73 protein-coding genes (1 of these 73 only partly in view) are annotated in these 51,063 nt (G+C 68.8%); 50 read left to right on the top strand and 23 right to left on the bottom strand.

What is annotated here, in order from left to right; translation table 11 throughout:
• The 32 genes from ABEA67_RS00005 to rplQ form a co-directional block, all read left to right on the top strand.
• The coding region (locus ABEA67_RS00005) for an EF-Tu C-terminal domain-related protein (RefSeq protein ID WP_486303784.1) at nt 1-127 on the top strand (127 nt) is incomplete at its 5' end.
• 5 nt (nt 128-132) lie between these two features.
• Nucleotides 133-456 carry a 30S ribosomal protein S10 gene (gene rpsJ, locus ABEA67_RS00010; protein ID WP_010886955.1) on the top strand — a complete coding sequence of 108 codons (324 nt, stop codon included), beginning with the start codon at nt 133-135 and terminating at the stop codon, nt 454-456.
• On the top strand, nt 453-1,076 hold the full coding sequence (rplC, locus tag ABEA67_RS00015; protein ID WP_345458986.1) for a 50S ribosomal protein L3: 624 nt from the start codon (nt 453-455) through the stop codon (nt 1,074-1,076). The genes rpsJ and rplC overlap by 4 nt, the downstream gene beginning before the upstream one ends.
• A gap of 3 nt (nt 1,077-1,079) precedes the next feature.
• Nucleotides 1,080-1,730, top strand: coding sequence for a 50S ribosomal protein L4 (rplD, locus tag ABEA67_RS00020; protein ID WP_345458988.1), 651 nt, complete (start codon nt 1,080-1,082; stop codon nt 1,728-1,730).
• Entirely contained in the window at nt 1,727-2,014 is a 288-nt protein-coding gene (locus ABEA67_RS00025; protein WP_345458991.1) for a 50S ribosomal protein L23, read from the top strand. The genes rplD and ABEA67_RS00025 overlap by 4 nt, the downstream gene beginning before the upstream one ends.
• A gap of 14 nt (nt 2,015-2,028) precedes the next feature.
• Nucleotides 2,029-2,862 (top strand): 50S ribosomal protein L2, encoded by an 834-nt coding sequence (gene rplB / locus ABEA67_RS00030; RefSeq protein ID WP_345458994.1) that lies wholly within the window; start codon nt 2,029-2,031, stop codon nt 2,860-2,862.
• A 12-nt stretch (nt 2,863-2,874) separates the two neighbouring features.
• Nucleotides 2,875-3,162, top strand: coding sequence for a 30S ribosomal protein S19 (gene rpsS / locus ABEA67_RS00035; RefSeq protein ID WP_034356066.1), 288 nt, complete (start codon nt 2,875-2,877; stop codon nt 3,160-3,162).
• Entirely contained in the window at nt 3,159-3,599 is a 441-nt protein-coding gene (gene rplV, locus ABEA67_RS00040) for a 50S ribosomal protein L22 (protein ID WP_345458997.1), read from the top strand. The genes rpsS and rplV overlap by 4 nt, the downstream gene beginning before the upstream one ends.
• A 3-nt stretch (nt 3,600-3,602) precedes the next feature.
• On the top strand, nt 3,603-4,346 hold the full coding sequence (gene rpsC / locus ABEA67_RS00045) for a 30S ribosomal protein S3 (protein ID WP_345459000.1): 744 nt from the start codon (nt 3,603-3,605) through the stop codon (nt 4,344-4,346).
• On the top strand, nt 4,346-4,771 hold the full coding sequence (rplP, locus tag ABEA67_RS00050) for a 50S ribosomal protein L16 (protein ID WP_034356060.1): 426 nt from the start codon (nt 4,346-4,348) through the stop codon (nt 4,769-4,771). The genes rpsC and rplP overlap by 1 nt, the downstream gene beginning before the upstream one ends.
• Nucleotides 4,758-4,982 carry a 50S ribosomal protein L29 gene (rpmC, locus tag ABEA67_RS00055; protein WP_345459006.1) on the top strand — a complete coding sequence of 75 codons (225 nt, stop codon included), beginning with the start codon at nt 4,758-4,760 and terminating at the stop codon, nt 4,980-4,982. Before rplP ends, rpmC begins: the two co-directional genes overlap by 14 nt.
• The gene (rpsQ, locus tag ABEA67_RS00060) at nt 4,979-5,263 is read left to right on the top strand and encodes a 30S ribosomal protein S17 (protein WP_345459009.1); all 285 of its coding nucleotides are present in this window, start codon (nt 4,979-4,981) and stop codon (nt 5,261-5,263) included. The genes rpmC and rpsQ overlap by 4 nt, the downstream gene beginning before the upstream one ends.
• Nucleotides 5,260-5,664 (top strand): 50S ribosomal protein L14, encoded by a 405-nt coding sequence (gene rplN / locus ABEA67_RS00065; protein ID WP_345459011.1) that lies wholly within the window; start codon nt 5,260-5,262, stop codon nt 5,662-5,664. Before rpsQ ends, rplN begins: the two co-directional genes overlap by 4 nt.
• Nucleotides 5,664-6,011, top strand: a complete 348-nt coding sequence (gene rplX, locus ABEA67_RS00070) for a 50S ribosomal protein L24 (RefSeq protein WP_345459014.1) — start codon at nt 5,664-5,666, stop codon at nt 6,009-6,011. The genes rplN and rplX overlap by 1 nt, the downstream gene beginning before the upstream one ends.
• 59 nt (nt 6,012-6,070) lie before the next feature.
• Nucleotides 6,071-6,610, top strand: a complete 540-nt coding sequence (rplE, locus tag ABEA67_RS00075) for a 50S ribosomal protein L5 (protein WP_345459017.1) — start codon at nt 6,071-6,073, stop codon at nt 6,608-6,610.
• A gap of 11 nt (nt 6,611-6,621) precedes the next feature.
• Nucleotides 6,622-6,807, top strand: coding sequence for a type Z 30S ribosomal protein S14 (locus ABEA67_RS00080; protein WP_345459019.1), 186 nt, complete (start codon nt 6,622-6,624; stop codon nt 6,805-6,807).
• A 177-nt stretch (nt 6,808-6,984) separates the two neighbouring features.
• Nucleotides 6,985-7,386 carry a 30S ribosomal protein S8 gene (gene rpsH / locus ABEA67_RS00085; protein WP_345459021.1) on the top strand — a complete coding sequence of 134 codons (402 nt, stop codon included), beginning with the start codon at nt 6,985-6,987 and terminating at the stop codon, nt 7,384-7,386.
• Between the two features lie 90 nt (nt 7,387-7,476).
• On the top strand, nt 7,477-8,034 hold the full coding sequence (gene rplF, locus ABEA67_RS00090) for a 50S ribosomal protein L6 (protein ID WP_345459023.1): 558 nt from the start codon (nt 7,477-7,479) through the stop codon (nt 8,032-8,034).
• On the top strand, nt 8,034-8,372 hold the full coding sequence (rplR, locus tag ABEA67_RS00095) for a 50S ribosomal protein L18 (protein WP_345459025.1): 339 nt from the start codon (nt 8,034-8,036) through the stop codon (nt 8,370-8,372). The genes rplF and rplR overlap by 1 nt, the downstream gene beginning before the upstream one ends.
• Nucleotides 8,362-8,898 carry a 30S ribosomal protein S5 gene (gene rpsE, locus ABEA67_RS00100; protein WP_345459027.1) on the top strand — a complete coding sequence of 179 codons (537 nt, stop codon included), beginning with the start codon at nt 8,362-8,364 and terminating at the stop codon, nt 8,896-8,898. Before rplR ends, rpsE begins: the two co-directional genes overlap by 11 nt.
• Nucleotides 8,895-9,104, top strand: a complete 210-nt coding sequence (gene rpmD / locus ABEA67_RS00105; protein WP_345459029.1) for a 50S ribosomal protein L30 — start codon at nt 8,895-8,897, stop codon at nt 9,102-9,104. The genes rpsE and rpmD overlap by 4 nt, the downstream gene beginning before the upstream one ends.
• The gene (gene rplO / locus ABEA67_RS00110) at nt 9,101-9,565 is read left to right on the top strand and encodes a 50S ribosomal protein L15 (protein WP_345459031.1); all 465 of its coding nucleotides are present in this window, start codon (nt 9,101-9,103) and stop codon (nt 9,563-9,565) included. Before rpmD ends, rplO begins: the two co-directional genes overlap by 4 nt.
• Nucleotide 9,566: 1 nt before the next feature.
• Nucleotides 9,567-10,892: a preprotein translocase subunit SecY gene (gene secY, locus ABEA67_RS00115; protein WP_345459033.1), complete on the top strand. Its 1,326-nt coding sequence runs from the start codon at nt 9,567-9,569 to the stop codon at nt 10,890-10,892.
• A 158-nt stretch (nt 10,893-11,050) separates the two neighbouring features.
• Complete coding sequence (locus ABEA67_RS00120) at nt 11,051-11,644, top strand: adenylate kinase (RefSeq protein ID WP_345459036.1); 594 nt, start codon at nt 11,051-11,053, stop codon at nt 11,642-11,644.
• Between the two features lie 25 nt (nt 11,645-11,669).
• On the top strand, nt 11,670-12,296 hold the full coding sequence (locus tag ABEA67_RS00125; RefSeq protein WP_345459039.1) for a hypothetical protein: 627 nt from the start codon (nt 11,670-11,672) through the stop codon (nt 12,294-12,296).
• Nucleotides 12,297-12,435: 139 nt separating this feature from the next.
• Entirely contained in the window at nt 12,436-12,678 is a 243-nt protein-coding gene (infA, locus tag ABEA67_RS00130) for a translation initiation factor IF-1 (protein ID WP_019588656.1), read from the top strand.
• 134 nt (nt 12,679-12,812) lie between these two features.
• Nucleotides 12,813-12,926, top strand: coding sequence for a 50S ribosomal protein L36 (rpmJ, locus tag ABEA67_RS00135; RefSeq protein WP_011530969.1), 114 nt, complete (start codon nt 12,813-12,815; stop codon nt 12,924-12,926).
• Between the two features lie 2 nt (nt 12,927-12,928).
• A complete protein-coding gene (gene rpsM / locus ABEA67_RS00140; RefSeq protein WP_345459045.1) occupies nt 12,929-13,309 on the top strand; it encodes a 30S ribosomal protein S13 in 381 nt (126 codons plus the stop codon).
• A gap of 3 nt (nt 13,310-13,312) precedes the next feature.
• Nucleotides 13,313-13,708: a 30S ribosomal protein S11 gene (rpsK, locus tag ABEA67_RS00145; protein ID WP_345459048.1), complete on the top strand. Its 396-nt coding sequence runs from the start codon at nt 13,313-13,315 to the stop codon at nt 13,706-13,708.
• Nucleotides 13,709-13,847: 139 nt separating this feature from the next.
• On the top strand, nt 13,848-14,468 hold the full coding sequence (rpsD, locus tag ABEA67_RS00150) for a 30S ribosomal protein S4 (RefSeq protein WP_345459050.1): 621 nt from the start codon (nt 13,848-13,850) through the stop codon (nt 14,466-14,468).
• Between the two features lie 13 nt (nt 14,469-14,481).
• Nucleotides 14,482-15,483, top strand: a complete 1,002-nt coding sequence (locus tag ABEA67_RS00155) for a DNA-directed RNA polymerase subunit alpha (protein WP_345459053.1) — start codon at nt 14,482-14,484, stop codon at nt 15,481-15,483.
• A gap of 51 nt (nt 15,484-15,534) precedes the next feature.
• Nucleotides 15,535-15,885 (top strand): 50S ribosomal protein L17, encoded by a 351-nt coding sequence (rplQ, locus tag ABEA67_RS00160; RefSeq protein ID WP_345459056.1) that lies wholly within the window; start codon nt 15,535-15,537, stop codon nt 15,883-15,885.
• 135 nt (nt 15,886-16,020) lie between these two features.
• On the opposite strand, the gene ABEA67_RS00165 is transcribed toward rplQ, so the two are convergent.
• Nucleotides 16,021-16,821: a class I SAM-dependent methyltransferase gene (locus ABEA67_RS00165; protein WP_345459059.1), complete on the bottom strand. Its 801-nt coding sequence runs from the start codon at nt 16,819-16,821 to the stop codon at nt 16,021-16,023.
• 70 nt (nt 16,822-16,891) lie between these two features.
• Between ABEA67_RS00165 and ABEA67_RS00170 the strand changes: the two genes are divergently transcribed.
• Complete coding sequence (locus ABEA67_RS00170; RefSeq protein WP_345459062.1) at nt 16,892-17,464, top strand: RBBP9/YdeN family alpha/beta hydrolase; 573 nt, start codon at nt 16,892-16,894, stop codon at nt 17,462-17,464.
• A gap of 66 nt (nt 17,465-17,530) precedes the next feature.
• Here ABEA67_RS00170 and trxA read toward each other — a convergent pair whose 3' ends face one another.
• Complete coding sequence (trxA, locus tag ABEA67_RS00175; protein ID WP_345459065.1) at nt 17,531-17,863, bottom strand: thioredoxin; 333 nt, start codon at nt 17,861-17,863, stop codon at nt 17,531-17,533.
• A 95-nt stretch (nt 17,864-17,958) separates the two neighbouring features.
• On the opposite strand from trxA, the gene ABEA67_RS00180 reads away from it, so the two are divergent.
• From ABEA67_RS00180 to ABEA67_RS00195, 4 genes are all read left to right on the top strand, one after another.
• A complete protein-coding gene (locus ABEA67_RS00180; protein WP_345459068.1) occupies nt 17,959-18,297 on the top strand; it encodes a DUF309 domain-containing protein in 339 nt (112 codons plus the stop codon).
• Between the two features lie 104 nt (nt 18,298-18,401).
• Nucleotides 18,402-18,986 (top strand): LabA-like NYN domain-containing protein, encoded by a 585-nt coding sequence (locus ABEA67_RS00185; RefSeq protein WP_345459071.1) that lies wholly within the window; start codon nt 18,402-18,404, stop codon nt 18,984-18,986.
• Nucleotides 18,976-20,010, top strand: coding sequence for a phosphate acyltransferase PlsX (gene plsX, locus ABEA67_RS00190; RefSeq protein ID WP_345459074.1), 1,035 nt, complete (start codon nt 18,976-18,978; stop codon nt 20,008-20,010). Before ABEA67_RS00185 ends, plsX begins: the two co-directional genes overlap by 11 nt.
• A gap of 95 nt (nt 20,011-20,105) precedes the next feature.
• A complete protein-coding gene (locus ABEA67_RS00195) occupies nt 20,106-21,290 on the top strand; it encodes a mechanosensitive ion channel family protein (RefSeq protein WP_345459077.1) in 1,185 nt (394 codons plus the stop codon).
• 8 nt (nt 21,291-21,298) lie between these two features.
• Here ABEA67_RS00195 and ftsH read toward each other — a convergent pair whose 3' ends face one another.
• Nucleotides 21,299-23,209, bottom strand: coding sequence for an ATP-dependent zinc metalloprotease FtsH (gene ftsH / locus ABEA67_RS00200; protein WP_345459081.1), 1,911 nt, complete (start codon nt 23,207-23,209; stop codon nt 21,299-21,301).
• Nucleotides 23,210-23,351: 142 nt separating this feature from the next.
• On the opposite strand from ftsH, the gene ABEA67_RS00205 reads away from it, so the two are divergent.
• The 4 genes from ABEA67_RS00205 (at nt 23,352) to ABEA67_RS00220 (ending at nt 25,333) form a co-directional block, all read left to right on the top strand.
• Nucleotides 23,352-23,843, top strand: a complete 492-nt coding sequence (locus tag ABEA67_RS00205; protein WP_345459084.1) for a DUF4384 domain-containing protein — start codon at nt 23,352-23,354, stop codon at nt 23,841-23,843.
• A 151-nt stretch (nt 23,844-23,994) separates the two neighbouring features.
• Entirely contained in the window at nt 23,995-24,339 is a 345-nt protein-coding gene (locus tag ABEA67_RS00210; RefSeq protein ID WP_345459087.1) for a nucleotide pyrophosphohydrolase, read from the top strand.
• Nucleotides 24,336-24,848: a YfiT family bacillithiol transferase gene (locus ABEA67_RS00215; protein WP_345459090.1), complete on the top strand. Its 513-nt coding sequence runs from the start codon at nt 24,336-24,338 to the stop codon at nt 24,846-24,848. The genes ABEA67_RS00210 and ABEA67_RS00215 overlap by 4 nt, the downstream gene beginning before the upstream one ends.
• Complete coding sequence (locus ABEA67_RS00220) at nt 24,848-25,333, top strand: Nudix hydrolase (RefSeq protein WP_345459093.1); 486 nt, start codon at nt 24,848-24,850, stop codon at nt 25,331-25,333. Before ABEA67_RS00215 ends, ABEA67_RS00220 begins: the two co-directional genes overlap by 1 nt.
• A 57-nt stretch (nt 25,334-25,390) precedes the next feature.
• On the opposite strand, the gene ABEA67_RS00225 is transcribed toward ABEA67_RS00220, so the two are convergent.
• The 3 genes from ABEA67_RS00225 to era all read right to left on the bottom strand — a co-directional run bounded on the left by ABEA67_RS00225 (nt 25,391) and on the right by era (nt 28,888).
• Complete coding sequence (locus ABEA67_RS00225) at nt 25,391-26,977, bottom strand: flavin monoamine oxidase family protein (protein WP_345459096.1); 1,587 nt, start codon at nt 26,975-26,977, stop codon at nt 25,391-25,393.
• Nucleotides 26,978-26,996: 19 nt separating this feature from the next.
• Nucleotides 26,997-27,818 carry a c-type cytochrome gene (locus ABEA67_RS00230; protein WP_345459100.1) on the bottom strand — a complete coding sequence of 274 codons (822 nt, stop codon included), beginning with the start codon at nt 27,816-27,818 and terminating at the stop codon, nt 26,997-26,999.
• A gap of 137 nt (nt 27,819-27,955) precedes the next feature.
• The gene (era, locus tag ABEA67_RS00235) at nt 27,956-28,888 is read right to left on the bottom strand and encodes a GTPase Era (protein WP_345459103.1); all 933 of its coding nucleotides are present in this window, start codon (nt 28,886-28,888) and stop codon (nt 27,956-27,958) included.
• Nucleotides 28,889-29,016: 128 nt separating this feature from the next.
• Between era and ABEA67_RS00240 the strand changes: the two genes are divergently transcribed.
• Together ABEA67_RS00240 and ABEA67_RS00245 are read left to right on the top strand one after the other, a co-directional pair.
• Nucleotides 29,017-29,598: a YIP1 family protein gene (locus ABEA67_RS00240; RefSeq protein WP_345459106.1), complete on the top strand. Its 582-nt coding sequence runs from the start codon at nt 29,017-29,019 to the stop codon at nt 29,596-29,598.
• A 77-nt stretch (nt 29,599-29,675) separates the two neighbouring features.
• On the top strand, nt 29,676-29,984 hold the full coding sequence (locus ABEA67_RS00245) for a hypothetical protein (protein WP_345459109.1): 309 nt from the start codon (nt 29,676-29,678) through the stop codon (nt 29,982-29,984).
• A gap of 82 nt (nt 29,985-30,066) precedes the next feature.
• Here the strand turns inward: ABEA67_RS00245 and mnhG are convergent, their stop codons facing one another.
• From mnhG to ABEA67_RS00285, 8 genes are all read right to left on the bottom strand, one after another.
• Nucleotides 30,067-30,471, bottom strand: coding sequence for a monovalent cation/H(+) antiporter subunit G (mnhG, locus tag ABEA67_RS00250; protein WP_345459112.1), 405 nt, complete (start codon nt 30,469-30,471; stop codon nt 30,067-30,069).
• A 42-nt stretch (nt 30,472-30,513) separates the two neighbouring features.
• Nucleotides 30,514-30,774, bottom strand: a complete 261-nt coding sequence (locus tag ABEA67_RS00255; RefSeq protein ID WP_345459115.1) for a monovalent cation/H+ antiporter complex subunit F — start codon at nt 30,772-30,774, stop codon at nt 30,514-30,516.
• Nucleotides 30,771-31,283 (bottom strand): Na+/H+ antiporter subunit E, encoded by a 513-nt coding sequence (locus tag ABEA67_RS00260; protein WP_345459118.1) that lies wholly within the window; start codon nt 31,281-31,283, stop codon nt 30,771-30,773. The genes ABEA67_RS00255 and ABEA67_RS00260 overlap by 4 nt, the downstream gene beginning before the upstream one ends.
• Nucleotides 31,280-32,824: a proton-conducting transporter transmembrane domain-containing protein gene (locus tag ABEA67_RS00265; protein WP_345459121.1), complete on the bottom strand. Its 1,545-nt coding sequence runs from the start codon at nt 32,822-32,824 to the stop codon at nt 31,280-31,282. Before ABEA67_RS00265 ends, ABEA67_RS00260 begins: the two co-directional genes overlap by 4 nt.
• A complete protein-coding gene (locus ABEA67_RS00270; protein ID WP_345459124.1) occupies nt 32,821-33,309 on the bottom strand; it encodes a sodium:proton antiporter in 489 nt (162 codons plus the stop codon). Before ABEA67_RS00270 ends, ABEA67_RS00265 begins: the two co-directional genes overlap by 4 nt.
• A gap of 94 nt (nt 33,310-33,403) precedes the next feature.
• Nucleotides 33,404-33,904: a Na(+)/H(+) antiporter subunit B gene (locus ABEA67_RS00275; protein ID WP_345459127.1), complete on the bottom strand. Its 501-nt coding sequence runs from the start codon at nt 33,902-33,904 to the stop codon at nt 33,404-33,406.
• Nucleotides 33,901-36,252 carry a hydrogen gas-evolving membrane-bound hydrogenase subunit E gene (gene mbhE / locus ABEA67_RS00280; RefSeq protein WP_345459130.1) on the bottom strand — a complete coding sequence of 784 codons (2,352 nt, stop codon included), beginning with the start codon at nt 36,250-36,252 and terminating at the stop codon, nt 33,901-33,903. The genes ABEA67_RS00275 and mbhE overlap by 4 nt, the downstream gene beginning before the upstream one ends.
• Before the next feature lie 131 nt (nt 36,253-36,383).
• The gene (locus tag ABEA67_RS00285) at nt 36,384-37,073 is read right to left on the bottom strand and encodes a hypothetical protein (RefSeq protein ID WP_345459133.1); all 690 of its coding nucleotides are present in this window, start codon (nt 37,071-37,073) and stop codon (nt 36,384-36,386) included.
• Between the two features lie 222 nt (nt 37,074-37,295).
• Here ABEA67_RS00285 and ABEA67_RS00290 point away from each other — a divergent pair, with 222 nt between their 5' ends.
• Nucleotides 37,296-38,363, top strand: a complete 1,068-nt coding sequence (locus ABEA67_RS00290) for a 3-deoxy-7-phosphoheptulonate synthase (protein WP_345459136.1) — start codon at nt 37,296-37,298, stop codon at nt 38,361-38,363.
• Nucleotides 38,364-38,503: 140 nt separating this feature from the next.
• On the opposite strand, the gene lhpI is transcribed toward ABEA67_RS00290, so the two are convergent.
• Nucleotides 38,504-39,394, bottom strand: a complete 891-nt coding sequence (lhpI, locus tag ABEA67_RS00295; protein WP_345459139.1) for a bifunctional Delta(1)-pyrroline-2-carboxylate/Delta(1)-piperideine-2-carboxylate reductase — start codon at nt 39,392-39,394, stop codon at nt 38,504-38,506.
• 126 nt (nt 39,395-39,520) lie between these two features.
• Between lhpI and ABEA67_RS00300 the strand changes: the two genes are divergently transcribed.
• The 3 genes from ABEA67_RS00300 to ABEA67_RS00310 all read left to right on the top strand — a co-directional run bounded on the left by ABEA67_RS00300 (nt 39,521) and on the right by ABEA67_RS00310 (nt 41,280).
• On the top strand, nt 39,521-39,697 hold the full coding sequence (locus tag ABEA67_RS00300; RefSeq protein WP_345459142.1) for a DUF2256 domain-containing protein: 177 nt from the start codon (nt 39,521-39,523) through the stop codon (nt 39,695-39,697).
• Nucleotides 39,694-40,599: a UV DNA damage repair endonuclease UvsE gene (gene uvsE / locus ABEA67_RS00305; RefSeq protein ID WP_345459145.1), complete on the top strand. Its 906-nt coding sequence runs from the start codon at nt 39,694-39,696 to the stop codon at nt 40,597-40,599. The genes ABEA67_RS00300 and uvsE overlap by 4 nt, the downstream gene beginning before the upstream one ends.
• 138 nt (nt 40,600-40,737) lie before the next feature.
• Nucleotides 40,738-41,280 (top strand): 3'-5' exonuclease, encoded by a 543-nt coding sequence (locus ABEA67_RS00310; RefSeq protein WP_345459148.1) that lies wholly within the window; start codon nt 40,738-40,740, stop codon nt 41,278-41,280.
• Here the strand turns inward: ABEA67_RS00310 and ABEA67_RS00315 are convergent.
• Entirely contained in the window at nt 41,264-43,162 is a 1,899-nt protein-coding gene (locus ABEA67_RS00315) for a phosphodiester glycosidase family protein (RefSeq protein ID WP_425557130.1), read from the bottom strand. The genes ABEA67_RS00310 and ABEA67_RS00315 overlap by 17 nt on opposite strands.
• Before the next feature lie 113 nt (nt 43,163-43,275).
• Between ABEA67_RS00315 and mglB the strand changes: the two genes are divergently transcribed.
• Nucleotides 43,276-43,761: a GTPase-activating protein MglB gene (gene mglB, locus ABEA67_RS00320; RefSeq protein WP_345459151.1), complete on the top strand. Its 486-nt coding sequence runs from the start codon at nt 43,276-43,278 to the stop codon at nt 43,759-43,761.
• Between the two features lie 20 nt (nt 43,762-43,781).
• Nucleotides 43,782-44,372: a GTPase MglA gene (mglA, locus tag ABEA67_RS00325; protein WP_345459154.1), complete on the top strand. Its 591-nt coding sequence runs from the start codon at nt 43,782-43,784 to the stop codon at nt 44,370-44,372.
• 184 nt (nt 44,373-44,556) lie between these two features.
• Here mglA and ABEA67_RS00330 read toward each other — a convergent pair whose 3' ends face one another.
• A complete protein-coding gene (locus ABEA67_RS00330; RefSeq protein ID WP_345459157.1) occupies nt 44,557-45,138 on the bottom strand; it encodes a hypothetical protein in 582 nt (193 codons plus the stop codon).
• 265 nt (nt 45,139-45,403) lie between these two features.
• On the opposite strand from ABEA67_RS00330, the gene ABEA67_RS00335 reads away from it, so the two are divergent.
• Nucleotides 45,404-45,892, top strand: coding sequence for a GreA/GreB family elongation factor (locus ABEA67_RS00335; protein WP_345459160.1), 489 nt, complete (start codon nt 45,404-45,406; stop codon nt 45,890-45,892).
• Nucleotides 45,893-45,994: 102 nt separating this feature from the next.
• Here the strand turns inward: ABEA67_RS00335 and ABEA67_RS00340 are convergent, their stop codons facing one another.
• The 6 genes from ABEA67_RS00340 to ABEA67_RS00365 form a co-directional block, all read right to left on the bottom strand.
• Complete coding sequence (locus ABEA67_RS00340; protein ID WP_345459163.1) at nt 45,995-46,768, bottom strand: ABC transporter permease; 774 nt, start codon at nt 46,766-46,768, stop codon at nt 45,995-45,997.
• Nucleotides 46,769-46,838: 70 nt separating this feature from the next.
• Nucleotides 46,839-47,777 carry an ABC transporter ATP-binding protein gene (locus ABEA67_RS00345; RefSeq protein ID WP_345459166.1) on the bottom strand — a complete coding sequence of 313 codons (939 nt, stop codon included), beginning with the start codon at nt 47,775-47,777 and terminating at the stop codon, nt 46,839-46,841.
• A 100-nt stretch (nt 47,778-47,877) separates the two neighbouring features.
• The gene (locus ABEA67_RS00350; protein ID WP_345459169.1) at nt 47,878-49,479 is read right to left on the bottom strand and encodes a flotillin family protein; all 1,602 of its coding nucleotides are present in this window, start codon (nt 49,477-49,479) and stop codon (nt 47,878-47,880) included.
• A gap of 31 nt (nt 49,480-49,510) precedes the next feature.
• Nucleotides 49,511-50,047, bottom strand: coding sequence for a hypothetical protein (locus ABEA67_RS00355; RefSeq protein ID WP_345459172.1), 537 nt, complete (start codon nt 50,045-50,047; stop codon nt 49,511-49,513).
• 146 nt (nt 50,048-50,193) lie between these two features.
• The gene (pdxH, locus tag ABEA67_RS00360) at nt 50,194-50,838 is read right to left on the bottom strand and encodes a pyridoxamine 5'-phosphate oxidase (RefSeq protein WP_345459175.1); all 645 of its coding nucleotides are present in this window, start codon (nt 50,836-50,838) and stop codon (nt 50,194-50,196) included.
• A gap of 53 nt (nt 50,839-50,891) precedes the next feature.
• Nucleotides 50,892-51,063, bottom strand: the 3' end of a protein-coding gene (locus ABEA67_RS00365) for a DNA-formamidopyrimidine glycosylase (RefSeq protein ID WP_345459178.1). The gene runs 683 nt beyond the window's last position; 172 of the gene's 855 nt are visible here — the last part of the coding sequence; the start codon falls outside the window, past its right edge; it ends in the stop codon at nt 50,892-50,894.

Here is a 51,063-nt window from a genome sequence, read left to right on the forward strand (position 1 = left end):
TGGGGACAACGTGACGTTCACGGTCGAACTGATTAAGCCCATCGCCATGGAAGAAGGCCTGCGCTTCGCCATCCGCGAAGGTGGCCGCACCGTCGGCGCCGGCGTCGTTACCAAGGTCCTGGAGTAAGCACAATGGTTGCCCCGAAGATCCGTATCAAACTGCGTGGCTTTGACCACAAGGCGCTGGACCAGTCCGCGAGCAAGATCGTGGACACGGTCCGGCGCACCGGGGCGGACGTGAGCGGTCCCGTGCCGCTCCCCACCCGCATCCGCCGCTTCACCGTGCTGCGCTCGCCCTTCAAGTACAAGGACAGCCGCGAGCACTTCGAGATTCGCACCCACAACCGTCTGGTGGACATCATGAATCCCACCAAGAAGACGATTGATTCGCTGATGACCCTCGACCTGCCCACCGGTGTGGACATCGAGATCAAGACCGTCGGGGGCCGCGCATGACCAAGGGCATCCTCGGCACCAAGATCGGCATGACCCAGATCTGGAAGGGCGACCGCGCCATTCCCGTGACGGTCGTGCTGGCTGGCCCCTGCCCGGTCGTGCAGCGCAAGACCACGCTGACCGACGGCTACGAGGCCGTGCAGATCGGCTTCGCGCCCAAGAGCGAGAAGCGCGTGACCCGCCCCGCGATGGGCCACTTCCGCAAGGCTGGCGTCGCCCCCGTGCGCTTCCTGCGCGAGTTCCGCGGCTTTTCCCCCGAGGGCGACACCGTGAACGTGGACATTTTCGCCGAGGGCGAGAAGATCGACGCGACCGGCACCAGCAAGGGCAAGGGCTTCCAGGGCGTCATGAAGCGCTGGAACTTCGCCGGTGGTCCCGCGAGCCACGGCTCCAAGAAGTGGCACCGCCGCCCCGGCTCCATCGGTCAGCGCAAGACGCCCGGCCGCGTGTACAAGGGCAAGCGTATGGCCGGTCACATGGGCATGGACCGCGTGACCGTGCAGAACCTTGAAGTGGTCGAGGTGCGCGCCGATGAGAACATCATCCTCGTGAAGGGGGCCATCCCCGGCGCGAACGGTGGTCTCGTGATGCTGCGCCAGGCCGTCAAGGGAGGCAGGTAAGACATGACGCAGATCAACGTCATCGGCAAGAACGGCGGTCGCAGCATTGACCTCGACCTGCCGGAAGTGAATCCTCACGTGCTGCATGAGGTCGTGACCTGGCAGCTCGCGGGCCGCCGCCGCGGCACCGCCAGCACCAAGACCCGCGCCCAGGTGAGCAAGAGCGGCAAGAAGATGTACAGCCAGAAGGGCACCGGCAACGCCCGCCACGGCGACCGCAGCGTCCCCACCTTCGTGGGCGGTGGCGTCGCGTTCGGCCCCAAGCCCCGCAGCTACAGCTACACCCTGCCCCGCAAGGTGCGTCAGCTCGGCCTGGCGATGGCCCTGGCCGACCGCCAGAACATGGGCAAGCTGCTGGCCGTGGACGGCTTTGACCTTGACGGCAAGACCAAGAGCTTTATCAACTGGGCTGCCCAGAACGGGCTGGACGGCAGCGAGCGCGTGCTGGTCGTCACCGACGACGAGCTGACCCGCCGTGCGGCGCGCAACGTTGCCTGGGTCACCGTGCTGCCGGTCGCGGGCCTCAACGCCTACGACATCCTGCGCCATGAGCGCCTGGTGATCGACGCGGTCGCGCTGGAGCCTGCCCAGGAACTGGAAATCGTTCCCTTCGAGGGGTCTGAAGGCAACGGGCAGGAAGGGGCCTCGCTGTGAGCCACTACGACATCATCAAGCAGCCCGTGATCAGCGAGAAGGCCTACGCGGGCATGGAGCGCGGCGTGTACTCGTTCTGGGTGGACCCCAAGGCCACCAAGACCGAGATCAAGGCGGCCGTGCAGCAGGCCTTCGGCGTGACCGTCGTGGGCATCAGCACCATGAACGTGGCGGGCAAGCGCAAGCGCGTGGGCCGCTTCATCGGGCACCGGGCAGACCGCAAAAAGGCCATCGTGCGCCTCGCGGACGGCCAGACCATTCAGGCCCTCGAGGCCCTGGCCTAAGGAGACACTGAACCATGGCTGTCAAGAAGTACCGTCCGTACACCCCCAGCCGTCGTCAGATGACGACCGCTGACTTCTCGGGCCTGACCAAGAAGCGCCCCGAGAAGGCCCTGACCGAGGCGCTCCCCAAGACGGGTGGCCGCAACAACCACGGCCGCATCACCAGCCGCTTTATCGGCGGCGGTCACAAGCGCCTGTACCGCATCATCGACTTCAAGCGCCGTGACAAGGCCAACGTGCCGGCCAAGGTCGCCGCGATCGAGTACGACCCCAACCGCAGCGCCCGCATCGCCCTGCTGCACTATGTGGACGGCGAGAAGCGCTACATCCTGGCCCCCGAGGGCCTGACGGTCGGCCAGACCGTCAACGCCGGCCCCGAGGCCGAACCCAAGCTCGGCAACGCGCTGCCCCTGCGCTTCGTGCCGGTCGGTGCGGTCGTCCACGCCGTGGAACTCGTGCCCGGCAAGGGCGCGCAGATTGCCCGCAGCGCCGGGACCAGCATCCAGGTGCAGGGCAAGGAAAGCGTCTACGTGATCCTGCGTCTGCCCAGCGGCGAACTGCGTCGCGTGCACAGCGAGTGCTACGCCACCATCGGCACCGTGGGCAACGCCGAGCACAAGAACATCGTGCTGGGTAAGGCCGGCCGCAGCCGCTGGCTGGGCCAGAAGCCGCACCAGCGCGGCAGCGCCATGAACCCGGTCGACCACCCGCACGGCGGTGGTGAAGGCCGCACCGGCGCGGGCCGCGTGCCCGTGTCCCCCTGGGGTCAGCCCGCCAAGGGCCTCAAGACCCGCAAGAAGCGCAAGATCAGCGACCGCTTCATCATCACCCGCCGCGGCGGGAAGTAAGGAGGGGAGAGCATGCCCCGTAGCCTGAAGAAAGGCCCGTTCGTGGATGACCACCTCCTGAAGAAGGTGGACGCCCAGAACGAGCGCAAGGACAAGCGTGTCATCAAGACCTGGTCGAGACGCTCGACCATCGTGCCCGAGATGATCGGCCACACCATCGCGGTCCACAACGGCAAGCAGCATGTGCCGGTCTTCGTGAACGAGCAGATGATCGGCCACAAGCTCGGCGAGTTCTCGCCCACCCGCGCCTACCGCGGGCACGGCGCGGACAAGAACGCCAAGGGGAGCAAGAAGAAATGACCGCCCCCACCTCCAACGCTGTCGCCCTGGAACAGACCTACCGTAACAAGAAGCAGCGCAAGCAGCAGCAGAAGCTGCGCCGCCCCGGCTACGCCGTCGCCAAGTACGTGCGTATGTCGCCCCGCAAGGTGCGCCTGGTCGTGGACGTGATCCGCGGCAAGAGCGTCGCGGAGGCCGAGGACCTGCTGCGCTTCATCCCCAAGAGCGCGTCTGAACCCGTCGCCAAGGTGCTCAAGAGCGCCAAGAGCAACGCGATCAACAACGATGAGATGCTCGAAGACCGCCTGGTCATCACGGCGGCCTACGTGGACGCCGGCCCGACCCTCAAGCGCCTGATTCCCCGCGCGCGCGGCAGTGCCAACATCATCAAGAAGCGCACCAGCCACATCACGATCATCGTGGGCGAACGCGAGAGCCTCAACAGGAAGGGCAGCTAAGCTATGGGCAACAAGATCAACCCCAACGGCTTCCGCCTGGGCATCACCAAGGGCTGGAACAGCCGCTGGTACGCCGGCAAGAAGCAGTACAGCCAGCTTCTCAAGGAAGACGAGAAGATCCGCCGTCTGGTCGGCAAGAAGCTCGCTGCCGCCGGCATCGCCCGCATCGAGATCGAGCGCGCGGGCCAGCAGGTCAACGTGATCATCAGCGCGGCCAAGCCCGGCATCGTGATCGGCAAGGGCGGCGAGAGCATCAAGCAGCTGCGCGGTGACATCGAGCGCCTCGTCAGCGCGGGCACGGTGGCCGTGAACGTCGCCGAGATTCCCAACCCCAACATCAGCGCGCCCCTGGTGGCCCTGCGAATCGCCGAGCAGATCGAGCGCCGCTTCGCCTTCCGCCGCGCGATGAAGCAGGCCGCGCAGCGCGTGATGGAGTCGGGTGCCCGCGGCGTCAAGATCATCCTGTCGGGCCGCCTGGGCGGGGCCGAGCAGGCCCGCACGGAAAAGGTGCTCGAAGGTCGCGTGCCGCTGCACACGCTGCGCGCCGACATCGACTACGGCACCGCGCTGGCCCGCACGACCTACGGCATCCTGGGCATCAAGGTGCTGGTGTTCAACGGTGAGGTCATCGGTGGCCGCACCGAGACACTGGCCCGCCCGCCCCGCCGCGATGACCGCCGCCCCGAGGGTGGCGACCGTCCCAACCGCCGCCGCCCCAGCGCGCGGCGTCGTCCCGGAGGTGAGTGATGCTTCTTCCGAAGCGCACCAAGTACCGCAAGCAGTTCCGTGGCCGCATGACCGGCGACGCCAAGGGTGGCGACTACGTCGCCTTCGGTGACTACGGCCTGATCGCGCTGGAACCCGCCTGGATCCGCAGCAACCAGATCGAGGCGTGCCGCATCGTAATGAGCCGTCACTTCCGCCGCGGCGGCAAGATCTACATCCGCATCTTCCCCGACAAGCCGGTGACCAAGAAGCCCGCCGAAACCCGAATGGGTAAAGGTAAGGGTGCCGTGGAGTACTGGGTCAGCGTCGTGAAGCCGGGCCGCGTGATGTTCGAGGTGTCCGGCGTGACCGAGGAGCAGGCCAAGGAAGCTTTCCGCCTGGCCGGTCACAAGCTGCCCATCCAGACCAAGATGGTCAAGCGCGAGGTTTACGATGAAGCCCAGTGACATGCGTAACCTGGGAGCCGCCGATTTCGACCGCGAGATCGACGCCCGCAAGAAGGAACTGATGGAGCTGCGTTTCCAGGCGGCGCTGGGCCAGCTGGCCCAGCCCCACCGCGTCCAGCAGCTCCGCCGCGAAGTCGCCCAGCTCAACACGATCCGCAGCGAGCAGAACCGCGCCGCGCGGGTGAGCGCCCTCACGGGAGAGCAGCAATGAAAAAGACCTTCACGGGTGTCGTGGTGAGCGACAAGGCCGACAAGACCGTCAGCGTCAAGGTCGAGCGCCGCTTTGCCCACCCCCTGTACGGCAAGGTCGTCACGCGCAGCCACAAGTACGCCGCGCACGACGAGCAAAACGAGTACCGGATCGGTGACCGCGTCGAGATTATCGCGGTGCGCCCGATCAGCAAGACCAAGACCTGGAAGGTCACGCGCCTGATCGAGCGTCCCCGCGGCATCGAGACGACGGCGGTCGAGACGGAAGGCGGTAACGCATGATCATGCCCCAGTCCCGCCTCGACGTGGCGGACAACAGCGGCGCGCGCGAGCTGATGTGCATTCGTGTGCTGAACAGCGGCATCGGCGGCAAGGGCCTCACCACGGGTGGCGGTGGCAACAAGCGCTATGCCCACGTGGGCGACATCATCGTCGCCAGCGTCAAGGATGCCGCCCCCCGCGGCGCAGTGAAGGCCGGTGACGTGGTCAAGGCTGTGGTCGTGCGCACCAGCCACGCCATCAAGCGTCAGGACGGCAGCACCATCCGCTTCGACAAGAACGCCGCCGTCATCATCAACAACCAGGGCGAGCCTCGCGGCACGCGCGTGTTCGGGCCGGTGGCCCGCGAGCTGCGCGACCGCCGCTTCATGAAGATCGTGTCCCTGGCCCCGGAGGTGCTGTAATGCCCCGTCCCAGCGCCGGAAGCCACCACAACGACAAGCTGCACGTCAAGAAGGGTGACACCGTCATCGTGCTGCGCGGCAAGCACAAGGGCCAGACCGGCAAGGTGCTGCTCGCGCTGCCCCGCGACGCGAAGGTGGTCGTCGAGGGCGTGAACATGGTCACCAAGCACGTCAAGCCCAGTGCCACCAACCCCAGCGGCGGCATGGAGCAGCGCGAGGGTGCCCTGCACGCCAGCAAGGTCGCGCTGGTCGACCCCGAGACCGGCAAGGCCACCCGCATCCGCAAGCAGATCGTGGACGGCAAGAAGGTCCGCGTCGCGGTGGCGAGCGGCAAGGTCATCGACTGACTTTGGGCCACGCCCAGGCGTGAACCCGGGCGACGAAGTCCGCCCGAAGAGAGGCAAACATGCAGACGCTCAAAGCGAAGTACAACGAGCAGGTCAAGCCCGCGCTGATGCAGCAGTTCGGCTACTCCAGCGTGATGGCCGTGCCCCGCATCGAGAAGATCGTGATCAACGAGGGCCTCGGCAGCAGCAAGGAAGACAGCAAGGCCATCGACAAGGCCGCGCGTGAACTCGGCCTGATCACCCTCCAGAAGCCCATCATCACCAAGGCCAAGAAGAGCATCAGCAACTTCAAGCTGCGCCAGGGCATGCCCGTGGGCGTCAAGGTCACGCTGCGCGGCGAGCGCATGTATGTGTTCCTGGAAAAGCTGATCAACATCGGCCTGCCCCGCATCCGCGATTTCCGTGGGATCAACCCCAACGCCTTTGACGGCCGTGGCAACTACAACCTCGGCATCAAGGAGCAACTGATCTTCCCGGAGATCACCTATGATATGGTCGACAAGGTGCGCGGGATGGACATCACCATCGTGACCACCGCGAAGACCGACGAGGAAGCCCGCGCGCTGCTCCAGGCGATGGGTCTTCCGTTCCGCAAGTAAGGACAGACCTCATGGCGAATACCTCTAAAGTTGTGAAGGCGGAGCGCGGCCACAAGTTTGCCGTGCAGAACTACAACCGCTGCTCCCGCTGTGGCCGCGCCCGTGGCTACTACCGTTTCTTCGGCATGTGCCGCATCTGCATCCGCGAGCTGGCACACAAGGGCGAACTGCCCGGCGTGAAGAAAGCAAGCTGGTAAGACCCCATCCGGATACGAACCACCCCACTTTGGGTGGTGATCGTCCGGCACCGGGAGAAGGACCCAACAGAAGAAGCGCCCGCCCAAGCGGCTGGACCACGTTCTTTGGGAAGACCCGGGAAGCTGTTCAAGGGCAGCTTCCCCCCCGCCCGGGGCTTTCAGGCCCCCGGAGGCATCATGCTGAGTGATCCCATCGCCGACATGCTCACGCGCATTCGCAACGCGACGCGCACCCACAAGGAGAGCGTCGACATCCCGGCCTCCAAGTTCAAGGAGCAGCTTGCCCGCCTGCTGGTGCAGGAAGGCTACGTCGCCTCGGTCGAGCGCACCCGCCCCGAAGGCCAGAAGTTCGACGTGCTGCGCCTGACCCTCAAGTACGGTCAGAAGCGCGAACAGGTGATCAAGCACATCGAGCGCATCAGCCGTCCCGGCCGCCGCGCCTACGTGAGTGCCGAGAACCTGCCCCGCATCCAGCGCGGCCTGGGCCTCGCGGTCGTCTCGACCAGCAAGGGCCTGCTTCCCGACCGTGAAGCCCGCAAGCAGGGCATCGGCGGCGAAGTCGTCTGCGTCGTCTGGTAAAGCTCGTAAGGCGCAAGCCCCCTCGCCCTGACCTCGGAACCCGGCCAGGAGCTGCGGTTCACGAACTTAAGGCCTTCAAGGAGGACATCCATGTCCCGCATCGGTAAACAACCCATCGCCGTGCCCAGCGGCGTGACTGTGAACGCCGACAACGGTGTGTTCACGGTCAAGGGGCCTAAGGGGGAACTGACGGTTCCCTACAACCCGGCCCTGAACATCACGAACGAAAACGGGCAACTGCTCGTCACGCGCCCCAGCGACCGTCAGGAGCACCGCGCCCTGCACGGCCTGACCCGCAGCCTGGTCGCCAACGCCGTCAAGGGCGTCAGCGATGGCTACACCATCAACCTCGAACTGCGCGGCGTGGGTTACCGCGCCCGCCTGGCGGGCAGGAACCTCGAACTGACCATCGGCTACAGCCACCCGGTCGTGATCGAGCCGCCCCAGGGCGTGACCTTTACGGTGCCCGAACCCACCCGCATCGACGTGAGCGGCATCGACAAGCAGCTCGTCGGCCAGGTGGCCGCGAATGTCCGCAAGGTCCGCAAGCCCGACGTCTACCACGGCAAGGGTGTGCGCTTCGTCGGCGAACAGATCGCCCTCAAGGCCGGTAAGGCCGGTGCCACGGGCGGGAAAGGGAAGAAGTAATGGCGACCCAGACTGCCGTTCGGCGCAAGCTGCGCGCCCGCCGCAAGGTGCGCGTCGCGGCCGGGGAGCGTCCCCGCCTCAGCGTGTTCCGCTCCAGCAAGCACATCTACGCCCAGATCATCGACGACACCACGGGCACGACCCTGGTGGCTGCCAGCAGCAGCGCCGTCAAGACGGGCACCAAGACCGACACCGCCGCTGCGGTTGGCCGGGCACTCGCCGAAGCCGCCGCCGCCCAGGGTGTGAAGCAGGTCGTATTCGACCGCGGCCAGTACAAGTACCACGGCCGGGTCAAAGCGCTCGCGGATGCGGCGCGGGAGGGTGGCCTTGACTTTTAACCGTCGGAATGACCGCGAGCGCGAGACCAGCGAATTCGAAGAGAAGATGCTGTTCGTCAACCGCACGTCCAAGACCTATCAGGGTGGTCGCCGCTTCCGCTTCGCCGCGCTGGTGATCCTGGGTGACCGCAACGGTCGCGTCGGGATGGGCATCGGCAAAGCCAAGGAAGTGCCGGTCGCGATTGAAAAGGCCAAGGCCATCGCGCGCAAGAACATGATCACCGTGCCCGTCGAGAACGGCACGATTCCCCACGACATCGTCGGCGAGAACAGCACCAGCCGCGTGCTGCTCAAGCCCGCCGGTCCCGGTACCGGCGTGATCGCGGGCACCGTGCCCCGCAGCATCGCGGAACTGGCGGGCATCACCAACCTGCTCAGCAAGGAACTCGGCAGCCGCAACAAGGTCAACGTGGCCTACGCCGTGTTCGACGGCCTCAAGAACCTCCGCACGGCCAAGCAGGTGCGGGCCATGCGTGGCGAGCCGGTCCAGGCCGCGGCCCCGGTCCCGGTGGGAGGTGCCCAGTGACCGCCCAGACCACGGACACCCAGACCACGGGCACGACCGTCAAGGTCACCCTCAAGCGCAGCGTGATCGGTCGCCCCAAGAACCAGGTGGAGACCGTCAAGGCGCTCGGCCTGAAGAAGATCGGCGACAGCCGTGAACTGACGGACACCCCCGCGATCCGCGGGATGATCAAGACCGTCGAACATCTGGTGGAGGTGGAAGCGTGAAGCTCCACGATTTGACCCCCGCGCCCGGTAGCCGCAAGAACCGCAAGCGCGTCGGCCGTGGCCCCGGCGGCACTGACAAGACCGCCGGACGCGGCCACAAGGGCCAGAAGTCGCGCAGCGGTGCGGGCAAGGGTTCCTTCTTCGAAGGTGGCCGCAGCACGCTGATCAGCCGTCTGCCCAAGCGCGGGTTCAACAACGTCGGCACGACCTACGAGGTCATCAACCTGAACCAGCTCGCGAATCTGGAGGGGGATACCTTTGATCGCGCGGCGCTGGAACTCGCCGGGCTGGTGCGCCGCAAGAACCGTCCCGTGAAGCTGCTCGGGCGCGGCGAAGTGTCGCGCGCCGTGACGGTCCACGTGGACGCGGCCAGCGAGGCCGCCGTCCGTGCCGTGGAAGCGGCAGGTGGCCGCGTGGTGATCGCCCAGGCCGCCAGCGAACAGACCGAGCAGGCGGGCTAACATGCTGCGCGCCTTCCGCGACGCGTTCCGGATTCCGGACCTCCGGCGGAAGATTGTCTTCACCCTGCTGCTCCTCGCCGTATTCCGCCTCGGAAGCGCCATCCCGACGCCCGGCGTGAACACGGCAGCCCTCCAACAGGCCACCTCGGGTGGCCTCTTTGGGTTGATCAGCCTGATCTCGGGCGGCAATCTTTCGCAGTTCTCGATCTTCGCGCTGGGGGTGCTGCCGTACATCACGGCCAGCATCGTCATTCAGCTCCTGACCACCACCGTTCCCGCGCTGGAAAAGCTCAGCAAGGAAGGGGAGGAGGGGCGCAAGAAGATCAACCAGTACACCCGCTACGCCGCCATCGCTCTGGGTGCGGCGCAGGCGCTGTTCTTCTCGCTGTACATCACCAGCAACCCGCAGTTCATCGCAGTGGGCTGGGACCCCGGCCCCTTTACCGTGGTGGTGATGGTGCTGACGCAGGTGGCGGGCATTGCCCTGACCATGTGGATCGGGGAGCGCATCACCGAGGTGGGCGTGGGCAACGGCATCAGCCTGATCATCACGGCGGGCATCATCGCCCGGTACCCGCAGGAGATTGCCGCCACCGGCCAGCTCTTCCGGACCGACCAGGTGTCGCTGCTCCAGATCGTGGCCTTTATCGCCGTGATTCTGGCGACCATCGCCGGGATCGTGTACGTGTACCAGGGCGAGCGCCGCGTGCCGGTCACCTATGCCCGTGCGCGTGGCGGTGCCCCCGGCGGCGCGGCCCGCAACCTGGGCGGGCAGGCCACCTGGCTGCCGATCAAGGTGAACCAGGCGGGCGTGATCCCGGTGATTTTCGCCAGCGCCATGCTGATCATTCCCAACTTGATCGCCAGCGCCACGGCGACCCGCGCGCCGGAGGTCAATGCCTTTATCCAGACGTACCTGACGGCGGGCAGCCCCTGGTACATCGTGCTGGAGGCCCTGCTGATCTTCGGGTTCACGTACCTGTACAACAGCGTGCAGTTCGATCCCCGGCGCATCAGCGAGCAGCTCCGTGAGTCGGGCGGCTTCATTCCCGGTGTGCGGCCCGGCACGCCGACCGCCGAGTTCCTGGGCAGCATCAGCGGCCGCCTGAGCCTGTGGGGCGCGATCTTCCTGGTGGTGCTGACCGTGGTGCCCCAGGTCGTGCAGCGGCTCACCGGCATCACCACCTTCCAGTTCAGCGGCACCGGCCTGCTGATCATCGTGGGTGTGGCCCTCGAAACCCTGAAGCAGCTTGAGGCGCAACTGACGGTTCGCCGCTACGACGGCTTCATCAGCAAGGGCCGCATTCGCGGTCGCCTGCCCAACTGAAGTTCCCGTTCGTGCCCCTCGCAGAGCCGCTCACCCGTGTGGTGGGCGGTTTTGCCGTATGGCCCGTCATCCGCGTCACCTGGGCGGGGACAGAGCTGAGCAGGAACGTGCCGCTTTTCACGCGCCGGCCCTATGCTGTAGAGACTGAAGGAGGAACGATGACTCAACCCAGAAACAAGGTCGTGATTTTCCTCGGCCCGCCCGGCGCGGGCAAGGGCACCCAGGCCGAACGCCTCGCCCGCGAGCAGCATCTGACCAAGATCAGCACCGGCGATATTCTGCGCGACCATGTGGCGCGCGGAACCGAACTCGGGCAGCGGGTCAAACCGCTTCTGGATGCCGGGCAACTGGTCCCGGACGACATCCTGATCGCCCTGATCCGCGACCGCTTGGCCGGGATGGAGCCGGTGCGCGTGATCTTTGACGGCTTTCCCCGCACCTGCGCGCAGGCCCAGGCCCTCGACATGCTGCTGGAGGAGCTGGGGGCACCCGTGAGCGCGGTGCCGCTGCTGGAGGTTCCCGACGAGGTGCTGATCGAGCGCATCGTGGACCGGGGACGCCAGGCGGCCGCACGCGGCGAACCGGTCCGCAGCGACGACACCGAGGAGGTCGCCCGCAAGCGCCAGCAGGTCTACCGCGAGCAGACCCAGCCCCTGATCGACTACTACGGGGCGCGCAGCCACCTGCGGCACGTGGACGGTGTGGGCAGCATGGACGAGGTCTATGACCGCATCATGCAGACCATGCGCTGAGCGAGAAGGGGCACGGCCAGGGGGCGTGGAGAGGTTCGGCTTCTCCACGCCCCCGGCCTTTGAAGGGGAGGAAAGCGTGGGGCACCGCGGCAACTTTCTGCTCGTCGAACAGGGTCAGGTGTTGGGAGGCAGCACCAAGAACCAGGGGTTTACCCTGGACCTCCCCGGCCTCGTCGCCCACGGTGAGGCGCACGTGGTGGGCTGGCTCAGGCGGCAAGAGCTGCGGCCCCAGCCTGGACCTGACCTCTGGGACGAGATCTTCACAGAAGCGGCGCTGCTGGCGAACCTCGACCGGCGAGAGCTGATTCTGGGCTTCTGGCAGTGGCTCCCCGCGTCCCCGCCGCTTCTGCCTGATGTTCTCGGCTGCATGTTCACTGAGTTCGTGAACTATCCCGACATGTGGGGCGTCTTTGTCGACATCATGCAGCCGCTTTGGCCGGGCTGGCAAATCACGCTGGCCTTGCCCGCTGAGTTTGCCGTGCAGGAGTGCATTCTGACCTGTATAGCCGCCCTCAAGCCACCCCTGATTCAGGATGCAGCGCGTCCACCGCGCAGTTTCCTGAGCGAAACGCAGAAGCGGCTGGGCTTTCGTCTGGCCTTTTCCCTGGCGCTGGGTGAGAGGTCTGAGGCCTTCCGCCGTCTGAACCTCTGACACACGCGGCCGCCGGAGCGGCAACATGTACCCCACCCCTGGGCTGAGCTGATAACCTCCCCTTGCTTCCCGCTCCCGCTTCATGCTAACTTTTCCTTTGGCTTGTATCAGGCCTGGAGGTTGCGTGGCGAGACGAAAGATGCCGGAACAGCGGGAGAAGCGTAAGAAGGAAGAGTCCGATACCGTGCGGGCCGAGGGCGTGGTCGAAGAGGCGCTGCCCAACACCACGTTCCGGGTGAAGCTGGACACCGGGCACGACATTCTGGCGTACATCAGCGGCAAGATGCGGATTCACTACATCCGGATTCTGCCGGGGGACCGCGTGGTTCTGGAGATCAGCCCGTACGACACGTCGCGCGGGCGCATCGTCTACCGCAAGTAACGTCCGGGCACAGGTACCCAACAGATTCCCCGCGACAGCCAGCAGGCGGGACAGGGGGGTCGAGCGCTGCCGGGCGCGTGGTCACGGCCTAGGAGCAGGGTGGGCCATGACGTGGGGCGGCGCGAGGAGGAAGCATGAAAGTTCGCAGCAGTGTCAAGAGAATGTGCGACAACTGCAAGGTGATCCGCCGCCACGGGCGCGTGCTGGTCATCTGCACCAACGTCAAGCACAAGCAGAGGCAGGGCTAAGCATGGCGCGTATTGCCGGTGTTGACCTTCCGCGCGAGAAGCGCGTCGAGATCGCCCTGACCTACATCTACGGGATCGGCCTGACCCGCTCCAAGGAAGTCCTCGCGCAGACGGGCGTGAACCCCGATACCCGCGTGAAGAACCTCAGCGAGGCCGAACAGTCCACCCTGCGTGACGCCATCGAGAAGACCTACAAGGTCGAGGGCGACCTGCGCAGCGAGGTGGGCCAGAACATCAAGCGTCTGATGGACATCGGCGCGTACCGGGGCCTGCGTCACCGCCGCGGCCTGCCCGTGCGCGGCCAGCGCACCAAGACGAATGCCCGCACCCGCAAGGGGCCGCGCAAGACCGTCGCTGGCAAGAAGAAAGCGACGAGGAAGTAAGCCATGGCGAAACCCACCAAAGGCAAGACGCCGCGCCGCGCCCGCCGCAACATCAGCGCGGGCCGCGCGTATGTGCACGCGAGCTACAACAACACCATCGTGACCATCACTGACCTCGACGGCAACTCCGTCGCCTGGTCGAGCGGCGGCACCATCGGCTACAAGGGCAGCAAGAAGGGCACGCCCTACGCGGCCCAGCTCGCCGCCGCCGACGCGGTGAAAAAGGCCCAGCAGACCTTCGGCATGAACATCGTGGACGTGATTGTGCGCGGCACGGGCTCGGGCCGCGAGCAGGCAATCCGCGCGATTCAGGCCTCCGGCATCGAAGTGAAGTCCATCATGGACGACAGCCCCGTGCCCCACAACGGCTGCCGCCCCAAGAAGAAGTTCCGCGCCTAAGTGTTGGTTCACTAGGGCACCGCGCGCGCCCACCTGCCCCGCTTCCGTCTGAGCCGTCACCACCGGCGAGGAGGCGGGCACCAGAGGGCCGCATGACCCGGCCAGGTTCAGCCTGAGCCGCAGCACAGAGGAGAAGTACATGGGTCGTTTCCGTGGTTCCATCACCAAGCTCAGCCGCCGCGAGGGCATCAACCTCGCGGAGACCGAGAAAGTCCAGAAGTACCTCGACCGCCGCCCCTACGCGCCCGGCCAGCACGGCCAGCGCCGGGGTCGGGGCCGTCCCAGCGACTACAGCGTGCGTCTGCGTGAAAAGCAGAAGCTCGCCCGCCTGTACGGCATGAACGAGAAGCAGTTCCGCAACCTCTTCGAGGAAGCCGCGAACGTGCCCGGCGTGACCGGCACGGTGTTCCTGCAACTGCTGGAGCGCCGCCTGGACAACGTCGTGTTCCGCATGGGCTTTGCCAGCACCCGCCGCCAGGCCCGGCAGTTCGTCGGTCACGGCCACGTGCTGGTCAACGGCAAGAAGGTCGACATCGCCAGCTACCGCGTCAAGATCGGCGACGAGATCAGCGTCAGCGACAAGAGCCGCTCGATGGGCTTTATCCAGGAGAACATGGAGGCGCAAAAGCGCCGCCGCACCAGCCCCTGGATCGAACTGAACCCCGATACTTTCAGCGGCACCTTCGTGCGCCTGCCCGCGCGCGAGGACCTCGCCCTGCCTATCAACGAGAACTTCATCATCGAGTATTACTCGCGCTAATACGGAGGCCCCAGTGGATCAAAAGCGCCCTCAACTCAAAGCCCGCGTCAACGGAGATTACGGCGAGTTCGTGCTCGAACCGCTTACGCGCGGCTACGGCGTCACCATCGGGAATCCCATCCGGCGCATCCTGATGTCCTCGATCCCCGGCACCGCCGTGACGAGCGTGTACATCGAAGATGTCCTGCACGAGTTTTCCACCATCCCCGGCGTCAAGGAAGACGTCATCCGGCTGATCCTGAATCTCAAGGAACTCGTCGTGAAGTTCCACGCGCCCGGCCCCAAGACCCTGACCCTGCGCGCGCAGGGCGAGGGCGTGGTCAAGGCCAGCGCCTTTGAGGTGCCCAGTGACGCCGAGATCGTCAACCCTGACCTGACCATCGCCACCCTGGCCGAGGACGGCAAGCTGGTGATGGAGGTGCGCGTCGAGGAGGGCGAGGGCTACGTTCCCGCCGACAAGCACGCCACCAAGGACCGGATCAACTCCATCCCGGTGGACGCTGTCTTTTCGCCGGTGCGCCGCGTCGCCTACCACGTGGAAAACACCCGCGTGGGCCAGCAGACCGACCTGGACCGCCTGATTCTGCGTGTCTGGACCGACGGCAGCGTCGGCCCGCAGGACACGTTGGACAAGGCCGTCGAGATTCTGCGTGACGAGCTGACGGTGTTCGGCAACGTGGAGACGCTGCCCGCGGCCGCCGTGCCCGAGGTGCAGCCGGTCTACACGCCCGCTGCCGTGCCGGTCACCAGCGGCTACGACCTGCCCCGCCAGCCGGAACTCAGCATCAACCCCCAGCCGTACCCCGCCGACCACGACACGCCCCGCGTGACGCTGGAGGGCCTGGGCCTGACCACCCGCGTGCTGCACTCCCTCAAGGAGGAAGGCATCGACAGTGTGGACGCCCTGTGCGCCCTGTCCGACCGCGACCTGAAAAAGGTGCCCGGCATCGGTGAGCGCAGCCTGGACGAGATCAAGCAGCAGCTCGCCCAGTTCGGCCTGGCCCTCAGAGACTAATTCCGGGGCGCGGGTCCATCTGCCCGCCCCTGACTTCCCAAGGAGACTTCCATGCGTCACGGTAAAGCCGGTCGCAAGCTCAACCGCAACAGCAGCGCCCGCGTCGCCCTGGCCCGTGCCCAGGCGACCGCCCTGCTGCGCGAGGGCCGCATCCAGACGACCCTCACGAAGGCCAAGGAGCTGCGCCCCTACGTCGAGAAGCTGATCACCACCGCCAAGGGCGGCGATCTGCACGCCCGCCGCCTCGTTGCCCGCGACATCCACGACAATGACGTGGTGCGCAAGGTGATGGACGAGGTGGCCCCCCGCTACGCCGAGCGTCCTGGCGGCTACACCCGCATCCTGCGCGTGGGCACCCGCCGCGGCGACGGCGTCACGATGGCCCTGATCGAACTGGTCTGATACCAACTTGCTCTGATTCCAGAACATCCGGACCAAACACCGGATGTTCTTTCATCGCCGCAAGCTGGTATTTTCTTCTTCTCGCTCCGCTCGGGTTCGTCTACGACTCACCTGAAGTGGGAATGAACATAGACTTCAGCCCCACGCCCCGCTTCGGCGGGGTTTTTCTGTTCGGCCCCGCCCACTGGCCCGCGCCACCACGATGAACTCGCCGTCGCCCTGGCCCACCGGCTCACGGTGCCAGCCGCCGAAAAGGTGTTCGACCTCGAACCCGGCCCGGCCCAGCGACGAACGGAGCGTCTCCTCGGTCCGGAAGCGCAGCGTCGAGCGTGAAAGCCGTTCCTCCGGGGAGGCTGAGAAGCTGTAGTGATGCACGAAGGTGACGAGAGGTCCGGACGGCTCGCCTGCCAGGACCTCTGTCACCTCGGTCCAGACTTCCACGCTTGACCCGTCCGGCAGGCGGTAACGGTCCGCGCTGGGGTCCGCCGCCCAGCTTTCCCAGGCGCGGGCGGCGGGGTCGCGCGACTCGAAGATGAGGCGGCCTCCGGGCACCAGCGCGCGGTTCAGCTCGGCCAGCGTCCCCTGCCATTCCTCGTCGCCCGTGATGAACTGCGCGACATGGCTGGTCATCAGGGCGAGGTCGAAGGCTTGAACGGGTGCATCGGCGGCTGTGCCCTCCATCCACGTGACTCGTTCGGCCCCCGGTTTGAGCCGGGCCGCCTCAAGCGACGCCCTGGCGGGGTCAATCCCCAGCACCGTATGGCCCGCGTCAGCCAGAGCGAGGGTCAGGCGGCCGGTCCCACACCCAAGGTCGAGGACGCGACTCCCCGGCATCTCGTTTGCCAGGGCGAGGAAGAGGTCGTCGTCGCTGGACCAGCGGCACTGGGCGTCATAGACCTGGATCAGCCGGGGGTCGTTGAATTCGGCATTTCGCATCGTCCTGATTGTGGGGCGTGGGTCTGGACGGTGAATCTGCCAGGTGGCGGAGTGGTTTATCCTGAACCCCATGACCCCCACCCTCGTGATCGTGCCCGGCCTGGGCGACAGTGGCCCGGACCACTGGCAGTCCCTCTGGGAGCGGAAGTTCGGCGCGGCGCGCGTGCGGCAGGATGACCCGGAACGTCCCACGCCGCAGGCCTGGAGCGCACGGCTTCAGGAGGTGGTCGAGGCGACGTCCGGCGACCTGATTCTAGTCGGGCATTCCTGCGGGGTGCTGAACATTGTCCACTGGGCGCGGCTGTCCGGCGGCCACGCGCGGGTGAAGGGCGCACTGCTGGTCGGCCCGACCGATGCGGACATGACCACCACATATGCCCAGTATCCGGGGGTGCGGGGGATGGCCCCCACGCCGCTGGAGCCGCTGCCCTTTCCCGCGCTGGTGGTCGCCAGCGAGAACGACCCTTTTGCGACGTTCGAGCGGGCACAGGCCTTCGCGGACGCCTGGGGAGCCGAGTTCGTCACGGCGGGGGAGGCGGGGCACATCAACGTCGCCAGCGGTCACGGCGAGTGGCCGGAGGGCGAGGTCCTGCTCTCGGAGGCGCTGCACGCCTGGACACCGCCGGAAATCACCCGTCTCTGAAGCAGGCAGCCGGGCAAGCAACAGGGCCGCATCCACGACGGGTGCGGCCCTGCTGCCTGCCGGGGTTCAGTGGGTGGCGGCAGAGGTGGCGTACTTGTCGAGCAGCGTCTCGAAGGCCCGCTTGGGCTGCGCGCCGACCATGCCCTCGACCGGCTGGCCGTCCTTAAAGAGGATCAAGGTGGGGATGCTCATCACGCGGTACTGGCCGGACACGCCGGGGTTGTCGTCCACGTTGAGCTTGCCGACCTTCACGCGGCCCTCGTACTGGCTGGCGAGTTCCTCGATCACGGGCGCGATGATGCGGCAGGGACCGCACCAGGGTGCCCAGAAGTCCACCAGTGTCAGTCCCTGGCCCGTCTCGGCCTGGAAGTTGCTGTCGGTCAGTTCCACAGGTTTCATATCCGGAGTTTACCTCCCGCGGGCGGGCGCGGATATGCGGCAGATGGACGCGGGCTAACGCGCCGTTCATCCCACCGCCGCGCTACGCTGCGGCCATGCCGGAAGAGTTGCGGGAGGACCTGCGGGCGGGGGCGGCCCTGTTCGCAGCGGGCGAGTGGTGGGAGGCGCACGAGGCGTGGGAGTTGCCCTGGAGCCGCGTGACCGGCGAGGAGCGGGTGTTTATTCAGGCACTGATTCTGCTGGCCGCCGCCCTGCACAAGCGCTGGCACCACGGCAGCCTCACGCACCGCAACTACCACAAGGCCGCCGCTTACCTGGACCGCCTGCCCGCGCAGTACGGGGGCGTGGACCTCGCCCGCCTGCGCGCCGACGTGTGGGCCGCCCTGCACGACCCGGCGCTGCGGCCCCGGCTGCACGGCGGCGGCACGGTGTAAGTGGGGCGGCCGATTGAGGCGGCCCGCGGACCTTGGGTATCCTGTGGGGTGCAGGTGGGCTTCCCGCGCCACCCGCACCGGGCACGAATGAAAGGCTGGGACCCATGACAGAACGTATCGCACTCTTTATTGACGGGGCCAACGTGTACGCCGCGGCCAAGCGGTTGGGCTGGAACTTCGACCACCGCAAGATCCTGGAGCACTTCGGAAGCTACGGCACGCTGCACAACGCCTTCTACTACACGGCGGTGCCGCCCCAGGTGGATGACAAGCAGAAACGCTTCATCGACGCGCTGACCTACATGGGCTACACCGTCCGCACCCGCCCGCTGCGCGAGAGCACCGACGAACATGGCGACACGCACCGCCGGGCCAGCCTGGACATCGAGATCGTGACCGACCTGCTGACCACCGAGGGGCGCTTCGACACGGCCATTCTGCTCACCGGCGACGGCGACTTCGAGAGGCCGGTGGAGGTGCTGCGCGCCCGTGGCAAGCGCGTGGTGGTGGCGAGCATCCCGGAAATGACCAGCTATGAGCTGCGCAACGCCGCCGACGAGTACGTGGACCTGGGCAGCATCCGCGAGCAGGTCGAGCGCCCCGGCTACCGCCTGCCCAGCGAGCAGCGCGGCGCGGACAGCCGCCCCTTCTACGTGACCGCGCCCCTCACGGAAGCCGATGAGCGCTGAGACGCCGGCGGTGAATCCGGGGCTGCCCATCGCGCTCGACGCCGCCGGGGGGGATCACGGCCTGGCCCCCAACGTCGAGGGCGCGGTGCAGGCCGCCCGCACCGGGGTCCCGGTTGTGCTGGTGGGACCGCGCGTGAAGCTGCACGCCGAACTGGGCCGGCACGCCGGGAGCGCCAGCCTGCCCCTCACGGTGGTGGACGCGCCCGACGTGATCGGCATGGACGAGCACGCCAGCGACGTGCGCAGCCGCACCGGGGCCAGCATCAACGTCTGCACCCGGCTGGTCAAGGAAGGCCAGGCCGCCGCCGCCGTCAGCATGGGCCACAGCGGCGCGACGATGGCCTCGGCGCTGCTGACCCTGGGCCGCGTCCGGGGTGTGGACCGGCCCGCTATCCTGACGCACCTGCCCAGCAAGAAGGGCTTCGTGACCCTGCTCGACGTGGGGGCCAACGCCGACGTGAAACCGCAGTACCTCGCGCAGTGGGCGCGGCTGGCGACCGTCTACCTGCGGGTGGTGGAGGAGATGGCGGACCCCACGGTCGGCCTGCTCTCCATCGGCGAGGAGGAGCACAAGGGCAACCAGCTCGTGCTGGAGGCGCACGCCCTGCTGCGTGAGCTGGACGGCCACGGCATCCGCTTTCACGGCAACGTGGAAGGCCGCGACATCTTCCAGGGGACCACCGACATTGTCGTGACCGACGGCTTTACCGGCAACGTGGTCCTGAAACTCGCCGAGGGCGAGGCCAAGGTGCTGTTCGGCTGGGTGCGCGACGCGCTGGGCGGCAGCCTCAGGACGAAAGTGGGCGGCCTGCTGGTGCGCGGCGCACTGCGGGGCCTGGCCGAGCGGATGGACCCCAGCACCTACGGCGCGAGCATCCTGCTGGGCGTGCGCGGCCTGGCCTTTATCGGGCACGGCAGCGCCGACGCCCGCGCAGTCAAGAACGCCCTGCTGCGGGCTTCCCGTGCCCACCAGGCCAACCTGCTCGAGCGGCTGGAGGCGGCCCTGGTTCCCCAGAACGGCTGACCGGGCCATTCCCTTTCCCTGTGCCCCCACCTGGTTGTGGTGGGGCATCTGCTTTGGCGGAGTTGTTCCTCATGGCCTCATGAGAGGCTGGGGAAATGCTGGACGAACTGCTGTTTCAACTGCAAAAGCCCCAGGTCTGGCTGGGCCTGGCCCTGACGCTGCTGGTGGCCTACGCGCTGTACCGCTTCGGGCGGACATTGCTGCGGGTGCTGGAGCGGCATGTGCGCGGCCCCCTGCTGACCGGCCTGAAGTGGCTGTGGCTGGGGGTCGTGGCAGTGTCGTGGCTGGCCGTGGCGACCCATATCGCCTATCTGCCCAGCGTCCCCGTGCTGTTCGACCTGGGGCAGGACATCGAGAACGGCTTTCGCAACAGCGCGGGGCAGGTGCTGGTGATCCTGGCGCTGGCGCTGATCGCCTGGAACCTGATCGGCAGCTTCAGCGCGCGCATCGTGGCCGAGGAGGAGTTCAACCGCCGCACCGTGCGCGTGCAGACGCTCAAGGGCGTGGTCGAGAGCACGTTGAAGGTGATCGTGGTGATTATCGGCCTGATCGCGGGCCTCCAGGCGCTCGGCGTGAACGCGACCAGCCTGCTGGCGGGCGTGTCGGTGCTGGGCCTGGCGGTGGGCTTCGGGGCGCAGAGCCTGATCAAGGACGTGTTCACCGGCTTCTTCATCCTGCTTGAAGACCAGTACGGCGTCGGGGACGTGATCACGGTCAACACCGGGCAGCTCAGCGGCAATGTGGAGCGCCTGAACCTGCGCGTGACGGCCCTGCGCGCGCTCGACGGCACCGTCCACATCATCCCCAACGGGCAGATTCAGACGGTCAGCGTGAGCAGCAAGGACTGGTCGCGCGTGGTCGCCACCGTGGACGTGACCTATGCCGCCAACATCAACGACGCCCTGCGCGTGCTGGAGGCGGTCAGCAACGAGATCTACGCCGACCCCGAATGGCAGGGCTTCTTCCTCGACCGGCCCGAGATGCAGGGCGTCACCCAGCTCGCCCCGGACGGCGTGACCCTGCGCGCGCTGTTCAAGGTGCAGCCCAAGAGCCAGTACGCCATCGGGCGCGAGTTCAACCGCCGCATCAAGATTGCGATGGATCAGGCGGGCATCGAGATTCCTTTCCCGCAGCGCACGATCACCCTGGGCGGCGCGCCCATCGAGGTGAGGCTCACCCGCGACGGGGCCGGCAGCCGCGACCCACGGGACACGCAGGACCGGACCCACCCGCCCATGGCCCCGACCCTCACCCGCGACCCCGAGGAAGAGGAGGTATAGCGGCCTCGTCAGGCGGGCAGGGGAGGCACCGCCGGGCGGCCCAGGGCGGGTTCCTCCTCCAGCGTTCCCCCGGCGAGCAAGACCGAGAACTCCTCGCCGCTGAGCGTCTCGCGGCGCATCAGGACGCGCACCACCTCGTGGACCTGCGCCAGATGTTCGCGGACCAGTGACAGCGCCCGGTCATAGGCGGCGTCGATCAGGGCGCGGACCTCCTCGTCCACGGCGTAGGCGGTGGCCTCGCTCATGGGAAGGGGCTGCGGCCCGCCGCCCAGGAAGTTCCCCTCGTCGGTGGCGAGCGCGACCTTACCGATGCGGCTCGACATGCCCCATTCCGTCACCATGCGGCGGGCCAGTCCCGTCGCCTGCTGGAAGTCGTTCTGCGCCCCGGTTGTGACCTCGCCGTACACGACCTCCTCGGCGGCGCGGCCCGCGAGCGCCACGGCGATCATGTCCTCCAGCGCCGGGCGCGTGACATGCAGGCGATCGTCGGCGTCCGGCATCATGAACCCGGCCGCCCGACCGCGCGGCACGACCGTCAACTTGGCGACGCGGTGGGCATGGGGCAGAAGTTGAGCGGCGAGGGCATGACCGACCTCGTGGTAAGCCGTCACCTTGCGGTCCGCTTCCCGCACCACCAGCGAGCGGCGCTCCGGTCCCATCAAGACCCGGTCGCGCGCCTCCTCCACATCCCGCATCACGATTCTGGACCGGCCCGCCCGCGCCGCCCCCAGCGCCGCCTCGTTCAGCAGGTTCTCCAGGTCCGCCCCCACCATTCCCGCGGTCCTTCTGGCGATGATGCCCAGGTCCACCGAGGGGTCCAGGGGCTTCTTGCGGGCGTGGATGCGCAGAATCATCTCACGCCCCCGCACGTCGGGGGCGTCCACCACCACCTGGCGGTCGAAGCGTCCCGGACGCAGCAACGCGGCGTCCAGCACGTCGGGGCGGTTGGTGGCGGCGAGGATGATGACCTCCTGGCCGCTGGAGAAGCCGTCCATTTCGACGAGGAGCTGGTTGAGGGTCTGTTCGCGTTCGTCGTTGCCGCCCTGGAGGTTGACGCCGCGTTTGCGGCCGACGGCGTCGATTTCGTCGATGAAGACGATGCAGGGCGCGCTTTTGCGCGCCTGCTCGAAGAGGTCGCGGACGCGGGCGGCCCCGACGCCGACGAACATCTCGACGAAGTCGGAGCCGGAGATGGAGAAGTAGGGGACGCGGGCCTCGCCCGCGACCGCCTTGGCGAGCAGGGTCTTGCCGGAGCCGGGGGGGCCGACCAGGAGGACACCGTGGGGGATGCGGGCACCGAGCTGGTGGTAACGCTCGGGGTGGCGCAGGAAGTCCACGACTTCCTGCAAATCCTGCTTGGCCTCGTCGCAGCCGGCAACGTCCTGGAAGGTCAGCTTCACCTGCCCCTCGCTGATGACCGCCGCCTTCGACTTCCCGAAACTGCTCGCGGCCCCGCCGCCCGAGGCCCCGCGCAGCGTGCGCCACAGCACCAGCAGAATCAGGGCCGTGACCACCAGCGGCAATACCTGGCCCACCCAGCCGAAGGGCGAGGTGGCTGCCTGGACGCGGAAGGGCACTCCCGCCTCGCGCAGCCGGGCCAGGGTCGCGGCGTCGGGTGGGACCACCACTGCCTGCGGCCGGTTCGGACTGTCGAGCAGATAGACGGTGGCGTTGCCCGCCCCATCCAGCCTGACGTGGTCCACCGCCCCCGCCTTCAGGTCCTCGAAGAAGCGGTTGGTGGTGTAGGTGGTGGGGAGCGTTCCGGTGGGGGTGCCCGGGATGCTGGCCTCCTCACGCGGCGCGGCGATGGAGGCACCTGACACCGGGGTCGCCGTCCCCGGCGCTGCCCCTGCGGAGGCGGGCAGCAGCAGGAGCAGGAACGCCGTCAGCACGGCGGACAGACGGGGCGGGCGCGACATGCTCCATGCTACGCCGGGTGCGGCCCGCCACATCCTGCGCTGCATGACCTTCCGTGCGCGGCCTTCCGGGGGCCGGAGAAGAGGCCGCGCCCATTGCCCCTTTCCTCAGATGCCCGTCAGGTAAGGTGACTATGCTGCGCGTATGCGTTCTGCTCTTCTGTTCGGCGCGCTCGCCCTCGGGCTGAGTGCCTGTACCGTCTCTGTCCACTCGAACCTGGGGCTGGCGGGAAGCAGCAGCAACCTGATCGCGGGCCTCCGCCCCGACCGGGGAGAGGGCGCGAGCTACTTCGTCGGGGAGCCGGTGCGCTTTTTCGTGACCACCCGGACGGCCGGGTACGTCACGCTGGTCGCGCTTCAGCCCAACGGCTACGTCAGCACGCTGGTCCAGAACGCCTACGTGCCCGCCGGAACCAGCGCCTTTCCCCGGCCGCAGGACGGCGTGACCTACAACGTGGCCCCGCCGCGCGGCATTCAGCGGGTCCGCGCCATCTTCACCCGCGTGCAGCCCACCTCCAACCTGGTGTTCAGCGGGGTCTACGACCAGGGCCGCTGGAACAACGCGACCACCACGTACCTGTCGCCCTACGCGCCCGCCGAGCGCGACGTGCAGGAAACGTACCTGTATATCAGGTAAGCGGCCAGCTTCCAGCCGCCAGATGCCAGCCGTCCCCGTGCGGCTGGTTTTTTATGGGCCTCGCGGTGCAGCGGGCAGGGGAGGCCCCAATTCTTCGCTGGTGGCTGGAAGCTGGCCGCCTCGCCGCCCCTGGTGTTCTACGCTGGAGCCTATGACCCAGCCCCCCACCAGCCTGACCTTCGAGGAAGCCCGGCAGCGCGTGGACGCCTACATCGGCCAATTCAGGGAAGGCTACTTTCCGCCGCTGCTGCTGCTGGCGCGGCTGACCGAGGAAACGGGCGAGATTGCGCGCGTCCTGGCCCATCAGCACGGCAAGACGCCCAAGCCCGGCGAGGACGCGGGCGACCTGGAGATGGAACTGGCCGACCTGCTGTTCGTGATGATCTGCCTCGCCAACGAGCGCGGCCTCAGCCTGGAACGCGGCTTTGAGCGCATGATGCAAAAGATCGAGACGCGCGACGCGGACCGCTGGACGAGAAAGGAGCCGGGGCAATGACGGACGTGCAGTATCCGCTCGGCCCCATGCCGCAGCCCCTTACCCTCACGCCGCCGGAGCGGGCCGCGGCCATCCAGGCCATTCGTGCTCTGCCCGCCGAACTGCGGGTGGCTGTGGCAGGCCAGCCGGAAGCGCTGCTGGACACGCCCTACCGGGACGGCGGCTGGACCGTGCGGCAGGTGGTCCACCATCTGGCCGACAGCCACATGAACGCCGTGGTACGCCTGAAACTGGCGCTGACCGAGGACAGCCCGACCGTGAAGCCCTACGAGGAGGGGGAATGGGCCGAACTGCCCGACATGCGCCTGCCGCTGGACCCCAGCCTGAGCCTGCTGGACGGGCTGCATACGCGCTGGGCCGCGCTGCTGGAGGCCCTCACGCCGGGGCAGTGGGCACGGGAATGGACGCACCCGGCGCAGGGCCGGAGCTTTACGGTGGCTACCCTCGCCGCCATGTACGCCTGGCATGGGCGGCACCACCTGGCGCACATCCGGCGGGTGACGGGCTGATGCAGCACGGCGAGAAGACGCACGTGCCCGTCAGCCTGCAAGCGGGCGGCGTGGTCATCCTCAACGAGCGCGGCGACATCCTGCTCGTGCGGGAGCTGGGTGCCCCGGACCAGATGGCGAAAGCCGGGCTGTGGCACATCCCTTCCGGTAGTGTGGAGGAGGGCGAGAATCCGCAGGATACGGCTGTCCGCGAAGCATACGAGGAAACGGGCCTGCGCGTGCGCCTGGTCAGGTTCCTGAATGCCTATCTGGGCCAGTTTCCCGATGGGGACTTCATCCTCCGCACCATCTGGCTGGCCGAACCGCTGCCGGGACAGACCCTCCAGCCCACCTTCACGCACGAGGTCGCGGAAGCCCGGTACGTCAGCCGGGAAGAGTTCGCGGCGCTGTACGGGGCCGGGCGGATTCGGATGTACCAGACGAAACTCTTTTACGAGGAGGCCCTGCGTGAGTGGGCGAGACTCCGCGAAGATCGCCTCTCCTGAGCCGGGAGCGCAGAAGGGCCGCCCCGCGCGTCGGCTGGGGCGGCCTCCTGTCTCAGCTCAGCCCTGCATGGCGAACTTGTGCATTTCCTCGACGGCGGTGATGGCCGCCAGCAGCGCGCCTTCCTGCCAGCCGTTCCAGTAGGAGGTGTGTTCGCCCGCCAGCATCAGGCGGTTATGGCGGGCACACAGCACCGGGTAGTCGGTCTTGCGCGTCTCGTCGGTGTAGAGGCCGTAGCAGCCCAGGGTCCAGGGGACGCGGTGCCAGCCCACGCTGATGCCGTTGTCGAACTCCTTTTCCGCCTGCGGGTGAATCTGGACGTTCTGGCGCAGGACTTCCTGCAAACGGGGGGCGGGGTTCATGCCGCTCAGGCGCACGGCGTCGGGGCCGAACATATAGGCGCTCAGCACCACACCCTTGCCGTTCGAGAGGTAGTTGTTGGCCGGGTAGGAGACGGTCTGGATGGGCAGGTCGGTGTAGGTGATGCCGCCGAAAATCGCGTCGTCCTGCTCCCAGAAGCGGCGCTTGTACTGGATGCCCGCCTTGAAGGACGGGGCATAGGGCACCCGCTCGATGGCCTGTTCCAGCTCCCGGCCCACGCCCAGCTTGACCTGACTCAGAATCGAGAGGGGAATGGTGCAGATGCAGTAGTCGGCCTGCACGGTCTTGTTCCCGCCGCCTGTCAGGTCCTCGTAGACCGCCGTAACGCCGCTGGCATCCTGCCGCAGCTCCGTGACGCGGGCACGGTAGGTGATCAGGGGCTTGACGCGGGCCTCGAAGGCGCGGGCCATCGCGTCCATACCGCCGACCGGCTCGAAGATGGTGCTCTGGAACTCGTACAGCATCCCGGTGGTCAGGTCGGCCCACAGCCGCTGCGAGAGGATGGTCTGGAGGTCGATGGGCGTGGAGGCCACGCCGGGTTGCAGCCGCGCGCCGGGGTCCTCCTCGTAGCCGCGCACGGCGCTGGTCGCCAGGCTCTTGTTGTAGCGGTAATCCTTGTCGAGGAAGCCCCAGCCGCGCAGGGCTTCGAGCAGCCGCTCGCGGTCCTCGGTGCTGATGCCCTCGCCCAGGGCGCTGCCGTTGCCCGCCGCCGCTGACTTGGCGAGCAGTTCGGCCACGTGGCCCTGCATGTCGGCCATCGGCTCGCGCAGCCGCACCTTGGTGCCGGGGTTGTTGGTGCCCGCCTTGCGGTGAATGTAGGCGTTGTAGTTCACCTGCGGAAAGACTTCCAGCTTGATGCCGAACTCGCGGGCGTAGTTCATGTAGGCGTAGTGGTGGTACGGAATCCGCCAGGGGCCGGGGTTGATGTACAGGCCGGGGTCGAACTCACAGCGTTGCTTGAAGCCGCCCAGTTCGGTGTACTCGTCGCCGCCACGCAGTGTCCAGCAGCGTCCGCCCGCCCGCGCGTTGTACTCCAGGATTTTGACGTCGTAGCCCGCCTTGCGCAGTTCGTAGGCGCTCGCCATGCCCGCCAGCCCGGCCCCCAGAATCAGGACGCTCTTGCCCTGGCCGCTGCCTTCGAGCTTCAGCGGCTTGGGGGCAGAGGCCTGCGCCAGGCCCATGCTGGTCATCACCTGGTATACGGCGGCCCCACCGCCCAGCAGGCCGACCATTTCCAGAAAACTTCTGCGGTTGATCTCGCTCATCCCTCCTGTCTCCTCTCGCTTACCCGGCACTCTCGCCGAAGATGGTGTAGTCGGGGTTCTGCGGGCGGAGCTGCTTCACGTCGCCCGGCGTCGCCGTACCCTGCTGCTTGTTCAGCTCGCCGCGCACGTAGTTGACGATTTCGGCGATCTGCTGATCGCTCAGGTAGTGGCCGAAGCCGGGCATCCCGCCGTGGCCGTTCAGAATCATCGTCATCACGTAGGGGGCGCTCGCCACGCGGGGGTTGTTCGCCAGCGCGGGGTAACGGCCCGCGCCCTGGGCACCCCGGCCGCCGGGCATGTGGCAGCTCTGGCAGGCCTGCGTGTACAGCGCCTCGCCGTTCGCCCCCGTAAAGGCCACGGGCTGAAGCTGCTGCTTTTCCTGCGAGGCCGCGGCCTGCGTGGTGGCCGTGGCCCCGGCCCCAGACTGACTGTTGCCCGCGGGCCTGGCTGTGCTGTTTTCTGCGCCATTTTCTGCCGCGTTCCCGCTGCTGGTGGCGGCCTCACCTGCCGCTGTCCCAGCTGAGCCGGCAGTACCACCCGCCGCCGTGCCGTTGGCCGCGGTTCCGTTGCTCTCCGCGCCTGTGGGGGCCGGGGTGCCGCTCGTTCCCGTCCCGCTGGTGGCCGTGGTTCCGCCCACTGGTGCCGTGGCGGTCTGGGCCGTGGAGGTGGCGGCCGGACTCGCCGCGGTCTGTGCCGGGGTGCTGGCTGTAGGGGCAGGACTCTTCTCACCCCCAGGGGCGACGGCGGAAAAGATCAGGGCCAGCAGACCCAGACCCACCACCGTGGAAATGATGACTCCTCCAAGAAAGACCCTGGAGGAGTTGCGATTTTCTTCAGCCATAAAAAACCCCCTTCTCCTGAGAAGCATCCTCCCCTGGGAACGGGAAGAGGATGAGAGGGGGGAGGGAGTGGGTTGAGGGACTATTGTGACTTACGGCAGATTTGTGGCTGGGCTGGCCGCTGTGTGGTTCCGTGCGGTCACTCGTAGCCCAGTTCGCGCAGGGCCTCCTCGTCCTCGCGCCAGCCGGGAATCACGATCACTTCGAGGCCCAGGTAGACCTTGCGGTTCAGGAAGACTTCGAGCTGCTTGCGGGCCGCCTGGCCGATCTCGCGCAGCATCTTGCCGCCCGCGCCGATCACCATGCCCTTGTGGGCGTTTTTCTCCACGACGATCTCGGCCTCGATGCGTTGGAGGCCGTCCTCGCGCTCGGTCCAGCTCGTCACGCGGGTGGCGACGGCGTAGGGCAGCTCGTCGCGCAGCTTCTTCATGGCCTCCTCGCGGATGATCTCGGCGGCCCACTGCTCGCGGCTCTGGTCGCTGGCGCTGCCACGCGGGTAGAAGAAGGGATTTTCGGGCAGCGCGTCCAGCACCTGCTCGCGCAGCGTGGCGACGGCCTCGGGGCTGTTCTGGGCGCTGAGCATCACCTCGCCCGTCTCGGCGGTGCGGCCCTCCAGCAGCGCGCGGTAGAGCTTCATGGCCTCGTCGGGATACTTGGCGGCGTCGGTCTTGTTGCCCACCAGAAAGAGGGGCTTGGGCAGGTCGCGCACCTGCCGGGCCACCAGCTCGTCTTCCTCGGTGGGCGGGTGGCGCAGGTCGGCCACCCAGAGAATCGCGTCCACATCGGCCAGTGCGCTGTGAACCTCCTGGTTCATGTACTTGCCCAGCGCGTCCTTGGGCTTGTGCAGGCCCGGCGTGTCCACGAAGACAATCTGGTGCGTGTCGGTGGTGTGGATGCCGCGCACGCCCCGGCGGGTGGTCTGCGGGCGCGGGCTGGTCGGCGCGACCTTGGTGTTCAGGAAGGCGTTCAGCAGCGTGCTCTTGCCGACGTTGGGCTTGCCGACGATGGCGACAAACCCGCTGTGCGTCTGGGGATCGCTGGCGTCGGGGGTGGGGGAGGGCAGGTCGGTCATGGCGTGATTGTCTCACGCGGGGCGGGGGCCAACCGTTCTCTGGCCGCCCTGCCGCCTGGCCGCTTCACCCTCTCTTTATCCACCCCTGGCCCCGGAACGGGAACCCGGCCCCGCCCGTACTCTGGGGCATGACCCAACCTACCCATCTGCAAGCCCGGCTCTCGGACATGTTCGGCCAGAGCATGGCCGTTCTGACCCGGCCCAGCGCGGCGACCTTCGAGCTGTTCGAGCGGCGGGGCGGCACGCAGCAGGCCCTGATCTATGTCCTGCTGGCCGCCCTGGTGTCTGCCGTGATCGCCGCCCTGTTCGCCCCCTTTCACCGCGAGGTGACGGTGATCGGACAGTTCGTCACGCGCCTGATCCTGATTCCCCTCCAGTTCTTCGTGTTTACCGGGGCGGTGTACCTGGTGGGCCGCACCCTGTTCCGCGGCACCGGCACCTACCCGGAAGTCGCCTACACCTTCGCGCTGTTCTACGTGCCGCTGAGCATCCTGGGCACGCTGCTGGGCATCATTCCCATCCTGGGGTGGATCGTCGGCATCGTGGTCGCGGCCCTGTTGATCTTCTTCGGCTACCTGGCCGTGCAGTCGAGCATGAACCTGCGGGACAGCGTGAGCGCCGCCGTGACCCTGGTGCTGTCGGCCATCCTGTACTGGGTGGTCGGGGGGTTCCTGGCTGCCCTGATTGTGGCCCCATTCTTGAATCGCTGAATCGGGACTGTGTCGGGGGTGGGGGTGCTGGGTGCCCCCGCCCCCGCTGCTGTTGTGGGCTGCCCTAGACTGCGCCCATGCCCCAGGACCGGAACATTTCCCCCGACGACCGCGCCCGGCTCGACCAGGTATTCATGCAGGTGGTGCTGGACGTGCAGGCGCAGGTGCAGCAGACCCGGCCCCAGCAGCCCGGCACCCTGGCCGCGATGTTCCACAAGGAGCAGGTGGGCGATGCCCTGCAAGGCTGCGCCATGCTGATAGCAGGCTGGAACGAGAACCGGGTGGACGGCGCGGGTGTGCAGCGCAGCGCCAAGGCCCTGCGTGGCCTGGGCCTGGGCGACCTCGCGGAGCGGGTGGAGAAGCTGCGGCAGATCGACGAGGGGTGATGGCGGCCGGGCCAGGCAGCCCCTGTTCAGGTTCTTTTCCTGGGCCGGGCCGCGCGGCGTGACTGCGCCCTCCTCCTGCGCCCTACTGCCCCTCTGCTGCCAGTGAGCGCTGGGCGTCAGGGTCGGCCTGGGCGACCTGTTCGGCCTGGCCCAGCGCGCCCCACTCGTCCACGCCGCGCTGCCCGCCGCTGCCCAGGAGGGGCGGCAACCCCCGCAGGTAGGCGGCCTGGGCGATCAGGTAGGCCGTCAGCGGCGTGGTCAGGAACTGAAACAGCAGCACCGCCGCCAGCCGCGTGAAGGCCGCCGCGTCCGTCAACTCCAGCGCCGCACCCAGGAAGATGCCCGCCGAGCCGAGCGTGACCAGCTTGCTGCTGGCGTGCAGCCGCGAGTACAGGTCGGGAAAGCGCACCATGCCCACCGCCGCCGTCAGCACGAAAAAGGCCCCGATCAGGATGGGAATGTCGCGCAGGGGGGAGAAGTCAGCCATACAGCCCCCCGGCTGACAGCTGACGGCTGACCGCTGACCGCTTCACCTCATCACCCGCCCCAGCAGCAGGTAGCGGGTCAGGGCCACGGTGGACAGGAAGCCCAGCAGGCTGAGGACCAGCGCGGCGTCGAGCACCACGATCAGGTGGGTCTTGACGGCGATCAGGGCGAACAGCAGGACCAGATTCACGCTCAGGAAGTCAAAGGCCATGATGCGGTCCCCCCACGACGGGCCGCGCAGCACGCGCGAGGTGACCAGCAGGACCGAGAGGGTGACGATGCCGAGCGCGAGATTGATGATCATGGGGAAGCCTCCGGGGAGGGATTCTGCGGGGCGGGGCCGGGTGAGAAGACCCGCAGCAGGCGGTCTTCCACCCGCAGGATGCTGTCACGGGCGGCCCGCGGGCTGGCGTTGCCGATGGCGTGGGCATACATCGTCCGGCGGTCGGCGCTGAACCCCATCACCACGGTGCCGGGCGACAGGTTGACCAGGGCGACCAGCAGGGTCTGCGCGCTGTCCCGGCGCAGCCGCAGCGGCACGGCCACCAGCATGGGATTGAGCGGCGGGTGTGGGCGCAGGGCAAACAGCGCGACCTGCACGTTCGCCACGGTGAGTTCGCGCAGGAAGAAGCCCACAAAGCCCAGCCCCGCCAGTGTGCGCCGCACGTAGCCCCCGCTGCCCAGCGCGCGGGGAAACAGCGCCAGGATGCCGAAGCCCAGCAGGAAGCCGATCACCAGCTCCCGCGTGCTGACCTCGCCCGCGAGCAGCATCCATACGACGGCCAGCAGCAGATTGAGGGTCAGGCCGCTCACGGGTGCGTCTCCTTCGGGGTTCCGGTCGGGGCGGGCGGAATCACCACCGGATTGTCGCCCAGCACCCCCCGGATGTAGCGTTCGGGCTGACTGAGTTCCGCCGCCGTCGCGCCTGCCCGCGCGAAAAGGGGTCCCGCGAAGAGGGTCAGGCCCGCCACCAGTGCCGAGGCGACGTAGGCGGCGGCGTGCAGGGCGCGCGGCACGCGGTACACCGATAGCCAGGCCGGGTGTTTGCCCCAGAAAAAGCCCCGCCACACGTTCAGCATCGCGTACAGCGTGATCAGGCTGCTCAGGAGCGCACTGACCACCGCCAGCAGCGCCAGCGGCGACCCCTGCGCGAGGCCCGCCCGCACCAGGGCGTACTTGGCAACAAACCCCCCGGAAGGCGGCAGGCCCGCCACCGTCAGCGCGCACAGCAGGAAGCAGGCGGCCAGCAGCGGCAGGAACTCCAGCATTCCGCGCGCCCGCACCAGCCGCGTTCCGGTCGCCCGCTCCGCGACGGTGGCGATGGCAAAGAGGGCGGTGGTCACCAGCACGCTCACGGCCAGGTATGCCACGCTGGCCCGCACGGCCTCCGGCGTCCCGACCCCCAGCCCGAAGGCGAGGTAGCCGACACTGCTGACCACCGTGAAGGACAGGATGCGCCGCCACTCGCGCTGCGAGGCCATTCCGAACGCGCCGTAGAGCATGGTGACGCTGCCCAGCCCCAGCAGCAGCGAATTCGGCAATCCCGGTTCCTGCGTGAAGACGGTCGTGAACACGCGGATCAGCGCATACACGCCCACCTTGGTCAGCACCGCCGCGAAGAAGGTGCCCACGGCGGGCGGCAGCGCCGGGTAGGTGCCCGGCAGCCAGAAGCCCAGCGGGAACAGCGCGCCCTTGGCCGCGAACACGATCAGCAGCAGCACGCCCACCGCCGTCACCGTCGCGTTCGGCCCCAGTTCCGCCGCCCTTTGCGCGAGGTGGGCGAAGTTCAGCGTGCCCAGCACCCCGTAGGCCAGCCCGCAGGTCACCACCAGCAGCGACGACGCGGCCAGGTTCATCACGATGTAGCGGAAGCCCTCGCGCAATTGCTCGCGGGTGGACCCCAGCACCGTTAGGGCGTAGGAGGCGACCAGCATCACCTCGAAGGCCACGAACAGGTTGAAGAGGTCGCCGGTCAGGAACGACAGTTGCACGCCCGCGAACAGGAACTGCATCAGCGCGAACAGCCAGTATTTCTCGCGCACCGGGTCGGGGTCGGCGGCGGCCTGCCACACGGCCAGCAGCGCACTCACCGCCGCCAGCAGGCTCATCCAGGCGGCCAGGCGGTCGGCGGTCATCACGATGCCGAAGGGCGCGCGCCAGCCCCCCAAGGCACTCACCAGCACGGTCCCGTCCGCCGTCGCCAGCAGCAGCCCGGCAGCAAAGGCCAGCGTGGCGAGCGTGCCCACCAGCGACAGCGCCACCCGCACCGGCCGCCGCGCGGGCCACAGCAGCAGCAGCCCGAACCCCAGCGAGGTCACGAACGGGGCGAGGGGAAGCCAGGAGAGGCCGCTCATGCCAGCCCCTCCCGGTCGCCAGGCCCGGCGCGGCCAGTGTTAGCCCCAGTATCGGGTTCCGGCGGCTCCTCGGGGTCGGAGTGGATCAGGTCGGGCAGGTCCGGTCCCTGGTGTTCGGGGTCGGCAAAGCGGCCTTCCCCGGCCTGGGGGTCACGGGCCAGATTGTCCCCGAAGGCCGCCACGTTGTCGTGCCCCGCCACCTGATACGCCCGCAGCGCGACGGTGAGCAGCAGCGCCGTCGTCGCAAAGCCGATCACGATGGCGGTCAGGATCAGCGCCTGCGGCAGCGGGTCCATGTACGGCCCCGGCACGGTCAGCAGCGGTGGCGCGAGTTCCCGCAGCCCCGCCACCGTCAGAATCGCCAGGTTGCCCGCGTACCCGATAAAGGTCAGGCCCAGCACCACCCGCACAATCTTGCGCGACAGCAGCAAAAAGACCCCCGCCGCGACCAGCAGCCCGATCAGGAGGGCGAAGAGGGCCTCCATCAGCGGACCTCCGACGCAGCAGAAGGCGGAAGGCAGAAAGCAGAAGGCTGGCCGCTGGTGGCTGGCCGCTGGCCGCTGGCAGCTTCCCTCCCCCTCATTCGTCCCCCTCCACCCGTTCCTGCGGGTCCACGTCTATCAGGGCGTAGGCGATGGCGAGGCTGCCGCCCACCACGACCAGATACACGCCGAAGTCGAAGAGCAGGGCGCTGGCCCACTCGAACTCGCCGGTGAGGGGCGTGGTGAGGTAGCCGTAGGCGCTCTTGAGAAAGGGCCTGCCCAGCAGGTACGGCACCAGGCCGGTCAGGAAGGCCAGGGCCAGGCCCCAGGGCACCAGCCGCAGCGGGTCCACGTGCAGGGCGCTCGTGCCGGTGGCCATGCGGTGCAGGATCAGTGCGCCGACCGTCATCAGGCCCGCGATGAAGCCGCCGCCGGGGGCGTTGTGCCCGCGCCACAGCAGCAGGAAGGCGAACAGCAGCACCAGCGCGAAGGCCGCGCGGCTCACGCTGCGCAGAATCGGGTCGTTGCCCAGGGGCGCGGTGGTCGGACTGTCACCGGTCAGCGGCACCGGGGCGGGTTTCTTGCGCCTTGGACTCATGCAGGCTCCTTGTGCCGGGCGGGGGGTGTGGGCGTCAGGCCCTCCGGCGGCAGGCCTTCCGGGGGGAGGGCTTCCGGCGCGGTCGCGGTGCGGCCCCGTTTGCCCAGGCGCACCAGCGCCAGCACTGCCAGCGCGACCATGCCCACCACCGTCACCTCACCCAGGGTGTCGAAGCCCCGGAAGTCCACCAGCAGCACGTTCACCACGTTCTTGCCGCCGCCGCCCGCATAGCTGTTCACCAGGTAATACGGCGAGATGGGCGGCGCGAGAAAGCGCACGCTGGACAGCACCAGCAGCGTGGCCCCGACGCCCGCCAGCGCGGCCAGCCCCACGTCCAGCCGCAGCCGCCAGCGCGAGCGCTTCAGGTCCCGCCCGCCGGGCAGGTAGCGGAAGGCGAGCAGAAAAAGAATCACCGTGACCGCCTCCACCAGCAGTTGCGTGAGGGCGAGGTCGGGCGCGCGCAGGGCCAGGAAGGCCGCAGCGCTGCCGAACCCCGTCAGGCCCGTCACCACGACCGCCGTCAGCCGGTTGCGGGCCAGCAGCACGCCGACCGCCCCCGCCACCAGCAGCGCCGCGATGGGCAGCACGCCCAGCGGCAGCGTCCCGAAGGGGTGGAACACCTGCGGCGCGCGCAGCACGGCATACCCCGCGATAACGGCGGCGGCGGCCAGCATCACGCGGAGCTGGTCGGGCAGCGCCAGCCCCTGGGTGCGGGCAATCAGCCAGGCGGCAAAGACATTGACGCCCTCCAGCAGGGCGTAGTACGCCGTATTCGCATTCACGCGCGGCGTGAGGCGGCGTTGCAGGGCACCCACGCGCCCCGCCTGCCACACCAGCCCCGCCCCCAGCGCCCAGGTCAGCCCCGTGGCGAGCAGCGCGGGCGTGACGCCGTGCCACAGCGCCAGGTGCTCCCGGTACTCCGCGAAGTTCAGTGCCGCCTGCGCGGTGCGGGTCAGTGCCTCGGCACTCGCGGGCCACACGCCGAACAGCAGAGCGGCCCCTGCCAGCCCCGCGGCGGGCAGGGTCAGGCCGGGCGGGGCCTCGTGGGGGTGCGCGCCTTGCGGGGCACGCGGCAACCCCAGGAACACTCTCAGCAGCCGGAAGGTGTACGCGAAGGTCAGCGCGCTTCCGGCCACCGCGACCACGATAAAGAGCGGCCCCTGGTGCAGCATCGCCTCGTAGAACAGCTCCTTGCTGATAAAGCCCCCCAGCGGCGGCAGCCCCGCCATGCTGAGGGCGGCGAGGAGGGCCACCCCGAACGTCACCGGCAGCGCCCGGCGCAGGCCCCCCAGCAGCGGAATCTCGCGCGTGCCCGTCTCGTGGTCGATGATGCCCACCACGAAAAACAGCGCCGCCTTGAAGGCCGCGTGGTTCAGCAGGTGCGCGGTCCCGGCGAAGTTGCCCTCCGCGCCCGCCAGCCCGTACAGGCTCATCAGCAGCCCGAGCTGCGAGACGGTCGAGTAGGCCAGCAGCGCCTTGAGGTCGGTCTGCCGCAGCGCCAGCCACGCCCCCCACACCAGTGTCGCCAGACCCAGCGGCACGATGATGCCCGACCACAGCGGCGAGGTGCCGAACAGCAGACCGAATTTGGCGACCAGCACCACGCCAGCCTTGACCATCGTGGCCGAGTGTAGGAAGGCCGAGACGGGCGTGGGGGCTTCCATCGCCGTCGGCAGCCAGAGGTGAAAGGGAAGCTGCGCGCTCTTGGTGAAGGCCGCCAGCAGCGTGAGCAGCAGCGCGGGCGTGAACAGGGGCGAGGCCCGCAGCGCCGCCACGTCCAGCCCCGAGAGCGTGGTGCTGTTCCCCGCGAGGCTGATGAGGGACACCGCCGCCAGCAGGCCCAGGCCGCCCAGGGCGCTCACCAGAAAGGCCTTCACCGCCCCATCACGCGCCGCCGCGCGGGTATGCCACAGCCCGATCAGCAGGAAGCTGGTCACGCTGGTCATCTCCCAGAAGCCGAACAGCGCAATCAGATTGTCACTCAGCACCAGCCCCAGCATCGAGCCGCCGAACAGCAGCAGGTAGGCATAGAAGCGCCCGAACCGCTCCCGGTCCGACAGGTACGCCACCGAGTACAGGCTCGCCAGCGTGCCGATCACCCCAATCAGCACGGCGAACAGCAGCGAGAAGCCGTCGCCCCGGAAGGCCAGGTTCAGCCCCAGGTCCGGTACCCAGCGCGTGACCTCTAGCGCGGGCACGGCCCCCGGCATCCCCGCGAGTGGTAGGGCCAGCAGCAGCGCGGGCAGAAAGGCCAGCGCCGCGACGTACCCGATGCGGCGGCCCAGGCGCGGCCCCAGCCACGCGGCCAGCGCCGAGAGCAGGAAAGGCAGGAACACGGCGAGCGTCATGGCCCGCCGGTCCCAGGGGTCAGCCGTCTCGTCATCATCGCCCTATGACACCACGACCGGACGCTCTGGAGGACGTGAGGTGTCCAGAGTCACAATAGTGGGAGGTTCCTGGGGCGGTGGGGGAGGGGGGGTTAGCGGCGACGGCGGCCCAGCACGAACCATCCCGCCGCGGCGGCCAGAAAGCCCACGCCCGCGTAGGTCCACAGGTTCGGCCCCTGCGGCTGCACGACCACGTTACCGTTCATGGGCACGTTCCCGTTCGCGGGGACGTTGTTCACGATGACATCCGGACCGTCGATGGCGTTTGCCACGCTGCTGACGGCGGTGAAGATCAGCGCGTACTTGAGGATGTCGTAGCCGATGCCGTGGCTGCGGTAGTAGCTCTGCGGGTAGGGGAAGTACCGCCCCGGCGAGAGCTGGTAGGCGTACCCGGCGCTGGGGGTGGCGCTGTACGTGATGGCGTTGCGGGGCACTCCCGCCGGGAGCCTCACGTTCTTCCAGCCGTTCAGTTGCGAGGGGGTCACGCGCGCCGCGGCGGCCCGGTTCGCGGGGCTGGTCGCGGCGCTGGTGGTGCTGCGCTGCGTGGTGCTGGGCGTGCGGGTGGAGGGAGCCGTGGTGCGCGGCGCAGTGTAGCCGTTGCTGCGGGAGGTGTTGGCCGGAGGCGTGTACCTGGGCGGCGTGTAGCGGGGTGTGGAGCGGGGCGCGCTGTAGCCACCGGAACTGCGGCTGCCACCGAATCCCCCACCGCTGCGCCGGGCGGCGTCCGCCACACCCGACGCGAGCGCGAGGGTGGTGAGCATCAGGGCGAGAGGGCGTTTCATCAAGACAGAGTACGCGGTGAGGGGGCGTGGGGTTCCCCCGGCTAGACCGCTGCAACCCGCCTCCGGTGCCGCCCGGCGTACACTCTGCCCATGACCCTTCGCGCTGCGTTTTTTTATTGGCCCCCGCACCACCGGGCCTGACGCCAGCGCTGCCCCCCAGCACGAGCCGCCCGGAGGAAGTTGACCCTCCGGGCCTTTTTCTTTTTTCTTTGAGGTGCCCCCATGACCCACTCTCCCCTCCAAGCTGGCCGCACCGAGAACCTCAATGTCACTGGCTTCACGCCGCTGGTCACGCCGCGTGCCCTCAAGGCCAGCCTGCCCCTCAGCGCCGCCGCCCAGCAGACGGTGCTGGCGGGGCGGCAGGCGGTGCGCAGCATCCTGCGCGGCGAGGACGACCGCCTGCTGGTGGTGGTCGGCCCCTGCTCGGTCCACGATTTCGGGCAGGCCGCGGAGTATGCCGGTCGGCTGGCGGCCCTGCGGGCGCGGGTGCAGGGCCGACTGGAAGTGCAGATGCGCGTGTACGTGGACAAGCCCCGCACCACGGTCGGCTGGCGCGGCCCCCTGATTGACCCCGACATGACCGGCGCGAACGACATGAACGCGGGCCTGCGCCGCACCCGCGAGCTGATGATTCGTGTCTCCGAACTGGGCCTGCCCGTCGCCACCGAGCTGCTGGACCCCTTCGCGCCGCAGTACCTCTTCGACGCGGTGGCCTGGACCTGTCTGGGGGCGCGCACCACCGAGTCCCAGACCCACCGCGTGATGGCGAGTGCCGTCAGCGCCCCGATGGGCTTCAAGAACGGCACCGGCGGCGGCCTCAAGCTGGCCGTGGACGCCATCGTGGCCGCCAGCCATCCCCACGCCTTTTTCACCGTGGACGACGACGGGCGGGCCTGCATCGTCCACACCCGCGGCAACCCGGATGGGCATGTGATCCTGCGCGGTGGGCGGGGCGGCCCCAACTACGCGCCGCAGTTCGTGGGGGAGGCCGCGGGGCTGATGCAGGCCGCCGGGCTGACCCCCGCCGTGATGGTGGACTGCTCGCATGCCAACAGCGGCTCGGACCATACCCGGCAGGCGCTGGTGTGGCGCGACGTGCTGGGCCAGCGCCGCGCGGGGCAGACGGCCCTCCGGGGCCTGATGCTGGAATCCAACCTCTGCCCCGGCAAGCAGAACATCCCCGCCGACCTCACGCAGCTTCGGCCCGGCGTGAGCGTGACCGACGCCTGCGTGGGCTGGGACGAGACGGAGGCGCTACTGCTGGAGGCGCACGCCGCGCTGGGGGGGTAGGCGCTCATACGGATTCCGATTGAAGGGTGTTGAAAACACCCGGAAATCCGACCAGAGGGAGAAGGAACAAGGGCGGATTTCGGGAGATGGATGAACAGGCGGTGCCCTCCCGACTGTTCAGGAATTGGACGGAATCCGTATCAGCCCCGCAGCCCCCGCGCCACCCGGCAGGCCGCCAGGTCCCAGGCCGCGCAGCCCACCGTCTTGAACAGCCGTGGCTCCTCGCCCGAGGGGGGTGTGGTCAAAGCCCCGGCCAGGGAATGCACGTCCGCCCAGTCCACGCCCGCCTGAAGCAGGTCGCCCGCCTCGTGCCGCGCGCCGACTAGGTCGTCCACGTAGAGGCGGCTGCCGCGCACCGTCTGCGGGGCAATCTCGGCGGCCTCCGGCGTAAAGGCTCCCACCGCCACGACCAGCCGACCGGGCCGCGCCGGGAGCGTGTAGACCGGCGTCCTGCTGGTGGTGGCCGTGATGACCACTTCCGCCGTCTCCGGCACCCCGTCCACGGGGAAGAGGGAGCCGCCGAGGCGCGCGCAAAAGGCCTGGGCGCTCTCCAGGTGCGAGCCTTGGACCCCTATCCGGACGCCCGGAAAGATGGCGGCGAGGGCCTGCGCGTGGGCTTCCGCCTGCTTTCCGGTCCCCAGCAGGGCCACCTCCCGCGGCGTGCCCAGCAGGGTCTGAATGCCCAGCAGGCTCACCGCCGCCGTGCGCCGCGCGGTGACGGTGGGGCCGTCCAGCACGAAGAGGGGCGTGCCCGTGGCCGCGTCGCAGGCCGTCACCTGACCGTGAATGGTAGACAGGCCGCGTTCCCGGTTGGCCGGGCAGACATTCACCAGCTTGTGTACGGCGAGGTCGGAGGCGCAGGCGGGCATGGACAGCATCACGCCGCCGCCCTCCAGCGGCACGGCCAGCCGGTCGGGACTGCGAATCTCGCCCCGTGCGTATTCCAGGCAGGCCACGCGCAGGGCGTCCACCAGCTCGGGGTACGGCAGCAGGCGGGCGGTCTGCGCGGCGTCGGACAGGTGCAGGGCCATGCTCCCAGGGTAGCGGTGAACCCAGGGGAGCCGCGAACTCAGCCGTTCCCACGGTTTGCCGGGGCAGGGCGCGGCAGACTGTCGCCATGTGGCGGGACGTGACAAGTGCAGTGCGGGAAGTGCCCCATGCCTGAAAAGGTCAGGAGCTTCGGTGGGGGGCGCAGGCCCGCCGAGCGGCCCAGCAAGGTCTGCCCGGTCTGTGGCCTGCTCTTCACGTGGCGCAAGAAGTGGGAACGCGACTGGGAGAATGTCAAGTACTGCTCGGACCGCTGCCGGTCTGCGGCGCGGCGGGGGAGCGCGTGACCGCCCCGGCTCCCGCCTACGGTCTGGTGTGCCTGACGGTCGGGCCGGAAGTCCGCTTCCGCACGGTCACGCTGACGAACTACCAGAAACTCAGTCCCTCGGAGCGCGAGGCCAAGTTGCTGGACCTCTACAGCGACAACATCCGCCGGGTGCGGGCCGCCGCCGAGTTCTGCGCCGCGCGGGGCATCCGGCTCTACCGCCTGAGTTCCAGCCTCTTTCCGATGTTCGACCTGGCGGGGGACGACACGGGCCGCGCCGTACTGGACCACCTCGCCCCGCAGATGGAGCGGGCGGGGCACGCCTTTACGGACGCCGGAATCCGCGTGCTGATGCACCCCGAGCAGTTCATCGTGCTGAACAGTGACCGCCCCGAGGTCCGCGCCGCCAGCGTCCGCACCCTGGCGGCGCACGGCGAGACCCTCGACCGCTTCGGCTTCGGGCGCACCCCCTGGAACCTGCTGCTGCTGCATGGCGGCAAGGGGGGCCGCGCCGCCGAACTCGCCGCCCTGATTCCCGACCTGCCCGACGCCGCCCGCCTGCGCCTGGGCCTGGAAAACGACGAGCGCGCCTACGGCCCCGCCGACCTGCTCCCCGTCTGCCAGGCCACCGGCACGCCACTGGTCTTCGATGCCCACCACCACGTCGTCCGCGAGAAGTTGCCGGACCAGGAAGACCCCAGCGTGCGGACGTGGGTGCTGGCCGCCCGCACCACCTGGCAGCCCCCCGAGTGGCAGGTCGTCCACCTCTCCAACGGCCTGGAGGGGCCGCAGGACCGCCGCCACAGCTACCACATCACGCACCTGCCCACCGCCTACGCCGACGTGCCGTGGATCGAGGTGGAGGCCAAGGGGAAGGAGGAAGCGGTGGCGGCGTTGATGGGAGTGGGGGGGGTTAGGGATTAGGTTTTGGGGGTAAGGAGTTGGGGCGGGGACGGAAGGTGTTCCGGAAGCAGGGCAGGATGAGGTGGCCTTTCTGGTCCTCTCCTGACGCCTGACCCCTCATCCCTAACTTCTCCCCCCTCTCCTGCTACCCTGAGGCCCGTGAACGTCGTCGTGTTCGACCTGGAAACCACCGGCCTGTCGCCGGAGCGGGACGCGATTGTGGAAATCGGGGCGCTGCGGGTGCGGGGCGGGCAGGTGGTGGCGTCCGAGCGCTTCGAGTCGCTGGTGCGGCCCCTGAATGCGGCGGGCGAGGTGCTGCGGATTCCCTGGCACGCCCAGCGCGTCCACGGCATCAGCGACGAGATGGTGCGCGGCGCGCCGGATCTGGGCCGGGTGCTGCCCGACTTTCTGGACTTCGTGGGCGACTCGGCGGTGGTGGCCCACAACATCGGGTTCGACGGGGGCTTCATGCGCGCGGCGGCGCGGCGGCACGGCCTGGTCTGGTCGCCACCCGCCGAATACTGCACGGTGCAGCTCTCGCGTCAGGCCTTTCCCCGCGAGCGGACCCACAACCTCGACGTGCTGGCCCAGCGCCTGGGCCTCAGCTTCGCGCCGGGAGCGCGCCACCGCTCGCTGGGCGACGTGCAGGTGACGGCCGAGGCCTTCGTGCGCCTGACCGAGCGGCTCAGGGCCGGGGTGTAGAGGCCCCCAGCCCCGCCTTCGGCACCAGCACGATCGCGTTCGGCACCGGGCGGCTCCACACCGTATTCAGGTAGCCGCCCAGCCCGGCGAAGCCGCCCGTGACATAGGCGGTGGCGCTGCTGCCGCTGTCCAGGCGCACGGCGTCGCGCACCCCGGCGGCGGCGAGCGCGGCGGCAAAGGCCTCGGGCGTGCCATGTTCCAGATAGGCGATGGTGGGCTGCCCCCCCAGCACCCCGAAGGCGACCTGCCGGGTGGGCCGCCAGATGTTGGTCGCGGTGTTAAAGGCCTCGCGGGCCGGATTCAGGGCCACCTGTCCGCCCTGCACCAGCAGCGGCCCGGCACTCAGGGCATCCTGGGCCGTGTCCCAGGGCGCGTCCTGCGCCTGCCAGTTCAGCGTGACGGTCAGCGGCTGCCCGGCGGCGCTCGGCAGTCCCGAAAAGCGGTCCGGGTCGAAGGTCAGGGCCAGCGTTCCGGCCGGCGGCACGTTGCGCCCGCTCGTGACGCGGGCCACGCTGGCGCGGCTGGGCGTCAGGTACAGCGTGGTCAGGTCGCCCGCCCCCACCGCGCTGCGCCCGTCCCCCACGAAGGCGGTCAGCAGCTCCGGGCGCACCTTCGTCCCCACGGTATTCACGGTGACGCTCCCGAAAGTTCCTGTCAGCACGTAGCGGGGCCGGGGGTAGCCGAACAGCGGGCTGCCCTGCGCGGGAAAGCCGACCGTGGCGCGTTTTTCCAGGCTGGGGGCCGTCATCAGGCCGCCGACCGCCACCAGGTCCACCGGCAGGCTGCTGGCCGGGTCGAAGTACCCGCCGTTCACGCCCGCCACACCGCCCGCGTCCCTCACCAGACTCGCCACGTCGCGGGCGGTGCCCAGCGGGGCCGTCACGACCCGCGGCTGGTAGCGGGCCGGGTCGAAGCTCAGCAGGTGCAGGCCGCCCCGCGCCCGGTAGCTCACGCCGTCCGGCAGGGCGTCAGGATTGATCGGCGGCGGTACGCTGCGGTCGAGCTGGGTGGTCGTGTCGATCACCACCCGGTAGGGGTCCTCCAGCGTGAAAATCTCGCTGACGCCGCCGCCGGTCTTCAGGCGCACGGTGGTCTGTGCCGAAGTGGTCTGGGCCATGATGGGGGAGGCCGCGCCCCCCGCCCCACCCGCCTCGACGCTCAGCGTGTCCCCGCTGCTGAGCGTCTGGGCAGAGGGCGTGGCACTGACCCCCGGCAACGTGATGCTGAGGCCGCCCTCCCCGCGCCCCACCTGATAGGCCGCCCGGCCGCTGAGTTCCAGCACCACCCGCTGCACCTCCACCGTCCGGTACAGCGTGCGGCTGACCCGCACCGTGTCCAGGTGGGCGGTGGAGGCCAGGACGGGTGCGGGCGGTGCTGGTGGCGGCGTGACGGGCCGGGGGGCTGGCGTCGCCGGGGCGGCAGGCGCGGTGGGGAGGGCCGCCGTGCCCCCGCTCTCGGGCGAGGGGGGCAGGGTGGCCGCCGGAACCACGGCGGGCGCGGCGAAGTCCAGCAGGTCGGGGGCGTCGGCGATCACCCGCACGCCCAGCGCCCGCACCGCCGCGAGGGGCACGTACAGGCTGCCCCCCGCCAGTTGCGGCGTACCCAGCCGCGTGCCCGCGGGCAACGTGAAGCCCACCGCGCGCCAGCCCCGCGCCGGCGTGAAGCGCAGTTCCCGCGCGCCGTACAGCAGCCGCACGTCCTGCGGGTCGTTCCGCACGGCCACGCCCAGCCGGGGCAGGGTCCAGACCGCCAGGGTCTCCTGGCCTCCCAGCATCCGCGACTCCACCGCCGCCGCCTGCACCGCGCCGCCAATCGCCACCGGACGCGCGCCCGCCGCCCCTGCCAGCAGCGCCAGCAGCGCCGTCCATACCCGCCGTTTCACGGGCGGGAGTCTACCCCGCCCCCGGCGGGCTGCGGGTGAGGGCCGCCCGGTCATGGCCTGCGGGGCACGTTGTCAGATTGCCGTTTGAACGCGCCTCCTATACTTCCGGGGACATGATTGAACCTTCTCTCGCCCTGTATGGCGACGCCTTTGAACGGGTAGACCGCCACCTGGAGGAACTGCTCGGTGCGACCGGCGTCCGCTACTGCCTGCTGGTGGACCGCAAGGGCTTCGTGCTGTCGCACAAGGAAGCCCTCTGGGCACCGCGCCCCCCCGCGCTCGACAGCGTCGCCACCCTGGTCGCCAGCAACGCCGCCGCCACCGCCGCCCTGGCGAACATGCTGGGCGAACGCACCTTCAGTGAGCAGATTCACCAGGGCGAGAACGGCACCCTGTACGTGGAATCGGTCGGGGATCAGGCGCTGCTGACCCTGATTTTCGATGCCAGCGTGCCGCTCGGGCGCGTGAAGGTCCAGACCAAGAAGATCATCACGCAGGTCGCCGCTATCCTCGCGGAGCTTCAGGACGCCCCGCCCGTGCAGTTCAGCGAGGACTTTTCCAAGGGTGCGAGCGCGCTGCTCGACGACCTGCTCGGCTGAGGCGGAAGGACGGAAAAGTTATGAGTACCATCAACTTCGCGGCCCGCGAGATCAACTGCAAGATCGTCTACTACGGCCCCGGCATGTCCGGCAAGACCACCAACCTCAAGCACGTCTTTTCCAAGGTGCCCGGACACCTGCGCGGCGAGATGGTTTCCTTGGCCACCGAGGACGAGCGCACCCTCTTCTTCGACTTCCTGCCGCTCGACCTCGGCAGCGTGCAGGGCTTCAAGACCCGCTTTCACCTGTACACCGTGCCGGGGCAGGTCTTTTACAACGCCAGCCGCAAGCTGATCCTGCGCGGCGTGGACGGCATCGTCTTTGTGGCCGACTCCGCCCCCAACCGCCTGCGCGCCAACGCCGAGAGCATGCGCAACCTGCGCGAGAACCTCGCTGAGCACGGCATCGACGTGCGCGACGTGCCGATCGTGCTGCAAGTCAACAAGCGCGACATCGAGGGTGCCCTCCCCGTCGAGATGATCCGGGCCGTGATCGACCCCAAAAAGGAACTCACCCTCTTCGAGGCGACCGCGCACACCGGCGGCGGCGTCTTCGAGACGCTCAAGAGTGTCAGCCGCCTGGTGCTGGACCGGCTCTCGCAGAACAAGTAGGCGCAGAACAAGGAGGCACAGAAGCAGGGAGGCGCGCCGTGCCTCGCCTGGACAACAGACCTCCTGCCTGGTTTTTGCGGGAAGCTGAGAGAAGAAAGCCCCGGATTCGTCGTCCGGGGCCTCTTCGCTTTCCCACCTGGGCTTTCCCACCTGGCTTTCCGGGCAGGCCACACGGGGCGTGGGGTTATTCCTCCTCGGTGCCGGGCAGGGGGCGGGTCCGGGGCGGGCCGCCGTCGATGCCGCCGGAGCCGCCCACGCGCGGGCCTTTGACCTCGCCGCCCGCATCGTTGCTGGGGTCGGCCAGGCGGGTGGTGCCCCCGGGGTTCTCGGGCGTGACCACGCTGAAGTCGGAGATGCTGTTGACCATGCCGTCGTCGAAGCCCGGCTCGTCGTTCACGCGGGCGGGCGGGCTGTCGGGCATGTAGGCCACGGCGTTGTCGAGCATCTCGGTCCGCAGCGAGGGGTCGATGCCGTCGTCGATCGCCAGGCCCGTGCCCGCCAGCGCGTCGCTGCCCGTGTGGGGGCGGCCCCCGGTCACGTCGCCCGACCTCTGGAGGTCGCCTTGCTCCTCGTCCTGGGTTTCATGAATCGCGGCGGCGTTGGACTGGTCGTCCTGGTTGGCCGGGTCGTTGTCCTCGGGGAGGCTGTAGTCCTGCGTGAGCGGCCCGGTCACGTCCGCGTCCTGCCGGGTGTCCTGCTCGTTGTTGCTGCCATTCTGGTCCGCGCCGTTGGCTGCGTTCTGGTCTTCCTTGCGCCCTTGCGTCATGGTTCCTCCTGTGCGTCTGCTGGCGGGGCGGATATTGCCCCGGCGACTGCCTCCCAACTTAGAGCGGGCCGGGGTGCGGCGGTGCGGCGGGCAGGTAAAGAAATCTTGGGAAAGCCGCGAATCGGCAGTCACCCGGGGCAAACCTTGAGCTGCCTATCACGGACGCCTGCGCCGGACTTTCTACAGTGACGTGCCCAGGCATGGGTCCGGCAGAGCGCGCCGGGGGCCAACCCCGCGCACAGGACCGGGAGGGGAGGAGCGGCAGATGGCAGACATGGCAGACGAGATTCAGATGACGGCAGAGGGCCACCAGCGCCTGGAGGAAACGCTCCAGAAGGAACGGCAACGCCGCGACGAGGCGGTAACCAGCATGGCCGTGAGCCTCGACGACGCGATGGACCTGGAAGACCGCAGTCTTCAGGCCGCCCAGTTCCAGAACGACCTGCCCGCCATGGAGGCGCGCATTCAGGAACTGGAGGACGTGCTGGCCCGCGCCGTGATCGTAGAAGATCCCCAGGGCGGCTCGGAGGTCACCCTGGGGTCGGTGGTGGTGCTGCAAGACACGCAGCAAGGCCGCGAACTGCGCGTCCAGCTCGTGAGCGCCGTGGAGGTCGACGCCCTCGCGGAAGGCGCGACCCAGGTCAGCGAGGACAGCCCGGTCGGCAAGGCGCTGCTGGGGCGGCGCGTGGGCGAGTCCTTCGAGGTGGACCTGGGGACCTCGCGGGCAAGCTACACGGTCAAGAGCCTGGGGTAAGGAGTCAGTGGGGAGTGGTCAGTGGATGCTTTGGCGGGCGCTTCCCGCTTCCGCCGCCTTTTTCCACTCACCACTCACTACTAACCACTGACTCCTCACCCCCTACACGTCCCGCCGGTCAAACGCATAGATCGCCAGCAACCCGAACCCCGCCGTGTAGATCAGCAGCAGCACGAGGCCCTGAAGCACACTGTCCTGGCGGGCGTAGAGGTCGAAGTGGCTGGTCAGCAGCAGGCGCTGGATGCCCTCGGGAAACACGACCAGCAGCCGCATGATGTTGAGGGTGGCGAGCGTGGCGAGGGCAGCGGCGGCGGTGTTCAGATACAGCACGCCGAACAGCAGCGACAGCGCCGCGACCGGCATCAGCATGACGGCGGCCAGCACACTGCCGCGCAGCACCTGCGCCAGTGCCTCGCCGCTGCTCAGTGCCCCCACCCCCACGAAATAGCCCGGTCCCAGGCCGGTGCCGCCCGTGAAGCCGCCCAGGCCGAGGCCCAGGCCCGCCAGCAGCGACCCGGCCACCAGCGCGGCGATCAGGAGGGCCGGGTACAGCAGCGCGGCCATCAGCTTGGCGGTCAGGATGCGGGTGCGGTCCACCGGGCGCAGCAGCAGCGGCGCGAGCGTGCCCTGGCTGACCTCTGCCCCGATCATCTCCGCGCAGGTCACGGCGATGAAGAGCGGCAGCAGAAACTGCACCAGCACGCCCAGGCTGACGGCGGGAAGCTGCCAGCCGCTCACCAGCGCGACCTGCAAGAGCGCACTCAGGCGCGGCGCGATCAGCCACAGCAGCGGCGAGAGCAGACACACCAGCAGCGCCAGGCGGGCACTGCGCATGCCCAGCAGCTTGCGGAACTCCAGCCGGACCAGGGTCAGCACGGGGCCACCTCCCGGCGGGGCAGCAGGGGCGGGCGGGCTATCGGGAGACAGGGCAGGAGACGGGGACTCATCAGGCTTGCTCCACACGGGCGCGGTAGTACTCGTACAGGTCGAAGTGGTCGGGGCTGGCCTCGTACACCTGGAAGCCCCCGGCGGCGAGGTGCGCCAGTGCGCCCGGCACCTGCGCCTCGCTGCCGAGGTGGGCGATGACGTAGGGCGTGCGGGTGCCCACCTGGGAGGCCGTGGGCAGCCGCTCCAGCCAGCCCGCCGCCCCCACCGGGTCGTCCACCCGGAAGCGGTAGGCGGCCCGCCGGGCGCGCAGGTCCACGGTGTCCACCAGCCGCCCGGCACTCAGGATGCCGACCGTGTGCGCGTAGGTGGCAATCTCGTGCAGGTGGTGTGTGCTCAGCACGACCGCGCAGCCGCCCGAGGCCAGGCTGGTCACGATGCGGTGAATCAGCCCGATGCCCAGCGCGTCCAGGCCGCTGGTCGGCTCGTCCAGAATCAGCACCTGCGGCCCGGCCAGGATGGCGCTCGCCACGCCCAGCCGTTGCCGCTGCCCCAGCGAGTATTCCCCGACCTTGCGGTCCGCCATGCGGGTGAGTTCCAGCAGCGCCAGCACCTCGCGGATGCGATCGCGGCCGGGCCGCTGTCCCCCCGGCGTCATGGCGGCGAGGTCGGCGTGAATCCGCAGGTTCTGCGTGCCGGTGAACTGCGGGTAGAAGCGGGCGGGGGCCTCCACCACCGCGCCCAGGTGCGCGCGGGCGCGGGAACCGTGGGTGTGGACATCCTGCCCCAGCAGCCGCACCTCGCCGCTGTCGGGAAAGGCGAGGCCAGTCACGGTACGGATCAGGGTGGATTTGCCCGCGCCGTTGGGGCCGGTCAGGGCGTACACCTCGCCCGGCTGCACCGTCAGGTCAATGTCGTGCAGGATGGCGTGTGGCCCGTACTTCTTGTGCAGGCCACGCACCTCGATGGCGGGGACCGCGGGGGCGGCTGGCATGGTCACGCGGGCAGCCTAATGTGAGCTGCCACACCGGATTCTTACAGCGGCCGGGGAAGGAGGGCACGCAGGCCACTCCTCCCCCTGGGTTTTCTGTGCCCTGGCTTCAGGCGTCCGTCTTGGTCGCGGGGGTCGGGGGCTGCACGGCGCTCGCGCCATTGCCCTTCGGTGCCGCGCGGTTCTGGAGGAGGCTCAGCAGGTTCACGCCGGTCGCGTTCTCCACCTGCTCGACCAGGCCGATGATATTGGCGGGCAGGGTCTGCACGGCGCTGCGGCTGGCCTGCCCGTTCCCGGAGTCGATCACGGTCAGCTTGTCGATCTGCATCCCCTGCACGCTCTGGGCGAACTGCTCGACGATGCCGGGCAGCATGTTCAGCACGTAGGCGCGCTCGCCCTCCGGCCCGGCCTGGCGGAAGGCGTCCACCATCAGGGCCACGGCCTGGGCCTTGGCGCGGCCCTCCTCAATGATGGGCGCGGCGGCGGCCTGGGCGGCCAGCAGCTCGGCCTCGCGCCGGGCGCGGGCGGGGGCCACCACGTCGGCCTCCAGGCGTTTCTGGTTCAGCACCACCCGCTCCTGCTCCAGTTGCTGCTCGGCCACCACGCGGGCCTGCTCGGCCGTCACCTTGGCCTCGTTCTCGCGGGCGGCGGAGATGGCCTCCAGCTCGGCCTTGCGGATGCGGAGTTCGTTCTCGCGCTCCAGGATCGCCTGCTGCGCGGTGGTCTGGGCGATGGTGGCGCGCTGCCTCGCCTGGGCCTCCACCTCGGCGGCCTCGGCGTTCTGCTGGGCTTCCACCATGCGGGCCTGGCGCTGGGCCTCGGCGCGGCGCTGGCGCAGGGAGGCTTCCAGTGCGGCCTGTTCCTGCTCGAAGTTCTGGGTGGCGCGGACCTTCGCCAGCTCGGACTGCACGGTGGCCTCGTTCTGGCGCGAGAGCTGGATGGCCCCGAGTTCGGTGCGGCGCACTTCCAGCTTGTTCTGTTCCTCGATGATGGCCTGCTGGCTGATGGCCTGCGCGACCTGGCTGCGCTGCTGGGCCTGCGCCTCGGCCTGCGTCGCTTCCGCGTTGCGCTCGGCCTCCGCGATGCGGGCCTCCTTGAGCACCTCGGCGGTCTTGCGGCGGCCGATGGAATCGAGGTAGCCGCCCACGTCGGTCACGTTCTGAATCTTGAGGGTATCGAGCTTGATGCCGAGGTTGTTCATGTCGTGCTCGGCTTCCTCGATCAGGGCTTCCGCGAAGCGCAGGCGGTCCTCGTTGATCTCCTCGGGCGTCAGGGTCGCCACCACGCCGCGCAGGTTGCCTTCCAGCGTGTCGCGGACGATGGTGGTGACGCTCTCGCGCGGCACGTCCAGAAAACGCTCGATGGCGTTACTGAGCTGCGGCTCCTGCGCGTTGATCTTCACGTTGGCGACCGCGTGAATCTTGAGCGGAATGCCGCCCTTGGAGTAGGCGTTCTCGATGCTCAGGTCCAGCGGAATGGTCGTGAGGTCCATCCACGACACCTTTTCCAGCACCGGGATGCGGAAGGCCCGCCCGCCGCGAATGACGCGGTAGCCCACCGTGTCGCCCTCGTCGGTGCGGCGGCTGCGGCCCGAGATCACCAGCACCTTGTTGGGCGGCACCACGATCAGGAAGTTCTGGATGAGGGCGATCACCACGATGATGCCCAGCAGAATCAGCGCGGCGGTAATCAGTGTTCCGGTCAGTACCACGTTCCTTGCCTCCTCGTTTTGCCCGCGGGAATCAGGCCCCGCGCCCGTCCCACGCCTTCACGTCCAGCACGCCCGCCTCGGTGCCGATCACGATCACGGCGTCCCCCGCCCGCAGCGGGTCGTCGCTGCGCGCGAGGATATGCTCAATCTGCCCGCCCACGGTCAGCGCCACCTTGCCGGGGCGGCCCGGCGCAGGCGGCACCAGCACCTGGCCCGTGCGGCCCGTCAGCCGCGTCGCCGCGCCGCTCACCTCACCGCGCGCCCGCGCCAGCCGGAAGGCGACGGCCGTGAAGGCCCCCACCACCCCCCCCGTGACCAGCGCCACCACCAGCCGCCCCGCGCCCGTCAGCCCCGCCGCGCCGCCCACCACGCCCGCCAGCCCGAAAAAGGCCGCGAAGCTCACCAGCGCCCGCAGCGAGAACCACGAGGCCAGGTCGCCCGCGCCGCCGTTGTGCGTATCGGAGGTATGGTCCAGGCCGTGCCCGCCGGGGTCGCCGTGATGCCCCCCCAGCAGCGACGCGGCCAGCAGACCGCCCCCCACGATCAGGCACAGCAGGTAGAAATCCATATTCAGAGGGTCCTCCTGATGGGGAGTACGCGGTGAAGGGCGGGGAAGTTGCGGGGTCAGTGATGAGTGATGGGTCTTGAGGGATGAGGGGGCAGGGGCACTGGCATTCGCTCTCGCGCCGATTTTCCTCAACCCTCATCCCCCCTCTACGGCATCAGCCGATCCACCCGCCACCCCTCGCCCTCCCGCACGTACCGGAAGCGGTCATGCACGCGGCTCGCGCGGCCCTGCCAGAACTCCCACTCCTGCACCTGCACGCGGTAGCCACCCCAGAAGTCGGGCTTGGGCACGGGCGTGCCCTCGGGGTAGCGGTCGTGGAACGCGGCCAGCTTCGCTTCCAGCGCCTCCCGGCTGGCGATCGGCGCGCTCTGGGGGTCGCTGGCGTGGGCGGCGAGCTGGCTCTCACGCGGGCGGGCGTGGAAGTAGGCGGTACTTTCCTCCTCCGGCACACGCACGACCGGGCCGGAGGCGCGCACCTGCCGCTCCAGCTCAGCCCAGAAGAAGAGCATCTCCGCCCGCGGGTTCTCGCTCAGGTCGTGGCCCTTGTGGCTCTCGTAGTTGGTGTAGAAGGTTAGCCCGCGCTCGTCCGCGCCGCGCAGCAGGACCGTGCGCACACTGGGCCGCCCGGCGGCGTCGGCGGTGGCGAGGCTCAGCGCGTAGGGTTCGCGCAGGCCCGCGCTCAGGGCTTCGTCCAGCCAGCCCTGGAACTGCCGCAGCGGGTCGGGGTCAAGGTCGGCGCGGCGCAGCTCCCCGCGCGTGTAGGAGAGGCGCAGGGCGGTGAGGTCAGGCATGGGAGGCTCCTTCGGAGGGCAGAAGGCGGAAGGCAAAACGCAGAAGGCGGGATTCAGCCATCGGCCTTCTGCCTTCCGCCTTCCGCGCGCAAGGGCTGGCATTCCGGGCAGAAATGCGTGCCCCGCTGCCCCAGCACCACCTTGCGGATGTCGGTGCCGCAGCGGGGGCAGGGCTGACCCCCCCGGCCATACGCGGCGTGCCGTCCCTGGAAGAATCCCACGTCG

Origin of the sequence: Deinococcus carri (assembly GCF_039545055.1) — a bacterium.
GTDB classification, from domain to species: Bacteria; Deinococcota; Deinococci; order Deinococcales; family Deinococcaceae; genus Deinococcus; species Deinococcus carri.

Excerpts from the sequence above, each read along its gene's own strand:
- ABEA67_RS00205 (WP_345459084.1), top strand. The coding sequence starts at position 23,352 with ATGCGTTCTGCTCTTCTGTTCGGCGCGCTCGCCCTCGGGCTGAGTGCC.
- rpsQ (WP_345459009.1), top strand. The coding sequence starts at position 4,979 with ATGAAAAAGACCTTCACGGGTGTCGTGGTGAGCGACAAGGCCGACAAG.
- mglB (WP_345459151.1), top strand. The coding sequence starts at position 43,276 with ATGATTGAACCTTCTCTCGCCCTGTATGGCGACGCCTTTGAACGGGTA.
- ABEA67_RS00170 (WP_345459062.1), top strand. The coding sequence starts at position 16,892 with ATGACCCCCACCCTCGTGATCGTGCCCGGCCTGGGCGACAGTGGCCCG.
- rplF (WP_345459023.1), top strand. The coding sequence starts at position 7,477 with ATGTCCCGCATCGGTAAACAACCCATCGCCGTGCCCAGCGGCGTGACT.
- ABEA67_RS00330 (WP_345459157.1), bottom strand. The coding sequence starts at position 45,138 with ATGACGCAAGGGCGCAAGGAAGACCAGAACGCAGCCAACGGCGCGGAC.
- era (WP_345459103.1), bottom strand. The coding sequence starts at position 28,888 with ATGACCGACCTGCCCTCCCCCACCCCCGACGCCAGCGATCCCCAGACG.
- ABEA67_RS00185 (WP_345459071.1), top strand. The coding sequence starts at position 18,402 with ATGACAGAACGTATCGCACTCTTTATTGACGGGGCCAACGTGTACGCC.
- ABEA67_RS00230 (WP_345459100.1), bottom strand. The coding sequence starts at position 27,818 with ATGGCTGAAGAAAATCGCAACTCCTCCAGGGTCTTTCTTGGAGGAGTC.
- mnhG (WP_345459112.1), bottom strand. The coding sequence starts at position 30,471 with ATGGCTGACTTCTCCCCCCTGCGCGACATTCCCATCCTGATCGGGGCC.
- ABEA67_RS00210 (WP_345459087.1), top strand. The coding sequence starts at position 23,995 with ATGACCCAGCCCCCCACCAGCCTGACCTTCGAGGAAGCCCGGCAGCGC.
- ABEA67_RS00275 (WP_345459127.1), bottom strand. The coding sequence starts at position 33,904 with ATGAGTCCAAGGCGCAAGAAACCCGCCCCGGTGCCGCTGACCGGTGAC.
- rplX (WP_345459014.1), top strand. The coding sequence starts at position 5,664 with ATGCCCCGTCCCAGCGCCGGAAGCCACCACAACGACAAGCTGCACGTC.
- rplV (WP_345458997.1), top strand. The coding sequence starts at position 3,159 with ATGACCGCCCCCACCTCCAACGCTGTCGCCCTGGAACAGACCTACCGT.
- ABEA67_RS00080 (WP_345459019.1), top strand. The coding sequence starts at position 6,622 with ATGGCGAATACCTCTAAAGTTGTGAAGGCGGAGCGCGGCCACAAGTTT.
- rpsK (WP_345459048.1), top strand. The coding sequence starts at position 13,313 with ATGGCGAAACCCACCAAAGGCAAGACGCCGCGCCGCGCCCGCCGCAAC.
- rpsJ (WP_010886955.1), top strand. The coding sequence starts at position 133 with ATGGTTGCCCCGAAGATCCGTATCAAACTGCGTGGCTTTGACCACAAG.
- rpsM (WP_345459045.1), top strand. The coding sequence starts at position 12,929 with ATGGCGCGTATTGCCGGTGTTGACCTTCCGCGCGAGAAGCGCGTCGAG.
- rplB (WP_345458994.1), top strand. The coding sequence starts at position 2,029 with ATGGCTGTCAAGAAGTACCGTCCGTACACCCCCAGCCGTCGTCAGATG.
- ABEA67_RS00180 (WP_345459068.1), top strand. The coding sequence starts at position 17,959 with ATGCCGGAAGAGTTGCGGGAGGACCTGCGGGCGGGGGCGGCCCTGTTC.
- rpmC (WP_345459006.1), top strand. The coding sequence starts at position 4,758 with ATGAAGCCCAGTGACATGCGTAACCTGGGAGCCGCCGATTTCGACCGC.
- ABEA67_RS00240 (WP_345459106.1), top strand. The coding sequence starts at position 29,017 with ATGACCCAACCTACCCATCTGCAAGCCCGGCTCTCGGACATGTTCGGC.
- ABEA67_RS00285 (WP_345459133.1), bottom strand. The coding sequence starts at position 37,073 with ATGAAACGCCCTCTCGCCCTGATGCTCACCACCCTCGCGCTCGCGTCG.
- ABEA67_RS00245 (WP_345459109.1), top strand. The coding sequence starts at position 29,676 with ATGCCCCAGGACCGGAACATTTCCCCCGACGACCGCGCCCGGCTCGAC.
- ABEA67_RS00120 (WP_345459036.1), top strand. The coding sequence starts at position 11,051 with ATGACTCAACCCAGAAACAAGGTCGTGATTTTCCTCGGCCCGCCCGGC.
- mbhE (WP_345459130.1), bottom strand. The coding sequence starts at position 36,252 with ATGACGCTCGCCGTGTTCCTGCCTTTCCTGCTCTCGGCGCTGGCCGCG.
- rplD (WP_345458988.1), top strand. The coding sequence starts at position 1,080 with ATGACGCAGATCAACGTCATCGGCAAGAACGGCGGTCGCAGCATTGAC.
- ABEA67_RS00335 (WP_345459160.1), top strand. The coding sequence starts at position 45,404 with ATGGCAGACATGGCAGACGAGATTCAGATGACGGCAGAGGGCCACCAG.
- pdxH (WP_345459175.1), bottom strand. The coding sequence starts at position 50,838 with ATGCCTGACCTCACCGCCCTGCGCCTCTCCTACACGCGCGGGGAGCTG.
- infA (WP_019588656.1), top strand. The coding sequence starts at position 12,436 with ATGCCGGAACAGCGGGAGAAGCGTAAGAAGGAAGAGTCCGATACCGTG.
- rplN (WP_345459011.1), top strand. The coding sequence starts at position 5,260 with ATGATCATGCCCCAGTCCCGCCTCGACGTGGCGGACAACAGCGGCGCG.
- rpsC (WP_345459000.1), top strand. The coding sequence starts at position 3,603 with ATGGGCAACAAGATCAACCCCAACGGCTTCCGCCTGGGCATCACCAAG.
- ABEA67_RS00225 (WP_345459096.1), bottom strand. The coding sequence starts at position 26,977 with ATGAGCGAGATCAACCGCAGAAGTTTTCTGGAAATGGTCGGCCTGCTG.
- ABEA67_RS00265 (WP_345459121.1), bottom strand. The coding sequence starts at position 32,824 with ATGAGCGGCCTCTCCTGGCTTCCCCTCGCCCCGTTCGTGACCTCGCTG.
- lhpI (WP_345459139.1), bottom strand. The coding sequence starts at position 39,394 with ATGGCCCTGCACCTGTCCGACGCCGCGCAGACCGCCCGCCTGCTGCCG.
- ABEA67_RS00355 (WP_345459172.1), bottom strand. The coding sequence starts at position 50,047 with ATGGATTTCTACCTGCTGTGCCTGATCGTGGGGGGCGGTCTGCTGGCC.
- rpsD (WP_345459050.1), top strand. The coding sequence starts at position 13,848 with ATGGGTCGTTTCCGTGGTTCCATCACCAAGCTCAGCCGCCGCGAGGGC.
- secY (WP_345459033.1), top strand. The coding sequence starts at position 9,567 with ATGCTGCGCGCCTTCCGCGACGCGTTCCGGATTCCGGACCTCCGGCGG.
- ABEA67_RS00290 (WP_345459136.1), top strand. The coding sequence starts at position 37,296 with ATGACCCACTCTCCCCTCCAAGCTGGCCGCACCGAGAACCTCAATGTC.
- ABEA67_RS00270 (WP_345459124.1), bottom strand. The coding sequence starts at position 33,309 with ATGGAGGCCCTCTTCGCCCTCCTGATCGGGCTGCTGGTCGCGGCGGGG.
- rplC (WP_345458986.1), top strand. The coding sequence starts at position 453 with ATGACCAAGGGCATCCTCGGCACCAAGATCGGCATGACCCAGATCTGG.
- ABEA67_RS00195 (WP_345459077.1), top strand. The coding sequence starts at position 20,106 with ATGCTGGACGAACTGCTGTTTCAACTGCAAAAGCCCCAGGTCTGGCTG.
- rplQ (WP_345459056.1), top strand. The coding sequence starts at position 15,535 with ATGCGTCACGGTAAAGCCGGTCGCAAGCTCAACCGCAACAGCAGCGCC.
- rplP (WP_034356060.1), top strand. The coding sequence starts at position 4,346 with ATGCTTCTTCCGAAGCGCACCAAGTACCGCAAGCAGTTCCGTGGCCGC.
- ABEA67_RS00165 (WP_345459059.1), bottom strand. The coding sequence starts at position 16,821 with ATGCGAAATGCCGAATTCAACGACCCCCGGCTGATCCAGGTCTATGAC.
- ftsH (WP_345459081.1), bottom strand. The coding sequence starts at position 23,209 with ATGTCGCGCCCGCCCCGTCTGTCCGCCGTGCTGACGGCGTTCCTGCTC.
- ABEA67_RS00215 (WP_345459090.1), top strand. The coding sequence starts at position 24,336 with ATGACGGACGTGCAGTATCCGCTCGGCCCCATGCCGCAGCCCCTTACC.
- ABEA67_RS00300 (WP_345459142.1), top strand. The coding sequence starts at position 39,521 with ATGCCTGAAAAGGTCAGGAGCTTCGGTGGGGGGCGCAGGCCCGCCGAG.
- rpsH (WP_345459021.1), top strand. The coding sequence starts at position 6,985 with ATGCTGAGTGATCCCATCGCCGACATGCTCACGCGCATTCGCAACGCG.
- rplE (WP_345459017.1), top strand. The coding sequence starts at position 6,071 with ATGCAGACGCTCAAAGCGAAGTACAACGAGCAGGTCAAGCCCGCGCTG.
- trxA (WP_345459065.1), bottom strand. The coding sequence starts at position 17,863 with ATGAAACCTGTGGAACTGACCGACAGCAACTTCCAGGCCGAGACGGGC.
- rpmJ (WP_011530969.1), top strand. The coding sequence starts at position 12,813 with ATGAAAGTTCGCAGCAGTGTCAAGAGAATGTGCGACAACTGCAAGGTG.
- plsX (WP_345459074.1), top strand. The coding sequence starts at position 18,976 with ATGAGCGCTGAGACGCCGGCGGTGAATCCGGGGCTGCCCATCGCGCTC.
- rpsS (WP_034356066.1), top strand. The coding sequence starts at position 2,875 with ATGCCCCGTAGCCTGAAGAAAGGCCCGTTCGTGGATGACCACCTCCTG.
- ABEA67_RS00220 (WP_345459093.1), top strand. The coding sequence starts at position 24,848 with ATGCAGCACGGCGAGAAGACGCACGTGCCCGTCAGCCTGCAAGCGGGC.
- mglA (WP_345459154.1), top strand. The coding sequence starts at position 43,782 with ATGAGTACCATCAACTTCGCGGCCCGCGAGATCAACTGCAAGATCGTC.
- rplR (WP_345459025.1), top strand. The coding sequence starts at position 8,034 with ATGGCGACCCAGACTGCCGTTCGGCGCAAGCTGCGCGCCCGCCGCAAG.
- ABEA67_RS00255 (WP_345459115.1), bottom strand. The coding sequence starts at position 30,774 with ATGATCATCAATCTCGCGCTCGGCATCGTCACCCTCTCGGTCCTGCTG.